Here is a 57,517-nt window from a genome sequence, read left to right as displayed (position 1 = left end):
ACCGAGACCGGCACGGAAACCGAGACCGAGCTGCTCAACCTGGTGGGCGGCAGACGGACCGCCGCGGCCGACGGCCGCACGCTCACCGTCGTGGACCCGAGCACGGGAGAGGGCTACGCGACCGCGCCGAACAGCGGCGAGCAGGACGTGTCCGCCGCCTACGCGGCGGCGGACCAGGCGTTCGCGCAGTGGCGGAACACCACGCCCGCAGAACGGCAGCTGGCCCTCCTCAAGATCGCCGACACGATCGAGGCGCGCGCGGCCGAGCTCGTGAGCGCGGAGAGCCGCAACACCGGCAAGCCGCTGCACCTCACCGCCGTCGACGAGGTGCCGCCGTGCGCCGACCAGTTCCGCTTCTTCGCGGGCGCGGCCCGGATCCTGGAGGGCGCGGCGGCCGGGGAGTACCTGGAGGGGCACACCTCGTGGATCCGCCGCGAGCCGGTGGGCGTCGTGGGGCAGGTGACGCCGTGGAACTACCCGCTGATGATGGCGGTGTGGAAGATCGCCCCGGCCCTGGCCGCGGGCAACACGATCGTCCTCAAGCCGTCGGACACCACCCCGGTGTCCACGCTGCTGCTGGCCGAGATCGTGAACGAGCACGTGCCGGCCGGCGTCTTCAACGTGATCTGCGGCGACCGCGAGACCGGCCGGGCGCTGGTCTCGCACGCGCGCCCCGACATGGTCGCCATCACGGGGTCGGTCCGCGCGGGCATGGAGGTCGCGCGGGCGGCGTCGTCCGATGTCAAGCGCGTGCACCTCGAGCTGGGCGGCAAGGCACCTGTGGTCGTGTTCGGCGACGCCGACATCGCGGCCGCCGCCGAGGGCATCGCCGGCGCGGGCTTCTACAACGCCGGGCAGGACTGCACCGCGGCGTCGCGCGTGCTGGTGCACGAGTCGGTCGCCGCGGACTTCACCGCGGCCCTCGCCGAGCAGGCCCAGGCGATGAGGACGGGCCTGCCCGACGACGAGGCCGTCGACTTCGGGCCGGTCAACAACGCGAACCAGCTCGACCGCGTGCTCGGTTTCCTGGAGCGCCTGCCGGCGCACGCGCGGGTGGTGGCGGGCGGAAACCGGGTGGGGACCGCCGGCTACTTCCACGAGCCCACCGTCGTGGCGGGCCTGGAGCAGGACGACGAGGCGGTGCAGACCGAGATCTTCGGCCCGGTCATCACGGTCCAGACGTTCTCCGACGAGGCCGACGCGATCGCCAAGGCGAACGACGTCGCCTACGGCCTGGCGAGCTCGGTCTGGACGTCCGACCACGGCACGGCGATGCGGGTGTCCCGCGCCCTGGACTTCGGCTGCGTGTGGATCAACACGCACATCCCGTTCGTCGCGGAGATGCCGCACGGCGGCTTCAAGCACTCCGGGTACGGCAAGGACCTGTCGATGTACGGGTTCGAGGACTACACCCGCATCAAGCACGTGATGAGCGCGTTCTGAGCAGCCACGAACCGGCCATGAGCCGGCCCTGAGCAACCCAGCGACCTCCGAGGAGCACCAGTGAACAACTCCCGACGCCGTCCCCCGGCAGACCCGATGGTCCGCGCCCTGATCCAGCAGGCCAGGGCTACGGCTCTGTCCCGCCGCCAGTTCCTGTCGGTGGGCGCGGGGGTGGCGGGCACCGCCGCGGTGCTCGCCGCCTGCGGCACCGGGGGCGCGCCCGGCGCGTCCTCCAGCGCCGCGCCGAGCCCCGCCACCGACGTGTCCGACGCCGAGAAGCTGGTCCGCTGGGCCAACTGGACCCTGTACCTGGACCAGAACGACGCGGGCACCGAGTACCCGACCCTGAACGCCTTCACCGAGCAGACGGGCATCGAGGTCGAGTACCTGGAGGACATCGAGGACAACGACACGTTCTACGGCAAGGTGTCGGGGCAGCTCGCCAACGGTGACGACATCGGGTACGACCTCGTGACGCCGAGCGACTGGATGGCCGGCCGGCTGATCCGCCTCGGCTACGCCCAGGAGCTGGACCTCGCCAACATCCCCAACGCGGCCAACCTGGTGTCCACGCTCCGGGACGTCGACTACGACCCGGGCCGCAAGCACGCCCTGACCTGGCAGTCGGGCTTCGGCGGCCTCGCCTGGGACAAGGCGCGGGTGCCCGGCGGGATGCAGAGCCTCGACGACCTCTGGAAGCCGGAGCTGGCCGGCAAGGTCGAGGTGCTGTCCGAGATGCACGACACGATCGGGCTGATCATGCTCTCGCAGGGCGTGGACCCCGCGGGCGACTGGGGCGACGCGGAGTACGACGCCGCGATCGAGCTCCTGCGCGAGAAGATCACCTCCGGCCACATCCGCCAGGTCAAGGGCAACTCGTACACGCAGGACCTGGTGTCGGGCGACTGCTGGGCCTGCATCGGCTGGTCGGGCGACATCACGGCGCTCAACTACGAGGCCGACAACCGCTTCGACTTCGTGGTCCCCGAGGCCGGCGGCACGCTCTGGAGCGACGAGCTGCTGATCCCGGTCGGCGCCACGCACAAGAAGAACGCCGAGACGCTCATGAACTACTACTACGAGCCCGAGGTCGCCGCCGAGGTGGCGGCGTGGGTCAACTACGTGACGCCCGTGGAGGGCGCCCGGGAGGCGATGTCGAAGTCCGACCCGGAGCTCGCCGCCGACACCAACATCTTCCCCGACGAGGAGACGCTGTCGAAGGTGCACGTGTTCCGCACGCTCACCCCGGCCGAGGAGACCAAGTACAACGGCCAGTACCTCGAGGTCATCGGCGCATGAATCCACCCCACGACGTCCCTCGCTGCGCTCGCGACCTCGCGGGGGCCCCGAGATGAGCGCACCCCAGACGACGGAGAGCCTCGAGCTGTGGGGCGTGCGCAAGGAGTTCGGGGCCTTCACCGCCGTCGAGTCCCTCGACCTGACCGTCCCCGAGGGCTCCTTCTTCGCGCTGCTCGGCCCGTCCGGCTGCGGAAAGACCACCACCCTGCGCATGGTCGCCGGGCTGGAGCAGCCGACGTCGGGCACCATCTCCATCGGCGGCCGGGACGTCACCGGCACCGCGGCGTTCCGCCGCCCGGTCAACACCGTCTTCCAGTCCTACGCTCTGTTCCCGCACATGACGGTCCTGGACAACGTCACGTTCGGGCTGCGGCGCAAGCGTGTGCCCGACGCGCGGGCCAAGGCCCGGGCCGGGCTCGAGACCGTGCAGCTCGGGCACCTCGCCGACCGGCGGCCGAACCAGCTCTCCGGCGGCCAGCAGCAGCGCGTCGCCCTGGCCCGCGCGCTGGTGAACAGCCCGTCCGTGCTGCTCCTGGACGAACCGCTCGGCGCGCTCGACCTCGCCCTGCGGCGCGAGATGCAGCTCGAGCTCAAGCGCATCCAGGCGGAGGCAGGCATCACGTTCGTGCACGTGACCCACGACCAGGAGGAGGCCATGACGATGGCCGACACCGTCGCCGTCATGAACGAGGGCCGCGTGGAGCAGATGGGCCCGCCCGCCGAGCTGTACGAGCTGCCCAGCACGGCCTTCGTGGCGAACTTCCTGGGGCGCTCCAACCTGGTGACCGGCACGGTGCTGGACACGGGTGAGGTGCTCGGCGTCGACGTCGCGGGGACCCGGCTCCAGGTGCCGGCGGGGCGGGTCTCGACGGGCGTTTCGGGGGTCGCCCTTCGACAGGCTCAGGACCCGCCGGTCGAGACCGGCGCCGTCGTGCAGCTCGGCGTCCGCCCCGAGAAGGTGCGGATACTCCTGAACGGCGGCGAGCCGACGCCGGGCAGCAACGTGCTGGGGCCGGGCAAGGTGACCGACGTGTCGTTCACCGGCGTCTCCACGCAGTACCAGGTGGACCTCGGTGACCTGGGTCTGCACGACGTCTTCGCGCAGAACTCGTCGGGCGCGCCCACGGTGCGCGTGGGCGACGCCGTGCGCCTCGCCTGGGACGTGGACCGCACGTTCGGCCTGGCCGGGGAGCCCGCCGGGAGCGGCCAGTGACCACGGCGGCTGAGGACGTCGCGGCCCGGCGCGCGGGCGCCGCCGGCGTCGGCCTCATGCTCCCGGGCACGCTCTACCTGGTCGCGTTCTTCGTGATCCCGGTGTTCGCGCTCCTGGCGACGTCCCTCTACGTGCCGGTACCCGGGGGCGACGTCGGCCAGTTCATGCCGGCCCTCCAGTGGCAGAACTACGCCACGGCGCTCGCGGAGTTCTGGCCGCAGCTGCTGCGCTCCTTCTGGTTCGCACTGCTGGCCACGGCCGGGGCGCTCGCCGTGGGCTACCCGATCGCCTACCTGGTCGCCGTGCGCTGCCGGGGCAGGCCGCTCCTGCAGGGCATGCTGCTCGTGCTGGTCGTGGCGCCGTTCTTCACGTCGTTCGTGCTGCGCACTATCGCGTGGAAGCAGATCCTGGCCGACGACGGGTACGTCGTCCAGGCCCTGCACTGGCTGCACGTGCTGCCGCCGGACGGCCGGCTGACGGCGACGTCGTTCGCCGTGGTCGTCTCCCTCACGCACAACTTCGTGCCGTTCATGGCGCTGCCGATCTACGCGTCGCTGGAGCGTCTCGACCCGCGCCTGGTGGAGGCGGGCGGCGACCTGTACGCCGGGCCGTGGACGACGTTCCGCACGGTCACGCTGCCGCTGTCCATGCCGGGTGTGGTCTCGGGGACGCTGCTCACGTTCATCCCGGCGGCCGGCGACTACGTGTCCGCCTCGCTATTGGGGAACTCGACCAACACGGCCATGATCGGCCAGGTCATCGACACGAGGTTCTTCCGGCTGCTCGACTACCCGACCGCCGCGTCGCTGTCGGTGGTGCTCATGGTCGCCATCGCGGTGCTCGTGGGCCTCTACGTGCGCCGGACCGGGACGGAGGACCTGCTGTGACCCGACCCGTGACCCGACCTGTGGCCCGACCCGCGATCCGACCGGTGACGGCACCGCTCAGCCGCCGGCTGACCGGCGCACTGATCCCGGTCTACTGCGCGCTCGCCTTCGTGTTCCTGCTCGCGCCCAGCGTCTACACCGTCCTGTACTCGTTCAACGACGGCGGCAGGCGGAACCTCGTGTGGCAGGGCTTCACGCTCGACAACTGGCGCAACCCCTGCGGGGCGCCCCAGGTGTGCGAGTCGTTCGCGAACTCGCTGCAGGTGGGCCTGCTGTCCACGCTGTTCGCCACCACGCTCGGGACGCTCATCGCGATAGCCCTGGTGCGCTACCGGTTCCGCGGGCGGGCACTGGCCAACGTGCTGATCTTCCTGCCCATGTCCACCCCCGAGGTCGTGCTGGGCGCTGCCCTCCTGTCGCAGTTCCTCACGCTCCAGCTGCAGCTCGGGTTCTGGACCGTCGTGCTCGCGCACGTCATGTTCAACATCTCGTTCGTGGTCGTCGCGGTCAAGGCGCGCGTCCAGTCCATGGACCCGCGCCTGGAGGAGGCCGCCGCCGACCTGTACGCCTCGCCCTGGCAGGCGTTCTGGAAGGTGACGTTCCCGCTGCTCGTGCCGGGGATCGTGGCCGCTGCGGCGCTGGCGTTCAGCCTGAGCTTCGACGACTTCATCATCACCAACTTCAACTCCGGCTCCTTCACCACGTTCCCGAAGTTCGTGTACGTGTCGGCGGCCCGCGGCATCCCGGCGCAGGCCAACGTGATCGGTACGGCGATGTTCGTGGCCGCGCTGGTCGTGGTGATCGGGGCGCAGGTGGTGGCGGCGCTCCGCCGTCGTGCCCTGCGGATGGTTGTGGGCGGGATCGTTGCGCCTAAGACGGGCGCATAGTCGCAACGATCACGCCCACAACCATCCGTCAGCGGCGGCTGGTCCAGGTGAAGACCGTCCAGCCGGTCACCAGGGCGCCCACGGTGACCAGGGCAGTGGCCGCTACCGCCTGGACGCCGTTGATCAGGCCGGCGTCCATGGCCACCTGGACAGTGCCGATCAGGGCGTAGACGCCGGCGAACACGGTGATCGCGGAGAGCGTGCCGTCCATCAGCCGACGGCGGGAGCGTTCGCGCTTGGCCTCCGCCGCCCGCTCGCGGTCGCCGTGCAGGCGTTCGAGGGCGGCGAGCCGGGCGGCGATGGGCTCCTGGAGGAGCTCTCGCAGCCGCTCGAGGACCACCGCAGCCTGCTGCTCGAAGTGCGACGCCTGCAGCAGCTGGTTCAGCATCCGGGACTCCAGGGCGGAGGCGAGAAACGTGGGGGAGGTGATGGTGGTCAGCGTGGTGCGGACCTCGGAGGCGAACTCGTGCAGGCGCAGCTGCTCGCGGGTGAGCCGCTCCTTACGGTCTGCGAGGTCGGCGCCGTTGTTCACGTCGTGGTCGGCCAGCATGGTGGCGACGAGCCGCAGGTGGTCGGCGAGGGTTGCGTTCCAGGCGCTGAACAGCCCGTTGAGGCTGGCGACGAACTCGGCGAGCGAGCCGTACTGGGAGATCTTGAAGTGCGCCGTGCCGACCAGCGCGACGGTGGTGGAGTTGGTGGCCACCGCCACGACGTCGCCCAGGTGCCGCACGCCCTCCAGCAGCACAGGGTTGCGCTGGCGCAGCGTCCAGTCGCACAGCGTGGCCGTGCCGTAGGAGACCGGGTGCAGCAGGACCTGCGAGCCGAACGCGGCCAGCAGCTCGTCCCCCGTGGTGACCGGCGTGCGCTTGGCGGGGGGCGCGGCCGGGCCGCGCCCCCGGCTCGCCTCGTAGACGGTCGTGACCACGTGCGCGCGCCCCTGGGCGATCTCGGTCGCCTCGCGGACCAGATCGGCGGTGGCGCGCTGGAGCAGGTCGGCGAGGTCGAAGAGCCGCTCCGGCGGCAGCGCGCCCCCAGGGTCGACGTCGACGGACGAGCCGTCGGGGGCTATCCACTTCACCCGGATGTCGGCGTGCAGGTTGGACAGGCGGAACCGGGCGTCGCGGACCTGTTGCGGCGACTGGTCGCGCGCCGAGTACCGGAACCGGACGTAGTGGTTGCCGAACTCGGTGAACCGCACGTCGCAGGACAGCTCCTGGATGAGCGATCCGTCGGGCTGCTCCAGGCGAACGTTCGGCATCGACAGCGACACCCCGCCGTACGGGCGCGCGGCCCGGTCGACGCTGGCCCAGACGTCGTCCATCTTGAGGCTGCCGCGGACCGCGAACGCCTGGACGCCGAGCAGCTCGGGCCGCTCGTCCCGGTCGGCGATGCTCCGGATGGCCGCCACCGCGGCGGCCGGGCTGACGTCCCGCAGCCCGAACGGGTAGATGTAGATGGTCCTGAGCCGGTCGAGCGTGAGCCAGGTCGCGTCGAGGTTGCGGTGCAGCTCCGCCAGGTGCATCCGGTAGGAGCGCAGCTCGCTGGCCAGGATGTAGTTGAGGTGCCGGTCGGTCTCGGCGGCGCGCAGGCCGTCGAGCGCGGGGCCGAGCCGCGCCGGGTCGCCGGCCATCGCAGCGGACGCGGCACGGGCGGCCTCGGTCAGCGCGCGGAAGTACCGGATGCGGGTCACCGCCTGTGGCACCAGGACGCGGCGGAACGGCGAGGTCGGGTCCGGGATCGCCCGGGCAGCGTGCAGCAGCTCGGCGCATCGCTCGCCGGCCCGCCCGGCGGTGTCGGCCAGCCGCTCGAGGCTGCCCGCGCTACGGGCGGCCGACGTGTGCATCTGGGTGATGAGGGTGCGCAGCAGCACGGCCACTGCGTCGCCCTCGGCCCGGCAGACGTCGTCCGGGGCATTGTCGCGGCACGTCGCCCAGGTCTCGACGAAGGCGCGCAGCGGGACGATGATGCGTCCGTGCCGGAATGTGTACTGCAGGGCGTCGCTCGCCTGGGACCACAGGTAGACGCCGAGCAGGGCCGCGGCGCGCGGCTGTGCGGCGACGGCGGTCAGCGCGGCGGCGGTCTGGGGGCCACGGGGGTCGCCGGGCACGGGGTGGCGGCGGTTCGGCGCCTCGCCGTCGTCGCCCATGTTCCAGCGTGAGGCGGCCCAGATGCCGCTGACGTCCACGCCGATCTCGCGCAGCTGCCGCGCCACGCCGGACTCGCCGTCCGCGCCGGGCCAGGCCTCCGTATGGAACAGCGAGGTGAGACTCTCCGTGAGGGACGCGGGGCCGTGGGCGTGCAGCTCCCGGAACTCAGTTGCGGACGAAACCGACATGTCATTAGGTTAATGACGAGTAACCGATGTTTCAACGAATTACCATGAATCCGGAACAATGCGAATGCCGGATGGCCGTCGCGGGGGAGAGGTTCGCCGCCTTCCGAGCTGTCGGAGAGGTGCCGTAGTCTCGGACCGTGAGCATCGTTCCGCACATCGTTGGTTGGCTCGTCCTCCTCGTGGGCGTCATGGTCTCGATCGGTCTGCACGAGCTCGGGCACATGATCCCGGCCAAGAAGTTCGGTGTGCGCGTGAGCCAGTACATGGTGGGCTTCGGCCCCACCGTCTGGTCGCGGACCAAGGGGGAGACGGAGTACGGCATCAAGGCGATCCCGCTCGGCGGGTTCGTGCGCCTCGTGGGCATGATGCCGCCCGCCCCGGCGGGCACCCGGCGCGGCACGGGCTTCTGGAGCGAGCTCGTCGCGGATGCGCGCGACGCGTCCGTCGCGGAGGTGCGTCCCGGCGAGGAGCACCGCGCCTTCTACAACCTGTCGACGCCGAAGAAGCTGGTCGTCATGTTCGGCGGGCCGTTCGTGAACCTCCTGATCGCCACGTTCCTGATGGGCGTGATCCTGGTGGGCTACGGCCTGCCCGCGGTCTCCACGACGGTCGCCCAGCTGTCGGAGTGCGTGCCTGCATCGGTCACCTCCACCGCCACGGGCAACGACTGCGAGGAGCAGCCGGCCGCGCCCGCCGCCGCGGCCGGGCTGGAGCCGGGTGACGAGATCGTCGCCTTCGGCGGCACCGACGTGACCAGCTGGCAGCAGCTGGTCGGCCTGATCAACGAGTCCGCCGGGCGCGAGTCCGAGGTGGTGGTGCTTCGCGACGGCGAGCGCACGACCCTCGAGGTGACCCCGGCCAGGACCGACCGTCCCGTCGTGGACGAGGAGGGCGCGGCGGTCCTCGGGGCCGACGGCGAGCCGCTCGTCGAGCCCGGCGGGTTCGTGGGCTTCTCCCCGCTCCAGGTGCGCGAGCAGCAGCCGCTGTGGCGGGTCGTGCCCGAGGTGGGCAACATGACCTGGCAGACGGCGACCATGGTGGCGACGTTCCCGGTCCGCCTGGCCGACGCCGCGACCGAGGCGTTCACCGCCGAGGAGCGATCGCCGGACTCCATCCAGTCGGTGGTGGGCGTCGCGCGGATCAGCGGCGAGATCATGGCGCTGGACGAGGCGATCCTCGACCGTGTGATGTTCTTCCTGAGCCTGCTGGCGAGCCTCAACATCGCGCTGTTCGTCTTCAACATGATCCCGCTCCTGCCGCTCGACGGCGGGCACCTGGTCAACGCCCTCTACGAGGGCGGCAAGCGCACGGTCGCCCGGGTGCGCAGGGCGGCGGTGCTGCCCGGCCCGGCCGACGTCGCGCGCATGACACCAGTGGCGTACGTCGTCTTCATGATCCTGCTGGGTGTGGGCGGCATCCTCATCGTGGCGGACCTGGTGGATCCGGTGCGGATCACGTGACGCCGAACACGATGTGCGGTTTGCACCTTCCGAAGCAGGGATACTGATCCCGTGAGCGCAATCAGCCTCGGCATGCCCGCAGCACCCCCGCCGGTTCTCGCCCCCCGCCGCAAGACCCGAAAGATCAAGGTCGGCAAGGTGGAGGTGGGCGGTGACGCACCCGTGAGCGTGCAGTCCATGACCACCACGCCCACGACCGACATCAACGCGACCCTCCAGCAGATCGCGGAGCTCACGACGGCAGGCTGCGACATCGTGCGCGTCGCCGTCCCGACCTCCGACGACGCCGAGGCGTTGCCGATCATCGCGCGGAAGTCCCAGATCCCCGTGATCGCGGACATCCACTTCCAGCCGAAGTACGTCTTCCAGGCGATCGACGCGGGCTGTGCCGCCGTCCGCGTCAACCCGGGCAACATCCGCAAGTTCGACGACCAGGTCAAGGAGATCGCCCGCGCCGCGAAGGACGGCGGCGTCTCGCTCCGCATCGGCGTCAACGCGGGCTCGCTCGACAAGCGTCTGCTGGCCAAGTACGGCAAGGCGACGCCCGAGGCCCTGGTGGAGTCCGCCGTGTGGGAGGCGAGCCTCTTCGAGGAGCACGACTTCCACGACTTCAAGATCTCGGTCAAGCACAACGACCCGGTGATCATGGTCCGCGCCTACGAGCTGCTCTCCGAGCGCGGCGACTGGCCCCTGCACCTCGGCGTCACCGAGGCGGGCCCGGCGTTCCAGGGCACCATCAAGTCGGCCACCGCGTTCGGCGCGCTGCTCAGCAAGGGCATCGGCGACACGATCCGCGTCTCCCTCTCGGCCCCGCCGGTCGAGGAGGTCAAGGTCGGCAACCAGATCCTGCAGTCCCTCAACCTGCGTCCCCGCAAGCTGGAGATCGTGTCCTGCCCCTCCTGCGGCCGTGCCCAGGTGGACGTCTACACGCTCGCCGAGAAGGTCACCGCCGGGCTCGAGGGCATGACCGTCCCGCTGCGCGTGGCCGTCATGGGCTGCGTGGTGAACGGCCCGGGTGAGGCCCGTGAGGCCGACCTCGGTGTCGCCTCCGGCAACGGCAAGGGCCAGATCTTCGTCAGGGGCGAGGTCATCAAGACAGTCCCCGAGTCGATGATCGTCGAGACGCTCATCGAAGAGGCGATGCGGATCGCGGATGCGATGCCCACGCCGGAGAATGAGGCACAGGCCGGTTCGCCGGTCGTTTCGGTCGGCTGAGCTGGAGTTGAACCGCAGGCTCGGGCGACACTGAGAGAGTCTGACTCGAACGGAGCAAGGTATGTCCCGCTGGCGCACCCCGGTTCCCGCCGGAGCGCGCCCGGACGGGCCGCCGGAGCCGGGCGAACGAGACACCCTGGCGCAGCGTGGTCGCCGTGAGAGCGCACGGGTGCTTTCTCGCGCGGACCTGGTGCAGGCGCTCGCGGTCTGCGCCGTCGACCCCGTCTCGTCCGTGCTCGCCACCGCCCGCCTTGAGATCGCCGTGCGCTCCGGGTTCGGCGCTGCCGCGGGTCAGGCGTGGGGCTTTCCCGCCGTCGGGCCGCTGGAGGCCGTGTGCTGGGCCGGCGCCAACCTGGTGCCGGTGATCCCTGTCGCCGATCGGGCCCGGCGCGCCGAGGCGGTCGCCGCCTTCGCGGCGGTGGCGCGAGTGCACGGGCGGCGGTCGTCGTCGGTCGTGGGGGAGCAGTGGGCCGCACTCGCCCTCTGGGAAGAGCTGGCGCCGTACTGGCCCCCGGCCCGCGACGTGCGCGCCGACCAGCCGTCGATGGCCATCCGGAAGCCGCCCTTGCTGCCGCCCGAGCCCACCGTCCGCCGCTCGGTGCCCGCCGAGCTGGACCTCGTGCTGCCCGCCTGCGTGCGCATGTTCACCGAGGAGGTCGGCTACTCGCCGGTCGCCTCGGGCGGGTCCGCCTACGCCGAGCGCGTGCGGTCGCTCATCACGGAGGGGCGCTCGTTCGTGCGCCTCGTGCCCGACGTCGGCGGGCGGCCCGCCGTCGCGTTCAAGGCCGAGCTCGGCGCGGTGGCCGGCGGGGTGGCACAGGTGCAGGGCGTCTGGGTGGAGCCGGCGTTCCGCGGCCGGGGCTGGTCGGAGTCGGGCATGGCGGCGGTCGTCGATGCGACGCGCGCCTCGATAGCGCCCGTGGTGTCGCTGTACGTGAACGCCTACAACGAGCGGGCCGTGGCCGCATACCGGCGGGTGGGCTTCGAGCAGGTGGGTACGTTCGCGACAGTGCTGTTCTGACGCGGCTTCGAACCGGTCGAACCGAGAGACGGCGAACGTCACCGCAGCAGCTTGGACATCCTGCGGTCCGCCAGGGGTTTTCCGCCCGTCTGGCACGTGGGGCAGTACTGCATGGACCGGTCGGCGAAGGACACCTCGTGCACGATGTCGCCGCAGGGGATCCCGTTCCAGCCGGGGCACGGCAGCCCGGTGCGACCGTGCACGCGCATACCGGCGCGCTTGGCGTCCTTGAGCTCCTTGGCCGGTTTGCCCGACGCCGCCGCTATCGCCTCCGCGAGCACCTCGCCGATCGCGGTGTGCAGCCGGGCCGTCTCCTCGGGGGTGAACGACCCGGTCTGCTTGTACGGGCTGAACCGGCCTGCGTGCAGGATCTCGTCGCTGTAGGCGTTGCCGATGCCCGCGATGGCCCGCTGGTCCCGCAGCAGCCCCTTGATCTGCTGGTTCCTCGCGGACAGCAGGCCGGCCAGCACCTCGGTGGTGAACTCCGGGGCGAGCGGTTCCACGCCGAGGGAGGCGATCATCTCCACCTCGGCAGGATCACGGACGACATGCACCGCGAGCCGCTTGCGCGTGCCCGCCTCGGTGAGGTCGAACCCGGAGCCGTCGTCGAGCCGCACGCGCAGCGCGAGGATCGCGCCCCGGCTGGAGCCGCCGAGGGACGGCCGGACGGGCTTGGTGGACAGCGCGTCCGACCAGCGCACCCAGCCGCCCCGCGAGAGATGGAAGACCAGGTGGAGCGGGGCGCCGCCGTGCCCGGGGGAGGTAGGAGCGGCGGAGGCCACGAGGTCCAACCACTTGCCGTGCCGCGCGACGTCAGTCACCTCGCGCCCGGCGAGCGCATCGACGGGCGGGTCGAACGTCTTGAGCGCGGCGATCGAGCCGACCTCCACCGCGGCGACCGTGCGCCCGGAGGTCCGTTCGCGCAGGAAGTCGGCGAGTGCGGCGACCTCGGGCAGCTCCGGCATGGGCTCATCCTCCGAGACTTCACGACCCCCGGCAAGACCAGCCGGTCCCGGCAGGCGCGGCGAACCGCAAGCAACGGGCGGACGGGCAGGTTGCGGTTCGGCAGATTCCGGTGAGCCGCGGCGGCCCTCGCGGATAGGCTGTGCCCCATGTCTTCCGCACGCCTCATCCAGGGCGACGTGCTTCGCATGTCGTCCCTCTTCGTCCGTACCCTGCGCGAGGACCCGGCCGAGGCCGAGGTCGCAAGCCACAAGCTCCTCGTGCGGGCCGGGTACATCCGACGTGCCGCCCCCGGCATCTACTCGTGGCTGCCGCTCGGCCTGCGGGTGCTGGCCAAGATCGAGGCGATCGTCCGCGAGGAGATGGTCGCGATCGGTGGCCAGGAGGTGCACTTCCCGGCGCTGCTGCCGCGAGAGCCCTACGAGGCGACGGGCCGGTGGACGGAGTACGGCCCGAACCTGTTCCGGCTCAAGGACCGCAAGCAGGCCGACTACCTCCTGGCGCCGACGCACGAGGAGATGTTCGCGCTCCTGGTGAAGGACCTGTACTCGTCCTACAAGGACCTGCCCGTCATCCTCTTCCAGATCCAGACCAAGTACCGCGACGAGTCGCGCCCCCGCGCGGGCCTGATCCGCGGGCGCGAGTTCATCATGAAGGACTCCTACTCCTTCGACGTCAAGGACGAGGGCCTGGACGTCAGCTACCAGAAGCACCGCGACGCGTACGAGAAGATCTTCCAGCGCCTCGGCCTGGACTATGTGATCGTGTCCGCGATGTCGGGCGCCATGGGCGGCTCACGCTCCGAGGAGTTCCTCTCGCCCTCGCTGATCGGCGAGGACACGTTCGTGCGCTCGCCCGGCGGCTACGCCGCCAACGTCGAGGCAGTGGTCACGCCGGTCCCCGAGGCGGTCCCGTACGACGACGCCCCCGCGGCACACGTCGAGGACACCCCCGACACCCCCACCATCGGCACCCTCGTGGCCGTCGCGAACGAGAAGTTCCCGCGCCCCGACCGGCCCTGGACCGCCGCCGACACCCTGAAGAACGTGGTGCTCGCCCTGGTCCAGCCCGACGGGACCCGCGAGCTGCTCGTCGTCGGCCTCCCCGGCGACCGCGAGGTCGACCTCAAGCGCCTCGAGGCCGCGCTGTCGCCCGCCGAGCCCGAGGCCGCAACCGAGGAGGACTTCAAGAAGGCCCCGCAGCTGGTCAAGGGCTACATCGGCCCGCAGGCCCTCGGGCCCCAGGGCGCTCAGATCGAGGGGCCTGACGGCGAGAAGATCCCCGCGATCCGCTACCTGCTCGACCCCCGCGTGGTGCCCGGTACCCGGTGGATCACCGGCGCCAACGAGCCCGGCAAGCACGTGTTCGACCTCGTGGCCGGCCGCGACTTCACCGCCGACGGCACCGTCGAGGCCGCCGAGGTGCGGGCCGGCGACCCGGCGCCCGACGGCTCCGGCCCGCTGGAGCTCGCCCGCGGCATCGAGATGGGCCACATCTTCCAGCTCGGCCGCATGTACGCCGACGCGCTCGGCCTGTCCGTGCTCGACGAGAACGGCAAGCAGGCGGTCGTCACGATGGGCTCCTACGGCGTCGGCGTCACGCGGGCGCTCGCGGCGCTCGCGGAGGCCAACCACGACGAGCGCGGCCTGGCCTGGCCCGCCCATGTCGCCCCGGTGCACGTGCACCTGATCGCGACGGGCAAGGGCACCGAGGTGTACGAGGCCGCCGAGTCCATCGCCGCCGACCTCGCCGCCCGTGGCATCGAGGTCCTCTACGACGACCGGCCCACCAAGGTGTCGCCGGGCGTGAAGTTCAAGGACGCGGAGCTGCTCGGCGCCCCGCTGGTGGTCGTGGTGGGCAAGGGCCTGGCCGACGGCGTGGTCGAGGTCCGGCCGCGTGTCGGCGAGGCGGAGCAGTTCCCTGTGGCCGACGTCGTGACCGCGGTGGCGGAGAAGGTGGCCGCGCTCCTCGGCTGAGTCAGACCAAGGCGGTCAGGCGCGCTCCGGCAGACCCGGGAAGGGTATTGCCGGGGCGCCCCACTGGGCGCCGGCGAGGGTGGCCTCGGTCAGGAGCGCTACGAGGATGGCGCGGGTGCCCTGCTCGGCGATGCCGACCAGCGTGGCGTAGTTCTGCGCCAGGTCGGACTCGAGGTCGCGGGCGAGGTCCGTCGTGGGCGTGTCCGGAACCGCGTACGCGACGCGGCGCGGGTCCTGGTCGGTGCCGTCGATCCCGGCGACGAGCGCCCAGGCCTGGGCCCGGCCGCGGTGCAGCTTCGCGCGCTCGTAGGCCTGGGTGCGTACCGAGCCGTCGGCCTGCGCCGCCCGCACCTCGAGCGCGTAGCCGGCGGAGTCCTCGGCCAGGACCAGGGCGCTCAGCTCCTCGGCCGACAGGCCGGTGGGGATGGCCACGGGGCCCGCGCCCGCCGATGCCAGGGCCGCCGCGGTCTCCCCGGCGTCGCCCGGCTCGGCGGGCTCCGGTATCCGGGTCGGGGGGAGCGCGGGGCCCTTGGTGCCGGTGAGCTGCGCGAGACTCCTGGCGTACTGCGTCTGGGACGTGGAGATCGAGGCGAGGAGCCGGCCCAGCGGTCCGAGCTGTGCCTGGTCTGCGGCGGCCCGGGTGCGCGCGGCTGCGTCGCGCAGCGACGTGACGACGGCCCGGGGCGTCTGCTCCGGGGTGCTGGCGGAGGGGGACGCGCCCGACCGTTCGGACAGGATGTCGCCCAGGCCTGAGTCGTACTCGCCACCGAGCTGCTCGGCCTGCGCGATCGCGACCTCGGAGATGACGGTGAGCTCGGCCGAGATATCGGCCTTGACCCCGTCGGCCGCGGCGGCGGCCTCGGCCTGCTCGGCGACGAGCAGCGCGTCGGCGACGGCGGTGCGCCGCACCACCTCGGCCGCGTCCGGGACGGGCTCGGTGGGCGGTGGCGACTCGAGGCGCACGCCACAACCTGAGAGAATGATCGCGCAGGTCAGGGCCAGCGCGGTCAGGCCTGACCGGCGTCGGGTGCGGGCCTCGCGGCCGAAGGGGTTCATCGTGGCCGATGATGCCATGTTCCGGAACCCGATTCGTGCCCGACCGAGATTGCGGTCGGGTCACGGACATCACGTTCTTCGCGAAGTGCCGAGGTCCGGCGCTTCGTTACGCTTGACGCAGACAACAACAGCACATCGGTCGAACCGTTCCGGCTCGAACCGTGCCCCCGCACGAGGGGGAGCCGACGGGAGGCAGTCGATGACACAGCAGGCGGATGCGGTCCGCGAGGTGGTGGGACCGGTGGTCGAGGCCGCTGGGCTCCACCTCGAGGAGGTGATCGCCACCCGGGCGGGCAGCAAGTCCGTCGTGCGCGTCACCATCGACCTGCCGGAGGACGCCGTGGGCAGCCTCGACTCCGACGCGCTGGGCGAGGCGTCGCGCGCCATCTCCGCGGCGCTCGACGCGGACGACGTGGTCCCCGGCGCTTACACGCTCGAGATCTCGACGCCGGGCACGTCCCGGCCGTTGTCCGAGCTGCGGCACTTCAAGCGCGCCCGGACCCGGCTGGTGACGCTGAAGCTGACCGACGGCAGCCGCGCCGAGGGCCGGCTGACCGACGTGCTCGCGGACGCCGACGGAGACGTCCTGGTGCTCGACGACGACCGGCGGATCCCGGTCGGCGACGTCGTCCGGGGCAAGGTCGAGGTCGAGCTCAAGCGGCTCGACGACGCACAGGATGCCGAGGCTGCGGAACTGGGCGAGAGTGCAGGTGAAGACACCGACGACGACTCGGACGGTGCTGGTACGGACGACACGACCGAGGGTCACCCCGGCCGCAACGAGGAAGGCTGACATGGACATCGACATGAGCACGCTGCGCATGCTGGAGCGCGAGAAGGACCTCAGCCTGGACATCCTCGTCTCAGCCATCGAGCAGGCCCTCCTCTCGGCCTACCATCGCACCCCGGACGCCTACCACCGGGCGCGCGTCGAGGTGGACCGCTCGTCGGGCCACGTCACGGTGTGGGCGCGCGAGGAGCTGCCCGTCGTCGAGGACCTGGAGGACCCCGACGCGCGCCCAGTCGTCGAGTACGGACCCGAGTTCGACCACACGCCGCAGGACTTCGGCCGCATCGCCACCGCGACGGCCCGCCAGGTGATCGTGCAGCGGCTGCGTGACGCCGAGGACGACCAGGTGCTTGGCACCTTCCGCGGCAAGGAGGGCGAGGTCCTGGCCGGCATCATCCAGCAGGGCCGCGACCCGCGCATGGTGCTGGTGGACGTGGGCGGCACCGAGGCCGTCCTGCCGCCCCACGAGCAGGTGCCCACCGAGGAGTACGTGCACGGCGAGCGGCTGCGCGCCTACGTGGTCGAGGTCAGCCGCGGAATGAAGGGCCCCCAGATCACGTTGAGCCGTACGCACCCGAACCTGGTGCGCAAGCTCTTCGAGCTCGAGGTCCCGGAGATCGCTGACGGCTCGGTGGAGATCACCGCCATCGCCCGCGAGGCGGGGCACCGCACCAAGATGGCCGTCCGTACCCGGGTGTCCGGGCTCAACGCCAAGGGCGCGTGCATCGGCCCGATGGGCGCCCGTGTCCGCGCGGTGATGGCCGAGCTGCACGGTGAGAAGATCGACATCGTCGACCACAGCGACGACCCCGCCGCATTCGTGGCGAGCGCCCTGTCGCCGGCACGTGTGTCGTCAGTCACAGTGGTCGACGCCGACGCGCGTGCCGCACGGGCCGTCGTACCCGACTATCAGCTGTCCCTCGCGATCGGAAAAGAGGGCCAGAACGCCCGTCTCGCCGCGAAGCTGACCGGCTGGCGCATCGACATCCGCTCGGACGAGGCCGCGGACGCCGACGCAGGTGGAACCGCCACCGACACGCGGGACGGCCGGTAACGCCCGGTGGGTCGGCGCGGTAGACTGTCCGAGTCTGGGCCACGTGCCCGTCTTTCGACATACCCCGCTCCGCCCGTCATGGGTCCGGTGCGCACGTGTGTCGGATGCCGGGGGCGCGACCAGCGGTCTGCACTCCTGCGTCTGGTGCTGGACCCGGTGCATGATGACGATGTGGCAGAGCCACAGCGCATCATCGTCGATGTCCGTGCCTGCCTGCCGGGTCGCGGTGCCTGGGTCCACCCGGAGCCGCGGTGCCTGGAGCTCGCTGAGCGTCGCAGGGCCGTTCCACGCGCACTGCGTGCCGACGGGCCTCTCGACCTCAGCGAGGTACGAGCACACCTCGGCCAGTAAGTGTGCCGGCCGCAAGACAGTCCCGACCGGGCGCAACCATGCGCCCGGCCGAAGTATGCGATTCGTCGACAAGGAAGCGGGTCAGAAGCCGATGGGCACCCGATGAGTCCCCAGCGATGAGTACTCAGTACTAACGGTGGTCCTCCCTGTCTTGGGATGGACCGAGACAGGAGAGTTGTGGCTAAGGTCCGCGTCTACGAGCTTGCGAAAGAGCTCGGAGTGGAAAGCAAGACCCTGCTTGGCGAGCTGAAGTCGGCAGGCGAGTACGTCCGCTCGGCGTCGTCGACGCTCGAGCCGCCCGTCGTGCGGCGCATGCGCGACAAGTTCCCCGCCGGTGGCGCCGCCGGCCCGTCCGACACGGGCGCAGCGGCGAAGTCCCCCGCACCGAGCGCACCCAGGCCTGCCGCGAAGCCCGCGGCCCGGAAGCCGGCCGAGCCGGCTCCCACGCCGGCCCCGGCTCCGGCACCCAGCAAGCCCGAGGCCGAGGCCGCGCCCACACCGGCGCCTGCTCCGGCTTCGCGCCCCGCGCCGGCGGCACCCGCCCCGGCCCCCGACCAGACCCCGGTGGCGCCTGCGGCGTCCGCCACGCCTGCCGCGGCTCCCAAGCCCGGCGCTCCGAGGCCGGCCGCCGCGGCTCCCAAGCCCGGCGCGCCGAAGCCCGCCGCTGCGCCCTCGGGTGCGCGTCCGGGTCGCGACGGCGGCCGTGGTGGCCGTCCCGGTGGCGACCGTCCCGGTGGCGGTACGCCGCGTCCGGGCAACAACCCGTTCGCCACCAGCCAGGGCATGCCCCGTCCCGGTGGCGGCCGTGGTCGCCCGGCGGCCGCCGGCAGCGACCGTCCCGCCGGTGGTAACCCGCGTCCGGGCAACAACCCGTTCGCGACCAGCCAGGGCATGCCGCGTCCGGGGCAGCGCCCCGAGCGCAGCGAGCCGGCCGGCGAGCGCTCGGGCGGTCCTCGTCCGGGTGGCCCGCGTCCCTCGGCGCCCCGTCCCGGTGGCACCGGTGGCGGCGGCCCGCGCCCGAACCCCGGCATGATGCCGGGCAAGACGTCCATGCCCCGTCCGGGCGACCGCCCGGCCCCCGGTGGCGGTCGTGGCCGCCCCGGCGGCGGCGGTGGCCGTCCTGGTCCTGGTGGGGCAGGCGCCGGTGCTGGCGCCCCGGGTCGTCCCGGTGCCGGCGGTGCTGGTGGCGGTGGCGGCTTCGGCGGCCCGCGTCGCGGCGCCGGCGGTCGTGGTGCGACGCAGGGTGCCTTCGGGCGCGCCGGCGGCAAGCCGGTCCGCGGGCGTAAGTCGAGGCGAGCGAAGCGCCAGGAGTTCGAGGCCATGCAGGCCCCGTCACTCGGTGGCGTGCAGGTCCCTCGCGGCAACGGCAGCACGGTCGTCCGGCTGCGCCACGGCGCATCGCTGAACGACTTCGCGGACAAGATCGACGCGAACCCCGCGGCGCTCGTGACCGTCCTGTTCCACCTGGGCGAGATGGCCACGGCCACGCAGTCGCTCGACGAGGACACGTTCGGCACGCTGGCCACCGAGCTCGGCTACCAGATCGAGATGGTCTCGGCCGAGGAGGAGGACCGCGAGCTGCTCGGGTCGTTCGACATCGACCTGCAGGCCGAAGAGGCCGACGAGTCCGACGACGACCTGGTCGTGCGTCCGCCGGTCGTGACCGTCATGGGTCACGTCGACCACGGTAAGACCAAGCTGCTGGACGCGATCCGCAAGTCGGACGTGGTGGCAGGCGAGCACGGTGGTATCACGCAGCACATCGGTGCCTACCAGATCGTGCGCGAGCACGAGGGCGCCGACCGTGCCATCACGTTCATCGACACCCCGGGCCACGAGGCGTTCACCGCCATGCGTGCCCGTGGTGCGCAGGTCACGGACATCGCGATCATCGTGGTCGCGGCCGACGACGGCGTGATGCCGCAGACGGTCGAGGCCGTGAACCACGTGCAGGCAGCAGGCGTGCCGATCGTGGTCGCGGTGAACAAGATCGACGTCGAGGGTGCGAACCCGGCGAAGGTGCGTCAGCAGCTCACCGAGTACAACCTGGTGGCCGAGGAGTACGGCGGCGACACGATGTTCGTCGACGTCGCGGCGAAGCCGGGCATCGGTATCGATGACCTGATCGACGCCGTCCTGCTGACCGCGGACGCGTCGCTCGACCTGCGGGCGAACCCGACCAAGGACGCACGCGGCGTGGCCATCGAGGCGAACCTCGACAAGGGCCGCGGTCCGGTGGCGACGGTGCTGGTCCAGGCCGGCACGCTGCACGTCGGCGACGCGATCGTCGCGGGTACGGCCTACGGCCGCGTCCGTGCGATGTTCGACGAGCACGGCACCGCGGTCGAGGCGGCCACCCCGGCCCGTCCGGTCCAGGTGCTGGGTCTGACGAGCGTCCCGGGCGCCGGTGACACGTTCCTCGTGGCTCCGGACGACCGCACCGCCCGCCAGATCGCCGAGAAGCGTCAGGCGGCGGAGCGTGCAGCGACGCTGGCCAAGCGCCGCAAGCGGATCAGCCTCGAGGACTTCGACGTCGAGCTCAAGAAGGGCAAGGTCGAGAGCCTCAACCTCATCCTCAAGGGTGACGTGTCCGGTGCCGTCGAGGCACTGGAGGACGCGCTGCTCAAGATCGATGTGGGCGAGGAGGTCGAGCTGCGCGTCATCCACCGTGGTGTGGGTGCGATCACGCAGAACGACGTCAACCTGGCCACGGTCGACAGCGCCGTGATCATCGGCTTCAACGTGAAGTACGGCGAGCGCGTCGAGGAGCTGGCGGAGCGCGAAGGCGTCGACGTCAAGTTCTACTCGGTCATCTACCAGGCGATCGAGGACGTCGAGGCGGCCCTCAAGGGCATGCTCAAGCCGGAGTACGAGGAGGTCCAGCTCGGGACCGCGGAGATCCGCCAGGTCTTCCGTTCCTCGAAGTTCGGGAACATCGCCGGTTCGGTGGTCCGTTCGGGCAGCATTCGCCGCAACTCGAAGGCGCGTGTGCTCCGCAACGGCACCGTGGTGGGCGACAACCTCACCATCGAGTCGCTGCGTCGCGAGAAGGACGACGTCACCGAGGTCCGCGAGGGCTTCGAGTGCGGTATCGGTCTCGGGTCGTTCAACGACGTCAACGAGGGCGACACCATCGAGACCTTCGAGATGCGCGAGAAGCCGCGCGCCTGACGCTGATGGCTCATTGAGTGCGGGGTTGTTCGCCCGGCCGGTTCGGCCGGACCGGGCGAACGGCCCCGCACTCACGCTGAAAGGACAAGTTCATGGTCGACAACCCGCGGGCCCGCAAGCTCGCCGACCGCATCAAGGTGATCGTCGCGCAGATGATCGACACGCGGATCAAGGATCCGCGCCTCGGTTTCGTGACGGTCACGGACGTCCGGGTGACCGGTGACCTGCAGAACGCCTCGGTGTTCTACACGGTCTACGGCTCGGACGAGGACCGGACGGGCACCGCAGCGGCGCTGAAGAGCGCCACGGGTCTGATCCGCTCGGAGGTGGGCAAGCAGACCGGTGTCCGCCTGACGCCTACCCTCGAGTTCCACCTCGACTCCGTCCCCGACACGGCGGCCAACCTCGACGCCGCGCTGATCGAGGCCCGCAAGCGCGACGCCGAGCTCGAGGCGCTGCGTGCCGGAGCCCGCTACGCGGGCGACGAGGACCCGTACAAGAAGCCGCGCGAGGACGACGAGGCCGAGTGACCTCGGTCACCGGCCCGTGACGTCGACGCCGCCTGCCGCCTGACCGGGGCTCTCGAACTTCGGTCGGGGCAGGTGGCGTCGGTGTACAACGCCGCGCGCCACCCCTGAGCCCCGGGATACTGATACCTATGATTTCACCCAGCCCGCAGCCGCCGGCACGCCGTCCGACGGCCGCCGACGGCTTCGTCGTGGTCGACAAGCCGCAGGGCTGGACCAGCCACGACGTCGTCGGGCGGATGCGGCGTCTCGCCGGGACCCGCAAGGTCGGCCACGCCGGGACGCTGGACCCGATGGCGACGGGTGTCCTCGTGCTCGGGATCGGCAAGGCCACCCGCCTGCTCACCTATGTGGTGGGTGCCGACAAGGACTACGACGCGACGATCCGGCTGGGCGTGGCCACCACCACTGACGACGCCGAGGGCGACGCCGTGTCCGTTGCCGAGCCGGACGCCGTCGGGCGGGTGGACCGGGTGGCCCTTGACGCCGCCATCGCGGAGCTCACCGGCGACATCCAACAGGTCCCCACGTCCGTCTCCGCGATCAAGGTGGACGGCAAGCGCGCCTACGCGCGCGTCCGGGCGGGGGAGGAGGTCGCGCTGCAGGCGCGGCCCGTCACCGTGTCCCGGTTCGACGTCCTGGACGTCCGCGCGGTCACGGCAGCGGTGCCCGACGTCGACCTGGTCGGCACCTACGTCGACGATCCCGATCCCGACGCCCAGGACCCCGATGCCCACCCATCGGTGGTCGAGCTTGCCGAGACCCCGACCCGGGACGTCCCGGCCGTCGACGTCGACGTGCGCGTCACCGTCTCGTCCGGCACCTACGTCCGCGCCCTCGCGCGCGACCTCGGCGCCGCGCTCAGCACCGGCGGGCACCTGACGATGCTGCGACGCACCCGCGTGGGCGGCTACGACCTCGCCGGCGCCCGCACTCTGGAGCAGCTGGAGGCGCAGGCCGACGCCGACGGCACGCTGGCCACGATCCCGCTGGCCGACGCCGCCCGCGGCACGTTCCCGGTCCGTGAGCTCACCGAGGTCGAGGTCCGCGCGCTCGGCTACGGCCAGTGGGTGGAGCCGTCGGGGCTGGCAGAGGTGGTGGCGGCGCTGTCGCCGTCGGGCGCGCTCGTGGCGCTGCTGGAGGACACGCGGCGCCGGGGCGACAACCTTGCCCGGCCCGTGCTGGTGCTCGCGCCGCACTGACCCGGGCATCCCCGGGCTCGGGCTACGCTTTTGACGTTCGGTGCGGGAAGTCGCGTAAGCGGCCCCTTGCGCCTGCGCCACCCGATTCATGAGGAGCAACCCGCGTGCAGCTGTGGACGGACCTGGAACAGGTTCCCCCCGGATTCGGGCCATCAGTGGTGACGATCGGCAACTTCGACGGCGTCCACCGCGGCCACCAGGCGGTGCTGAGGCGCATCCTCAGTCTCGCCCGGAGCGACGCAGCCCGCGCCGTCGCAGTGACGTTCCATCCGCACCCGGCGGTGGTGCACCGGCCCGAGTCGGCCCCCGAGCTGATCACCGGCCTGGAGGACCGCCTCGCCCTCATGGAGCGCACCGGTCTGGACGCGACGCTCCTGGTCAGCTACACCCTCGACTTCGCTGCCCAGACGCCCGAGGAGTTCGTCGCCCGGTACCTCGTCGACGGTCTGGGCGCGCGCACGGTGGTGGTGGGCCACGACGTGCGCTTCGGCAAGCAGAACGCGGGCACGCTGGCCACGATGGTCGAGCTCGGCGGGCAGCACGGGTTCGAGGTCGTCGCGATCGAGGACGTCGGCGCAGCCCTGCCGATCGAGGGCGACGGGCACCAGCGCTGGTCGTCGACGGCGGTGCGCGCACTGCTCGCGGAGGGCGACGTCGACCAGGCCGCCGACGTGCTCGGCCGCCCGCACCTCGTGCGCGGCACCGTGGTGCACGGCGACGCCCGGGGCCGGGAGATGGGCTTCCCGACCGCCAACCTGGGCGGCATCACCGGGCTCGTCCCGGCCGACGGCGTCTACGCCGGCTGGCTGCGCCGCGGCACCGCCGCCGCCTGCGCGAGCCTCGCCCAGCCCGAACGTGACCGGGCGGCGGCGTCCGGCACCGGGATGGGGCAGGAGGAGATCCTGCCCGCCGCGATCTCCGTCGGCACCAACCCGACGTTCGACGGCGTGGAGCGCCGCGTCGAGGCGTACGTGCTCGACCGCACGGACCTTGACCTGTACGACCAGACGGTCGCGCTCGAGTTCGTGTCCCACCTGCGGCCCACGCTGCGGTTCGACGGCATGGAGCCGCTCATCGCCCAGATGAACGACGACGTGGCGCGCTCCCGGGAGATCCTGCGGGCGTGAAGCGAGCGCCACCGAGCGTCCGACACGTGGTGGAGGTCTCGCGCACGCCGTCGGGCAGCGGGGCTGAGCACTGGTAATGTGGAGTCGCCGTCAGAACGGCCGCGGATCCAGAGCGCCCCGGTGAATGAGTCCCGGAGCACCGCGCAACAACACCGAAGGAGAGCCATGCCGCTCGACACTGCCACCAAGCAGCAGATCATTTCCGAGTACGGAACCAAGCCGGGCGACTCGGGTTCGCCGGAGGTGCAGATCGCGCTCCTCACGCAGCGCATCAAGGACCTCACCGAGCACCTCAAGGAGCACAAGCACGACCACCACAGCCGTCGTGGTCTGCTGCTCCTCGTGGGCCAGCGCCGTCGCCTCCAGGGCTACCTCAAGGGGATCGACATCGAGCGCTACCGCGCCCTCGTCGACAAGCTCGGCCTGCGCCGCTGACCATGACGCCTACCAGCCCGGCCCCCGTCGCGGGGGCCGGGCTGGTCTGGTGAGATGCTGTAGTACAACAACTCAACCGCGCCGCCCGTGACCTCGTCCGGTCCTCGGTAGTGGCTTCCCGAACTCCCTCCCTCCGGTGAGCGGCGCTCGGTAGGCCTCGATCGATGACCGTCGGGCACGGGGGCGTTCCAAGAGAACACACCGAGAGAACAAGGAGGGCACCCGTGGAGGGTCCCGAGATCCAGTTCGCCGAGGCCGTTATCGACAACGGTCGCTTCGGCACCCGTACCGTCCGGTTCGAGACCGGACGCCTCGCCAAGCAGGCCGCCGGCGCAGTCGCCGCGTACCTCGACGGCGAGACCATGCTGCTGTCGACCACCACGGCCGGCAAGCACCCCAAGGACCAGTTCGACTTCTTCCCGCTGACGGTGGACGTCGAGGAGCGGATGTACGCCGCGGGCCGCATCCCCGGCTCGTTCTTCCGCCGTGAGGGTCGCCCGTCGACCGACGCGATCCTGACCTGCCGCCTGACCGACCGCCCGCTGCGCCCCCTGTTCGTCAAGGGCCTGCGCAACGAGGTCCAGGTCGTCCTCACGGTCATGGCGCTTCACCCGGACGACGCGTACGACACGCTGGCGATCAACGCCGCGTCGGCGTCGACCCAGATCTCCGGCCTGCCGTTCGACGGCCCGGTCGGCGCGGTGCGTATCGCCCTGGTCGACGGCCAGTGGGTCGCGTTCCCCAAGTACTCCGACAAGGAGCGCGCGGTCTTCGACATGGTCGTGGCCGGCCGTGTCGTCGGTGACGACGTCGCGATCGCCATGATCGAGGCCGAGGCCACCGACAACGCGTGGACCCTCATCAAGAACGAGGGCGTCGCGGCGCCGACCGAGGAGGTCGTCGCCGAGGGCATCGAGGCGGCCAAGCCGTTCATCAAGGCCCTGTGCGACGCGCAGGCACAGCTCGCCGCGCAGTCCGCCAAGGAGACGCAGCAGTTCCAGCTCTTCCCGGACTACCAGGACGACGCTTACGCGGCCGTCGAGGCGGCAGTCGCCGCCGCGACGCGCGAGGCGCTGACCATCGCGGACAAGCAGGAGCGCGAGAACACGCTCGACGGCATCAAGGCAGGCGTGCAGGAGCAGCTCGCGGGGCAGTTCGAGGGCCGCGAGAAGGAGATCTCTGCCGCGTTCCGCTCGCTGCAGAAGCAGCTCGTGCGCCAGCGTGTCCTGACGGACGGCGTCCGCATCGACGGCCGTGGGCTCGCGGACATCCGCACCCTCTCGGCCGAGGTCGAGGTGCTGCCGCGCGTGCACGGCTCGGCGATCTTCGAGCGCGGCGAGACCCAGATCCTGGGTGTCACCACGCTGAACATGCTCCGCATGGAGCAGCAGATCGACTCGCTCGGTCCGGAGACGCGCAAGCGCTACATGCACAACTACAACTTCCCGCCGTACTCGACCGGTGAGACGGGCCGCGTGGGCAGCCCGAAGCGCCGCGAGATCGGCCACGGTGCGCTTGCCGAGCGCGCCCTGGTGCCGGTCCTGCCGACCCGCGAGGAGTTCCCGTACGCGATCCGCCAGGTGTCCGAGGCTCTCGGCTCCAACGGTTCGACGTCGATGGGCTCGGTCTGCGCCTCGACCCTGTCGCTGCTGAACGCCGGTGTGCCGCTGCGCGCGCCTGTCGCGGGCATCGCGATGGGCCTCGTGTCCGACACCGTGGACGGCGAGACCCGCTACGCCGCGATGACGGACATCCTGGGCGCCGAGGACGCGTTCGGCGACATGGACTTCAAGGTCGCCGGTACCAAGGAGTTCGTCACCGCCATCCAGCTCGACACCAAGCTCGACGGCATCCCCGCCTCGGTGCTGGGTGCGGCGCTGGGCCAGGCCCGCGACGCTCGCCTGACGATCCTCGAGGTCATCGACGAGGCGATCGACACGCCGGACGAGATGTCCCCGAACGCCCCGCGCGTCATCTCGGTGAAGGTCCCCGTCGACAAGATCGGTGAGGTCATCGGGCCGAAGGGCAAGATGATCAACCAGATCCAGGAGGAGACGGGCGCGGACATCTCCATCGAGGACGACGGCACCGTGTACATCGGTGCCACCGACGGCCCTTCGGCCGAGGCCGCCCGCGCGGCGATCAACGCGATCGCCAACCCGCACGTCCCCGAGGTGGGCGAGCGGTTCGTCGGAACCGTCGTCAAGACGACGTCGTTCGGCGCGTTCATCTCGCTGTCCCCGGGCAAGGACGGTCTGCTGCACATCAGCCAGATCCGCAAGCTCGTGGGTGGCAAGCGCGTCGAGAACGTCGACGACGTGCTGTCCATCGGCCAGAAGGTCCAGGTCGAGATCGGTGAGATCGACCCGCGCGGCAAGCTCTCGCTGGTCGCCGTGACCGAGGAGGAGGAGTCGGCCCCGGCCGACGCCGCCGAGCCGGCCGCCGAAGCCACCGCATCCGCGGACGCCTGACATGGCTTGGCACCTGCCGCTCGTCCCTGCGGGCGAGCCCGGTGCCGAGCTGACCGCCGGGCAGGACGGGGCGACGATTCGTCGCTCCGTCCTGCCCGGCGGTGTCCGTGTGCTCACCGAGAACATGCCGGGCCTGCGCTCGGCGACGGTGGGCGCGTGGATCGGCGTCGGCTCGCGGGACGAGACCGACGGCCACTTCGGCTCGACGCACTTCCTGGAGCACCTGCTCTTCAAGGGGACCGCACGGCGGTCCGCCATGGACATCGCCGAGGCGTTCGACGCCGTCGGCGGTGAGGCGAACGCGGCCACCGGCAAGGAGCACACCTGCTACTACGCGCGGGTGCTGGACTCCGACCTGCCGATGGCCGTCGACGTCATCTCCGACATGGTCACCTCCGCGCGCCTCGACACCGACGAGCTCGAGACCGAGCGCGGCGTCATCCTCGAAGAGCTCGCGATGAACGACGACGACCCGACCGACGTCGTGCACGAGCAGTTCTCGGCCGTCGTGCTCGGCGACCACGCGCTGGGGCGGCCCATCGGCGGCACGCCCGAGACGATCAACGCCGTCCCGCGCGACGCCGTCTGGGACCACTACCGCTGGAACTACCGGCCGGAGACCCTCGTGGTCACGGCAGCGGGCGGGATCGACCACGACAGGCTCGTGCAGCAGGTGACCCAGGCCCTGACCGACGGCGGATGGGACCTCGACGCCGCCACGGCCCCGCGCGACCGCAGGGCCTCCACGGAGGACCGGGCCGGCGTGCCGGAGGCGGGCGCGGAGCTGACCGTCAAGCGCCAGGTCGAGCAGGCCAACATCATCGTGGGCTCCACGGGCATCTCGGCCACGGACGACCGCCGGTTCGCGCTGTCCGTGCTGAACGCGGTGCTGGGCGGCGGCATGTCGTCCCGGCTGTTCCAGGAGATCCGCGAGAAGCGGGGGCTGGCGTACTCGACGTACTCGTTCGCCTCCGCCCACGGCGGGCTCGGCACGTTCGGCCTGTACGCGGGCTGCGCGGCCGCGAAGGCGGACCAGGTCACCGACCTGCTCGTCGAGGAGCTCGAGAAGCTCGCGCACGACGGCATCACCGAGGCCGAGCTGAAGCGTTCCGTGGGGCAGCTGTCCGGCGGCACGGTGCTCGGTCTGGAGGACTCCGGCTCGCGGATGAGCCGCCTCGGCAAGGCCGAGCTCGTGTACGGCGACCTGCTGTCGCTGGCCGAGTCGCTCGAGCGCATCCAGGCGGTCACGTCGGCGGACGTCCAGGCCCTGGCCCAGGACCTGGCCACCCGCCCGAGGTCGATCGTCCGCGTAGGCCCCTTCACTCCCTGACCCTTGGTTGCGGGCGCGATCGTTGCGCCCAAGACGGACGGGAAGACGCAAAGATCACGCCCACAACGAAAAGGCTGAATCGTGAGTGACATCAAGGTGGCCGTGCTCGGCGCCACCGGGCGCATGGGCACGCAGGCGTGCGCGGCGGTCGAGGCCGCGGACGGTCTGCACCTGGTCGCCCGGCTGGGCCGGGGCGACCAGGTCTCGAGCGAGACGCTCGCGGGGGCCGACGTCGCCGTGGACTTCACCGTCCCAGCCGTCACCGAGGCCAACGTGCACGCCGTGCTCGACGCCGGCGTGCACGCCGTGGTCGGCACCACCGGCTGGGACGACGCCGCCCGAGCCCGTGTCTCCGCGCACCTCGCCGAGCTGTCCCCCCGGGGAACGGGCGGCAAGGAGTCGCTCGGCGTGCTCATCGCCCCGAACTTCGGGCTGTCGGCCGTGCTGGCGATGACGTTCGCCGCGAAGGCCGCACGCTACTTCGAGTCCGCGGAGGTCATCGAGCTGCACCACCCGAACAAGGTGGACGCGCCGTCGGGCACCGCGCGGCACACCGCCGCGGCGATCGCCACGGCTCGCGCCGAGGCCGGGCTCGGGCCGTCGCCCGACGCGACCGAGGCGGGCTGGGAAGCCCGCGGGGCCGACGTCGACGGGGTGCGCGTGCACGCCGTGCGGCTGCGCGGGCTCGTGGCGCACGAGGAGATCCTCTTCGGCAACGAGGGTGAGCAGCTGGTCATCCGGCAGGACTCGTTCGACCGGGCCTCGTTCATGCCCGGCGTGCTGCTCGCGATCCGCTCCGTGGTGTCCCGGCCCGGGCTGACGGTGGGCCTCGAGAACGTGCTGGACCTGTCATGAGCGAGCCGGCGCCGGACGGCCCGGCCGAGCGGCGGCCGCAGGGCAGGAAGCTGCCCAAGGGGCTGCCCGGCGCCCTCGCCGTGACCGCGCTGCTCGGGCTGTACGTGTGGCAGATCGCGGGCAAGGGCGTGGCGATGGTCGGGACGGGCGAGCCCGTGCTGGTCGGCATCGGCGTGGCCGTGCTCATCATCCCGCTGCTCGTGATCGGGCTGATCGTGCGCGAGTACTGGCTCGCGGCGACCGTCCAGGCCATGGCGGACACGCTGTTCGCCGAAGGGCGGCTCCCCGTGGACGACCTGCCGCGCTCGCCCGGCGGGCGCATCGACCGGTCGGCCGCCGACGAGGCGTTCGAGACGCACCGGGCGGCGGTCGAGGCCGCACCCGACGACTGGCGCGCCTGGTACCACCTGGCCTTCGCGTACGACGCGGCGGGCGACCGCCGCCGGGCCCGCGAGGCGCTGCGGCGCGCGTCGCGGCTGTTCCGTCCCGCCTGAGGGCACGCCCCTGCGTCAGGCCGGGTCGGACGTCGGTACGGTATCGGCCCCGTCCGGGTGCGTCGGTACCCAGGACACCGCTGCCAGCACCAACCCGACGACGAGCAGCACCGACGTGAGCATGAACGGGTAGGTGCGGTCGATCCCGGAGAGCCAGCCGGAGATCCAGCCGAACGGCGCCGCGGCGAGCATGATGCACGTGCGCTGGATCGCCATCACGCGTGAGCGCTCGGCTTCGTCCACGTGCAGCGCCACGAGCGACTCCGAGAGCATGAACAGCATGCCCGCACCGAAGCTGTCCAGCAGCAGGCACAGGCCGAGGAAGGCGTACGTGGACCCCGTCGCTGCGCCGTCGGGCGCGGGGATCGCGACCAGCGTCACCTGCCCGGCGAGGTGGACCCCGAAGCCCCACAACGTGGCGCGCCGGAGGTCGACGGCGGTGGTCAGGAGCGGGATGAGCGTGAAGAAGAAGACCGCCGACAGCAGCGACCGGACCATCGGGAAGAAAGGCAGCAGCGCGTCCGGCACGTGCAGGTGCTGGCTGGTCACCACCTGCCAGAACGTGCCGTTGACGAGCGTGACCGCTGCCGTCAGCGCGGCCACGGCCAGCGCCAGGACCGACCCGCGCGAGCGCAGCAGGAGCCCGAGCGCTCCGCGGTATCCGGCCAGCAGGCGCCACACGCTCTGCCCGCGGGTAGCGGCCATGCGGAAGCGGCCCTGGCGGGTCTCCCTCGACCACAGGTAGAGCCAGATGATCTTGGCCGTCATCACGACCGCGGCGTTGACGTACAGGATGCGGACTGCGGGCTCGAGCCCGAGCTGGGCGACCAGGACGGCGGCTAGCGGCGCGAACAGCGCCGAGCAGTCGGCCGCGACCTTGACCAGGGAGTAGATCCGGGTGATCTGACCCCGTTCGGCGTCCTCGACCATGAGGCAGTCCCACGAGTTCTGCGTGACCTGCAGGGCGCCGTTCACCAGTGACGCCGCGAGGAAGAACCAGAAGTTCTCCGCGAACGCCCACAGCAGGCACGGGATCACCCAGGCGACCACGTCGAACCATGCCGTCGTGACGCGCCGGCCGAGCCGGTCGGTGATGATGCCGCCGGCCAGCCCGAAGCCGACCTGGGAGATCATGGCGATTGTCGCGAGGAACCCGATCTGCTGGTCGTGCAGGCCCAGGGCCAGCATGAACACTGACGCGTACGGCAGCACCAGGGCCATGGACAGCCCCCAGAGCGGCTCGGTCCACACGCAGGCGCGAGGGTTGCCGCGGAGCTCGACAAAGGTCCGCCAGAGCGGGTCGCGGATGCGTGCCACCGGGCTAGTGAAGCACCTCCGTGACCCCGGTCGCGCCACATTATTCTGTGCTTGTCGGCCAGACGGCCCGTTCCATGCACACCAGGTCAGCCCGCTCGTCCCACGAGTCGACCACGGCGAAGCCGAGCTTCTCGTAGAGGCCGATAGCACCCACTCGCCAGCTCCAGACGGAGAGCGCGATCGTGCGGACACCGCCCTCGGGCGCGTGGGCCAACGCCGCGCCGATCAGCCTCGAGGCGATGCCGTGGCCGCGGAGCTCCGGGTCGGTCCAGACACGCTTGATCTCCGCACGGCCAGCCACGGGCGCCGTCAGGACGAGGCAGCCCGCCGACCGGGCGCCGCAGCGGGCCACCAGGACGACGTCGCCGGAGAACGCGGCCCGCGGCTCCACGATCTCCGTCCGGTAGCGGGCGGGCAGCGCGTCCGCGTCGTCGACCGGCGCGCCCTTCTCGGCCTCGGTCTGCAGGTGATAGGCGGTCAGCAGCGCGGGCAGCCCGAGCATGTCGGGCGAGTCCAGGTCGAGCCGGTGGACGACGACGGGTTCGGTGAGGGTCACGGTAGAAGTATCGGTCGGCGGCCCGACTCAGTCCGTGAGGCTCGTCCAGCAGTAGAGCCGGTACCCCTCGTCGGCAGCGCGGACGGCGAGGGCCGCGAGCGGCAGCAGGGCCGCCGCCAGGTTGCGCGGGGGAGCGGTGGGCGTCGCGCCGTCGGACCAGGCGCGGGCCGCCTCGGCCAGGCGGGTGGGGCCGGCGGAGGCGAGGTCGTCGGCGAGAGTCTGCGAGACCGTCACGATCCACGGCCCCTCGTCACCCCCGCTGCCTACGAGCGCCCCATGCCGCGGGTGTGCGGTCACCTCTCCGTACGGCCGGCCGGACAGCACCCCGGCGAGCCCGCCGAGCATGACGAACGGGTCCACGGACGGCACCGCCACGGCGTCGAAGCGTGGCAGGTCGGTGTGCTGGTCGGGCTCGGACGGCCCGCCAGGCGTGTGGAGCGCCGTCGCGGCCACCTCATCGGTGGGTGCGGCGAAGTACTCCGTGCGAATCCCCATGACACCGATGGTCGCAAGACCGTGTCACGGGACTGTCACGCGGGCGTGAAACCTGGAGTTCGCCTGCCGCACGCGGCGGTCGGCCGCGTGACGCCCCGGTTTCAGATCTGCGCGGACCAGCGGTGCTCGACGACCTCGCGGACGCCCGTCGCGAGCGTGCGGCTGCGGCCGTCCTCGCCGAGCCCGCTGGCCTTCAGGAAGGCGGCGCGCGCCGTGTCGTCGACCAGGGCCCAGGTGGTGACGGTGTCGGACCCGTCCGCGCGGAGGCGGTCGACGGCGGCCGACAGCAGCCGCGACCCGTGGCCGCCGCGCTGCCACTCGGGCAGGACCTCGAGCGACAGCACCTGGCCGGGGGCGACGGCGGCGAACCCGACGACCTTGGGCCCGTCGAGCGCGACGAGCACGGCGAATCCGGGCCCGGGCGGCGAGCTGATCGCCGACGACCAGCGTTCGCGCATCGCGGAGACGTCCAGCGCCTTGATGACGCCCTCGCCCAGGACCCCGGTGGCGCGCCACGAGGCGACCTGTACGTCGGTCACGGCGAACTCGTCACCGGCGACGGCGGGGCGGACGGAAACGTCGGCAGTCTCGCGAAACAGGGCCACGGATCAACCCTAACCGGCCGCCCTGTCGGGGCGGGGCGGCTACAGCGCGACGTAGACCGTCTCCTGGAACTCCTCCATGCCCACCTCGCCGCCCTCGCGGCCCAGGCCGGAGGCCTTGACGCCGCCGAACGGCGCGCTCGCGTCGGACACCAGGCCGCGGTTGATGCCGATCATCCCGGCCTCGATCTCTTCCATGGCGCGCTGCGCCCGCCTCAGCGACGTCGTGTACGCGTAGGCGGCCAGGCCGAACGGCGTGCCGTTGGCCAGCTCGTACGCCTCGTCGTCGGACCCGAAGGCCACGATCGGGGCGACCGGGCCGAAGATCTCCTCGGTCACGACCCGCGCGTCGCTGCTGACGCCGGTGAGCACCGTCGGCTCGAAGAAGTGACCCCGGCCGTTCAGGCGCGAGCCGCCGGTGAGCACCTGGGCGCCGTGCGCGACGGCGTCGTCCACCAGGTCGGTGACCTTCTCCACCGCGCCCTCGTTGATGAGCGGGCCCACCTGCGCGCCCGGCTGGGCGCCCGGCGCGGTCACCATCTCACCCACCGCCGCGGCGAACTTCTCCGCGAAGGGGCGCGCGACGGCGTCGTGCACCAGGAACCGGTTGGCCGCCACGCAGGACTGGCCGGAGTTGCGCAGCTTGGCCACCAGGGCGCCCTGGACGGCGGCGTCGAGGTCGGCGTCCTCGAACACGACGAACGGCGCGTTGCCGCCCAGCTCCATCGAGCTGCGCAGCACGTTCTTCGCGGCCTGGGCCAGCAGGATCTGGCCCACGCGGGTGGAGCCGGTGAACGAGACCTTGCGCAGGCGGGGATCGTCGAACAGCGGCCCGGTGACAGGGCCTGCCTGCGTGGTCGGTACCACGTTGACGATGCCGGTCGGCAGGCCGCGTGCCTCGGCCTCGGAGCGGATGATCTCCGCGATCAGGAGCGTGGTCATCGGAGTGAGCTCGGCCGGCTTGATCACCACGGTGCACCCGGCAGCGAGCGCGGGCGCGATCTTGCGGGTCGCCATGGCGATGGGGAAGTTCCAGGGCGTGATCAGCAACGACGGCCCCACGGGCCGGCGGCTCACGTACTGCTTGTTGCCGCCCGACGGCGCCGTGCGCACCAGACCGTCGACGCGCACCGCCTGCTCGGCGAACCAGCGCAGGAACTCGGCACCGTAGGCCACCTCTGCCCGCGCCTGGGCAAGGGGCTTGCCGGCCTCGGCCGTGATGAGGGCCGCGATGTCGTTGGTGCGCGACATGGTGCGCTCGAAGACGGCGCGCAGGAGCTCGGAGCGCTCGCGCGGCGGCACGGCGCGCCAGGCGGGGGCGGCGGCGTGCGCAGCGTCGAGAGCGCGGACGGCGTCGGCGGGTGTGGCGTCGGAGACGTCGAAGATGGGCTCGGCTGTCGCCGGGTCGGTGACCTCGAACGTGGCGCGGTCCCCAGCGGGGCCCCAGTGCCCGTCGATGAGGAGACCGGTGGGCAGGTGCGCCACGAATGCGGGGGAGAGCGTCGTCGCCGTCATATTTCGAGTATCCACGCGGGCGCAACCGCGCGTGGAGCCCCACCGAGTATCGTCTGGCGCACGCCAACAAGACGGGGGACCACCATGATCTCGACGGCCGACCTTTACGACGAGCACGGCGACGCGCTGGCGTCGCTCCCGGTGCAGCTGCGCGACTTCGGCGGGGTCCGCGCCTTCTCCGGTCCGGTGCGCACGGTGCGGTGCCACGAGGACAACGCCCTGGTCAAGGCGGTGACGCTGACGCCAGGCCTGGGTTCGGTCCTGGTGGTCGACGGCGGTGGCTCGCTCCGCAGCGCCTTGATGGGCGACCTCATCGCCGAGGCGGCGGTCGAGCACGGCTGGGCCGGCGCGATCGTCTACGGCGCGATCCGCGACTCGGTGGCGATCGGCGGGCTGCAGCTCGGCGTGAAGGCGCTGGGCACCAACCCGCGTAAGTCCCCGAAGGCGGGCGCCGGCGCCGTGGACGAGGCCGTCGAGATCGGCGGCGTCGTGTTCCGCCCGGGCGCCATGGTGTACGCGGACGAGGACGGCGTGCTGGTCGAGCGGTGACCCGGAGCGAGGAACGAACGCAGGGGCGTCGCGACCATGAGCGTCGAAGAGTGACCCGGCTGATCTTGCTCAACGGCCTGCCGGGCGTGGGCAAGTCCACGGTCGCGGCGGCCTGGGCTGCGCGGCACCCGGGCACCCTGAACCTCGACATCGACCTGGTTCGTTCGCTGATCAGCGGCGAGGCGCGGGACACGGCAGGGCCGGCGCGGGCACTCGGGCTCGCCATGGCGGTCGAGCACCTGCGGGGCGGGCACGACGTCGTCGTCCCGCAGCTGGTCGCGCGGGCAGATCAGGTGCCACGGTTCGCGGACGCCGCCGCTGCGGCGTCCGCGCGGCTGGAGCTGCTCGTGAACCCCGCGGGGGAACCGGATGGGGACTCCGGCGGATCGGCGGGCTCGAGAGCCCGGTGATCGGGCGGTAAACGGTACGGTATGCCTATGGTTCTCCCCGCTGACTCTGCGCGCCCGTTCGGCGCGGTCCTGACCGCGATGGTCACCCCGATGACGCCCGACGGCGCCGTGGACCTGAAGGCAGCGGTCAAGCTGGCGAAGAAGCTGGTCGACGAAGGCAACGACGGCCTCGTCCTGTCCGGCACCACCGGCGAGTCGCCGGTGACCCACGCGCCCGAGAAGGAAGAGCTCGTCGCGGCCGTCGTCGAGGCCGTGGGCGACCGCGCCGGCGTCGTGGCCGGCGCCGGCTCGAACGACACCGTGCACGCGATCCGCATGGCCGAACAGGCCGCGGGAGCCGGCGCGGACGGCCTGCTCGTGGTCTCCCCGTACTACTCCCGGCCCACCCAGGAGGGCCTGTACCAGCACTTCACGGCCGTCGCGGACGCGACCGACCTGCCTGTGATGCTGTACGACATCCCCGGCCGGGCCGGGGTGCGCATCGCCCCGGAGACGTTCGCGCGCCTGGCGCAGCACCCCCGGATCATCGCGAACAAGGACGCCACCGGTGACGTCTACAGCGGCGGCAAGCTCGCCGCGAGCACGGGCCTGGCCTGGTACTCGGGCGACGACGGCCTGCTGCTGCCGTTCCTCAGCGTCGGCGGTGCGGGTATCGTGTCCGTGTCGGCCCACCTGGTCGGCGCACAGTTCGCGGAGACGGTCCGCCGGTTCGACGCCGGCGACATCGCCGGAGCGATCGAGATCTTCCGCACTACAACTGGCGTCATCGACGCGATGAACGGCGCGGGCGCCCAGGCCGTCATGGTCAAGGCGGCGCTCGAGACTCTCGGCGTCCTGGACAACCGGTTCCTGCGTCTGCCGAACGTCGCGGCGTCGGACGACGAGGTGGTCGCCCTGCGCGCGGTCCTGGCCGATGCCGGCCTGCTGCGCGACGACACCGCACACCAGCCCGAGGTGAGCGAGCTCGCGGAGGCGAGCTCCGCCGTCGGGCACTGAAACTTTTCTGTTGGAACGAGGCCTTGGAGGCCACGTGAGTCATCCTCACCCTGAACTGTCCCTGCCCCCAGTGCTGCCTGAAGGCGGCCTGCGTGTGGTCGCCCTCGGCGGCCTGGGCGAGGTGGGACGCAACATGGCGGTCCTGGAGCATGCCGGAAAGCTGCTCATCATCGACTGCGGCGTGTTGTTCCCCGAGGACAACCAGCCCGGCGTGGACCTGATCCTGCCGGACTTCGACTACATCAAGGACCGCCTCGGCGACATCGAGGCGATCGTGCTGACGCACGGCCACGAGGACCACATCGGCGCCGTGCCGTACCTGCTGCGGCTCCGCAACGACATCCCGCTGGTCGGCTCGCGCCTGACGCTCGCGTTCATCGAGGCGAAGCTCAAGGAGCACCGCATCAAGCCCTACACCCTCGAGGTGAGGGAAGGGCAGCGCGAGAAGCTGGGCATCTTCGACTGCGAGTTCGTCGCGGTCAACCACTCCATCCCGGACGCGCTCGCCGTGGCGGTCACCACCGCCGCCGGCACCGTGCTGCACACCGGCGACTTCAAGATGGACCAGCTGCCGCTCGACGGCCGCATCACCGACCTGCGCGCCTTCGCCCGCCTCGGCGAGAAGGGCGTGGACCTCTTCATGGTGGACTCCACCAACGCAGAGGTGCCGGGCTTCGTGACGCCGGAGGCCGAGATCGGGCCCGTGCTCGACAGCGTGTTCGCGCAGGCGGACAAGCGGATCATCGTCGCGTCGTTCTCGTCGCACGTGCACCGCGTGCAGCAGGTGCTCAACGCCGCGCACGCCCACGGTCGCCGTGTCGCCCTCGTGGGTCGCTCCATGGTGCGCAACATGGGCATCGCCGCCGACCTCGGCTACCTCGACGTGCCGCCTGGCGTGCTGATCGACATGAAGAAGGCCGACTCGCTGCCCGACGACCGGATCGTCTACATGTCCACGGGCTCTCAGGGTGAGCCGATGGCGGCGCTGTCGCGCATGGCCAACGGCGACCACAAGGTGCAGGTCGAGTACGGCGACACCGTGATCCTCGCGTCGTCGCTCATCCCGGGCAACGAGAACGCCGTCTTCCGCATCATCAACGGGCTCACCCGCCTCGGCGCGCGTGTGGTGCACGGCGGCAACGCGAAGGTCCACGTCTCCGGGCACGCCTCTGCCGGCGAGCTCATGTACTGCTACAACATCCTCAAGCCCAAGAACGTCATGCCGGTGCACGGCGAGGTGCGCCACCTCGTTGCCAACGGGGCGCTCGCGGTCAGGACCGGCGTGCCGGCCGACCGCGTGGTGCTCGCCGAGGACGGCGTGGTGGTCGACCTGGTGGACGGCAAGGCCTCAGTGGTCGGCGCCGTGCCGTGCGGGTACGTGTACGTGGACGGCTCGTCGGTCGGCGAGATCACCGAGGCCGAGCTCAAGGACCGCGTGATCCTGGGCGAGGAGGGCTTCGTGTCCGTCTTCGCCGTCATCGACACCGCCACCGGCAAGGTGCTCGCGCCCCCGCAGGTGCTGGCGCGCGGCATGGCCGAGGACGCCTCGGTGTTCGACAAGGTCATGCCGGAGGTCACCGCGGCGCTCGAGAACGCGATAGCGGGCGGGGCGACCGACACCCACCAGCTGCAGCAGATCATGCGCCGCACCATCGGGCGGTACGTGGCGACGCGCCTGCGCCGCAAGCCGATGATCGTCCCGGTGGTCGTGGAGGCGTAAGGCTCCGGGCCGACGGCTCCTGAGTACTCCGCTGCGCCCCGCCTCCGGTCGGAGGGGGCGCAGCGGCGTTTCCGGGCGCAAGATCCCCGCTGACCCAGGCAGGTCTTCAGAAACAGGTACTCGGTTTCACCCACAAGTGGTATTCGGGACCTACCGATGTGAGTACGGTGTCCGCAACACACCGGAGGCCGAATGTCCGACCCGCGCATTCCCAATCAGAACGGCGCCGCCCCCTGGGGCAGGCCCGGCCCGCAACAGGGCCAGCAGCCGTACCCGGAGCCGCTGGGCAGCCTGGCGCATCCGCAGTCCGCGTACCCGCAGTCGCCGTACCCCGAGCAGCCGTACCCCGAGTCGCCGTATCCCGAGCAGTACGCGGGCCAGGACTTCGGGCAGGGCAGCCCGCAGCCGGCGGAGATCTACCCGCCGCAGCCCCGCTACCAGGCCCGCAAGCCCCTGCCGGAGCCGCCGGCCGGGCTGGCCGCCGCGGCGATGGTGGTTGCCTGCTGTCTGCTGTTCGTCGAGCTGGCCGAGCTGGCGATCCTGCTCGTCACCGCGGACAGGGCCGAGGACCAGGGCGGGCTGGGCGCGGGCTCCTGGCTCGACCCCAGCGGCGTCACCCTGACGGGCGTGTTCCTTGTCGCCGCCTTCCTCGTCGTCTGCCCGTGGCTACAGGCCAGCCGCAAGTTCGCAGAGACGGCGAACCCCGCGGCGCGGTTCGCCCGCAGGCCGGCCTGGACCTGGCTCGGGTGGTGGGTTCCCGTCGTCTTCCTCTGGTTCCCCTACCAGGTTGTGCGGGACATCCGGAACGCCGTGGTGCCCGCCGGCGAACGCCGGTCTCGCCTCGGCCTGTGGTGGACCTGCTGGCTGCTGTTCGGCCTGTCCGCCTACAGCCCGTCGTCGGCCGACCTGGAAGTGCTCGTGCGGTCCGCGGCCGCGCTCACTCTGCTGTTCGCGTTCGTGCAGTGGATCCGGATCGTCCGCGAGATCACGAGAGGGCAGGAAAAGCTCGCCGGTCTCGGCTGATCGAACCGGACTCGGCCGATCGAACCGACCTCGGCTGACCGAGGCAGGGCCGGCGGGGACGTACTCTGCCGCCATGACCACTGTCGCGCCGTCGTCCCGCCCGCCCCGAGCAGAGCTGCACGTGCACATCGAGGGCACGCTGGAACCGGACCTGGCGTTCGAGCTGGCGGCCCGCAACGGCGTCGGGCTGCCGTACCCCGACCCGGCGAGCCTGCGTGCCGCGTACGAGTTCGAGAACCTGCAGTCCTTCATCGACCTGTACACCGCGGGCATGGCGGTGCTCCGCACGGAGGCCGACTTCGCGGACCTGACGAGCGCCTACCTGACCAGGGCGGCGGCGGCCGGGGTCCGGCACGCTGAGATCAGCTTCGACCCGCAGGCGCACCTCGTTCGTGGCGTGCCGCTGGACGCCGTGGTCAGCGGCATCGCCGGCGTCCTGGAGCGTAGCGAGGCCGACTTCGGCATCTCGACCCTGCTCATCGCCGCGTTCCACCGCAACCGGGCCAGCGCGGACGCGCTCGACGTCCTGGAGCGGCTCCTCGCGATGGGCGCGCCCATCGTCGGCGTGGGGCTGGACAACGCGGAGATCGGCTACCCCGCAGGGCTGTTCGAGGACGTCTTCGCGCGCGCCGAGGCGGCCGGGCTGCGCCGCACCGCACACGCGGGCGAGGAGGGCCCGGCGTCTAACGTCCGGGACGCGCTCGACCTGCTGCACGCCGAACGGATCGACCACGGCATCGCCGTGGTCCAGGACCCTGAGCTCGTCGCGCGCGTCGTGGCACAGCAGGTGCCGTTCACCGTGTGCCCCGTGTCCAATGTGCGGCTGCGCGCGGTCCCCACCCTCGCGCAGCACCCGCTGCCCGCGATGATCGAGGCGGGCATGCTCGTGAGCATCAACTCCGACGACCCGCCGTACTTCGGTGCCTACGTGGACGACGTCGACGACGCCGTCACCGCGGCCTTCGGCCTCACCCGTGACCAGCGGGCCGCGCTCGCGGCGGCGTCGTTCCGCGGTTCGTTCCTGCCCCCGGAGCGGGTGACGGCCTACCTGGCCGACGTCGAGGCGTGGCGCGCGGCATCCTGACGCCGGGACCCCTCCCCGCGCCGGGGTGGTCCACTCGCCGGGCAGGTGCGGCACCTGCCCGACCCGAGGAGGCTCAGATGTCCCAGCACGAGTACCGGCCGGTGCCCGCCCCGCCGCTCAGGGCTCCCCGCGGCGCCACGGCCGTGATCGTCCTGGCGTGCGTCGTCATGGCGCTGCAGGTGATCGCGTTCGTCGTCGCGCTCCGGTCCGCGACGCAGGGGTCTGGAGTGCCGGCGCCCGCGGCCGTGTCGCTCACCGAGATGCCTCTGACGCTGGTCCAGGTCGCCGCGGGAGTCGTCGGCTGTGTCTGGCTCTGGCGGAGCCGGCAGTTCGCGGTCGCGGTGGACCCTCGTGGCGAGCAGCGTGTCCGTCTACACCGTCGCGTTCGTCGTGGCGGACATCGCCGACCCGATGCTCGTGCCCGTCGTGGAGGGCGCCGTCCTCGTCGCGATGGCCCTGGCCCTGTGGGGCTGGATCGAGATCGTCCGTGAGATCCACTTCGCCCAGCGTCAATGGCTCAGCAGCGCGGGCCCCACCGCCCGGGCTGCGTGAACGAAGGCGGCCTCGCGTGCGCTCTCGTCGCCCGGCAGCAGTCCGGCGAGCTCGAGGGACACGAGTCCGTGCACCAGCCCCCACAGCCCGACGGCAGCGCCCAGCACCTGCTCGGGCGGCGCGCCGTCGAGCGCCCGGGCGACGGCGTCGTGCAGCACGCGGAAGGTAGGGCGGTCGATGGCGGACCGTGAGTCGCCGTCCGCCGGGCCGCCGTCCGAGGGCGGCACCGCGCGGTAGAACATGACGCGGTAGAAGTGCGGGTCTGCCAGGGCGAACTTCCGGTAGGCGAGGCCGAGCTCGCGCAGGTCCGCCGCCGGGTCGTCGCTCTGCCCGACGGCGGCGAGGTGCTCAGCGAACCGCCGGAACCCCTCGTCGCTGACCGCCTCGACCAGCGCCTCCCGGGAGCCGAACAGGGCGTAGACCGCGGAGGCGCTGGTCCCGGCATCGGCGGCGACCTTGCGCACCGTGACGGCGCCCTCGCCGTCGGCCGAGATCACCTGGGAGGTGACCTCGAGCAGCTGGGTGCGCAGGGCGTCGTCGTGCAGTCGAGGTCGAGCCATGCCGCGAGTCTAGAAGCCTTGACGCCAGTTTGCGAACGTTGTTTGATAACACTGTTATGAAACAGCGAACGACCAAGCCGCACTGGAGGACGTCGTGCTCGAACTCTCGGACCCGGCCCGCATCACCGCGGGCATCGTGCTGCTGACCATCGTCGGGATCGAGTCCGGTGGGCTCTTCATGCTCAAGGTCCTCAGGGGCAGGGTGGCCACCACCGACCTGCAGAAGAGCTTCTACCGGGCCGGCCACGCCCACGCGGGCGTGCTGGTGATCCTTGGCCTGCTCTGCGTCCTGCTGGCGGAGGCTACGAACCTGACCGGTTTCGCACACTGGCTCGCTGCCACCGGTGTGCTGTGCGCGGCGATCCTGATGCCGGCAGGGTTCTTCTTCTCCGCCATGGGGGCGGGGCGCACGTCGCCCAACCGCGCTGTGGTGCTGCTTCCCGTCGGCGCGGTGGTCCTGGGTGCGGGCGTGGTGACGCTGGCCGTGGGCCTGCTCCTGACGTGAACGGAGCCGCACAAACCGGACAACGGCCCGGTCCGGGACACACCGCGAGGGGTCCTGGGCCGGGCCGTCGTCCCCGGTTACGGTGGCGACATCATGGCGACCCGCACGTCGGCCCGGCGAGGCTCCGGGAAGGGCTCCGGGCAGGGCGCGAAGAGCGCCAAGCCCAAGGCCGCAGCGTCGAAGCGATCGACTCAGCGCCGGGGGACTACCCGCCCGGCTCCCAAGGCTGCGTCCGCACCGTCCCGCCCACCGTGGCCGGTCCGGGCGCTGCGCGGGCTGTGGATGGGTATGGCACACGCCGTCGGCGGCGCGACCCGCGCCGCCGGGCCGCGCGCCACGCCGGACGCGTCCGAGGGCGGCGCGCAGAACGTGGAACAGCAGGGAGGGCAGGAACTGGAACCGGACCACCGGCGCGACGGCGTCGGCTTCGCACTTCTCGCCGTGGCGGTGATCGTCGCCGCGCGTGAGTGGTGGGGCATCGAGGGCGCGTTCGGCGTCGGCGTGCACGCCGTGGTCGCGGGCACGTTCGGCGTCGCAGGTGTGGCCCTGCCCGTGCTGCTCATGTGGCTCGCCTTCCGGGTCATGCGCCACCCCGAGCGCGCCCAGCAGAACGGCCGCGTCGCGATCGGCCTCAGCTTCCTGGTGGTCGCCACCTGCTCCCTGGTGCACATCAGCGCCGGCCTGCCCTCACCCGCCGACGGCTTCACCCCGGTGCAGGACGCCGGCGGCGTGATCGGGTTCCTCTTCGCTACCCCGGTGGTCACCGGCCTGACGCAGTGGTTCGCGATCCCGCTGTACGTGCTGGCCGGGTTCTTCGGCATCCTCATCGTCACCGCGACGCCGGTGCACCGGATCCCGGCGCGCCTGCGCGGCCTGTACGACCGGCTCACCGGCAACCACCGCGAGCCTGTCGCCGCCACGACCGAGGGTGGGCTCGCCCTGGCCGAGGGCGTCTCGCCGCACGACGGCGCGGCAGGGACCACGAAGCGACGCAAGCGCCGCACCAGGGAGGAGATCGCCGCCGAGAAGGAGCGCCTGGCCGGGTTCGTGGGTGACGAGGCCTTCGAGAAGGCCGCCGAGGTGGAGGCCGCCGAGCGCGCCGCGAAGGCGGGCAAGCTCACCACGCAGCGCATCCCGACCAGCGAGTCCGCAGGCAAGGTCACGGGGGCTCCCGCCATCGGCCCCGGGGTGCTCGGGCCCGACGGCGAGCGTGCGAAGCCGGCCGGCGCCGACGGGCTCAAGCCGCCGCAGGCCGGCGCGCCGATCCCGCGGGGCGTGCAGCCCATGCTGGAGGGCGACACGGTCTACCTGCTGCCCGACGAGGACGTGCTGGTGCAGGGGCCGCCGCACAAGGCGCGGTCGGCCGCGAACGACCGGGTGGTCGAGTCGCTGACCGGCGTGTTCGAGCAGTTCGGCGTCGATGCGAAGGTCACCGGCTTCAGCCGCGGGCCGACGGTCACCCGGTACGAGGTCGAGGTCGGCGCCAAGACCAAGGTCGAGCGCATCACGTCGCTGTCCAACAACATCGCGTACGCGGTGGCGAGCGCGGACGTGCGCATCCTGTCACCGATCCCCGGCAAGTCCGCGATCGGCATCGAGATCCCGAACTCCGACCGCGAGACCGTCGTGCTGGGCGACGTGCTGCGCTCCGGCGCCGCGCGGCGCACCGAGCACCCCATGGTGATGGGCGTGGGCAAGGACGTCGAGGGCGGCTACGTGGTCGCGAACCTCGCAAAGATGCCGCACATCCTCGTGGCGGGAGCCACCGGCGCGGGCAAGTCGAGCTTCATCAACTCGATGATCACGTCCATCCTCATGCGGTCGACGCCCGAGCAGGTGCGCCTCATCCTGGTGGACCCCAAGCGCGTCGAGCTCACGATCTACGAGGGCATCCCGCACCTCATCACGCCGATCATCACCAGCCCCAAGAAGGCCGCCGAGGCCCTCGACTGGGTGGTGCGCGAGATGGACGCGCGGTACGACGACCTGGCGATGTTCGGCTACAAGCACGTCGACGACTTCAACACCGCGGTGCGGGCAGGCAAGGTCAAGCCGCAGCCGGGCTCCGAGCGCAAGATCGCGCCGTACCCGTACCTGCTCGTGGTGGTCGACGAGCTGGCGGACCTCATGATGGTCGCCCCGCGCGACGTCGAGGCCTCGATCCAGCGCATCACCCAGCTCGCACGCGCCGCCGGCATCCACCTCGTGCTGGCGACGCAGCGCCCGTCCGTCGACGTGGTGACCGGCCTCATCAAGGCGAACGTGCCCTCGCGGCTCGCGTTCGCGACCTCCTCGCTCGCGGACTCGCGCGTGGTCCTGGACCAGCCGGGTGCCGAGAAGCTCATCGGCCAGGGTGACGCGCTGTTCCTGCCGATGGGCGCGGCCAAGCCGATGCGCGTCCAGGGCGCCTGGGTCACCGAGTCCGAGGTGCACGAGGTCGTCGAGCACGTGAAGAGCCAGCTCAAGCCGATCTACCGCGAGGACGTCGCAGCGCCCGCCGCGGCCAAGAAGCAGGTCGACGAGGACATCGGCGACGACCTCGACCTGCTGCTGCAGGCCACCGAGCTCGTGGTGACCACCCAGTTCGGGTCCACGTCCATGCTGCAGCGCAAGCTTCGCGTGGGTTTCGCGAAGGCGGGGCGGCTCATGGACCTCCTGGAGTCCCGGGAGATCGTCGGGCCCTCGGAGGGCTCCAAGGCGCGCGACGTGCTGGTGTCCGCCGACGAGCTGCCGTCCGCGCTCGCGCTCATCCGCGGCGAGCCCGCCCAGGTCTTCGACCAGGCGGCGTCCGACGACGACGGTGCGGCCGAGGCGGCATACGCGGCCGAGGACCAGTACGCCGAGGGGACGGACGGCCACATGCCGCCCGTCGCCAGGGACTATCACGACGACGCCGAAGCGATGCGCTGACCTGCCACATGTCCGCAGGTGTCGGGCGCTCAGGTCACTGAAGGTGACCTGAGCGCCCGACCGGTCGGCCGAGGCCCGACAGGTCAGCGGTCCCGTTGGACGACGACTGGCGGGCCGCCCGTGGGACGGGGCGGCGTGCGCTGCTCCTTCGCGGCGTCCCCGGCCGCCTCCCGCGCGATCTGGAGCCGCTCCCGCAGGTCGGCGACCGTGAGCCGCCCGCTGCCCGGGTGCGCGAGCGCGTCGCGCGTGCCGCGCAGCCGGTGCCCGGCGGCGAGGTCGACCGTCGTCGCCGCCCAGCGCACGCCCGTGACCCGAGCGGGCCCGCGGGGCGGCTGGACGATGTCTGCGACCAGCAGCAGCCCGACGGCGGTGGCCCACGTACCGCAGCAGTCCGCTCCCTGGTTGGAGAGGAGGTTGCCCAGGCCGTGGGCCACCCACATCCCGTCACCCCCTGGGCCGCCGCGCAGCCGCGTGACCCGCTGCGGGACGTGCGCGTGGTGACCGATCACGAGGTCCACCTGCCGGGAGCGGGCCAGGGCCCGTGTCGTGTCCTGCTGGTGCGGGGTGGTATCGGCGACGTACTCGTAGCCGTCGTGCAGGCTGACCACCACGAGGTCCGCCCCCGCGGCCCGGGCAGCCTTGGCCTGCCGGACGATCCGCCGGGTGTCGATCAGGTCCACCGACCAGGTCCCGCGGGGCGCGGTGAACCCGTTCAGCCCGTACGTCGCCGCGAGGTGGGCGACAGTGACGGTCCGGCCGTCCCGGCGCAGCTCGTAGTACTGGGCGCTGAGCGACTCGCGTCGGTCGCGCGCGGTACCGACGTGGCCCATCCCGGCACGGTCCAGCGCCCGGAGCGTCGCCGCGATGCCGTCGTACCCGGCGTCGGCCGCGTGGTTCGACGCCGTCGAGCAGCCGTCCCAGCCCTGCTCGCCCAGGTCGCGGACCAGCTCCCGGGGCGCGGCGAACACGGGGTAGCCCGCCGCCGGCGTGCCCGGCGGCGCGACCGGCGCCTCCAGGTGGCACAGGGCCAGGTCCGCGCCGGCCACCCAGGGATCGACGCCCGCCAGCAGCGGCGAGTAGTCGATACCGGCCGGTCCGGTCGCGGACTCGTTGACGGGGCCATGGGGCAGGACGTCGCCCCCGGCGAGCAGGGTGAGCTCGATGTCCTGCTCCGGCGGGTCCGGAGCGACGGGGGGTGCCGACGGCTCCGTCGACGGGGTCGCGCTCGCGCTGCCGGTGACGGCTGGAGGCGTTGCCGTGACCGGGCCGCGGACCGGCGTGCAGCCCGCGGCCGTGGTGACGAGAGCGCCGGCCAGTGCAGCGGACGCGAGGAGCCGCAGGACGCGGACGGTGGTCACGTCCGGATGCTATTGCAGGCCGACCGCAGGAGCGAGCCTCCTGACGCGCCGAGCCGTACGGGAGGCGGGTGAACCGCCGTTAGGCTTGAGCAATGGTCAACGATGCACCGTCACCGTGGAACATTGCGAACGTCGTGACGATGATCCGCATCGTAATGGTCCCGTTCTTCGCCTGGGCGCTCCTCGCCGAGGGCGGGGACTCCGTCACATGGCGCCTGATCGCCACGGCGCTGTTCGTGGTCGCCGCGCTCTCCGACAAGGTGGACGGCTACCTCGCCCGGTCGCGTGGTCTGGTCACCGACCTGGGCAAGCTGCTCGACCCGATCGCGGACAAGCTCCTCATCGGTGCCGCCCTGATCCTGCTCTGGATCCCGCTCGGCGAGCTGCCGTGGTGGATCCCGGTGGTGATCCTGGTGCGTGAGCTCGGCATCACGTTCATGCGCATGGGGATGCTCAAGTACGAGGTGATGCCGGCCTCGCGGGGCGGCAAGCTCAAGACTGTTCTGCAGTCCGTGGCGATCTCGCTGTTCCTGCTGCCGCGCGAAGGCCTCGACTGGCTCACGGTGATCGCCTGGATCGTGCTGATCGCCGCGTTCGTCGTGACGGTCGTGACGGGCGTCGAGTACGTGTACCAGGGCTGGAAGATCCGCCAGAACGCCCGGGCCAAGGCATCGACCACATGACCGCGGCCCGGCTCCTGGCCGCGGCGGCGGCGCGGGGGTGGACCCTCGGGGTGGCCGAGTCGCTCACGGGCGGGCTCGTCACGGCGGCTCTGGTGTCGGTGCCGGGTGCGTCCAGTGTGCTGCGCGGCGGCGTCGTCGCCTATGCCACGGATCTGAAGGCAGAGATGCTCGGTGTGGACGCGGAGCTGCTTGCCGAGCGGGGCGCGGTGGACGAGGCGGTCGCTGCGCAGATGGCGGCGGGCGTGCGCAAGGCGACGGGCGCCGATGTGGGCCTCGCCACGACCGGCGTCGCGGGACCGGAACCTCAGGACGGTCAAGAGCCGGGTGTGGTGTTCGTTGCGGTGAGTACCCCGGTGGCGACCGAGGTGCACCGTCTGGACCTCGACGGCGATCGGTCCCGGGTGATCGGTGACGCCGCACGCGGGGTGCTCGAGCTGGCGTTGATGCTCGTCAGCGAGTCACCGGGTGAAAACCTCGAGGCAGACCAGTCTGCATTTCCCGAAGTTACAGACATGTGAAACTTCTTGGCCTAATCTTGCACAGGGCTTGACGTGAGTGCACTTCGGGAACAAGGCTCATATCCACAGCGTTGGTCCCGGTGTGATCACGAACAGGCCGACCACCCGGAGCCGGCGCAAGAACTCTTCGAGCGCGGGGTACGGTAGAACGACCTCCGTTCACGGAGGCCGCACCACACGCAAGGCACGTCCGGCCCAGGCTGGGCAGGGCGTGAGTTCAGGGACAGGCACCGAAAGGGGGCGCGAGATGGTCGTACTACGGCGAGAAATCGGAGACGTGCTGCGTGACACGCGGCAGCGTCAGGGGCGCACCCTGCGAGAGGTGTCGTCGGCGGCGCGAGTGTCGCTGGGTTACCTCAGTGAGGTGGAGCGTGGCCAGAAGGAGGCGTCGTCCGAGCTCCTCGGCTCCATCTGCGAGGCGCTCGACGTGCCGCTGTCCTTGGTGCTGCGTGAGGTGAGCGACCGCGTGGCGGTGGCCGAAGGATTCCAGATCCCCGACACGATCCCGGCGGACTTCGTCGCTGGGCTGCTGGCCAGGGGAGGCGACCGGTCCGCAGCGCGGCGGGGGGTCGACCAGACGGACCTGGCACCGGTCGGCTGAGCCGACAGGCTCGAAGTAGAACTGCAGCGAGAAAGAACCAGGGTGGGACCCCGCATATCGGGGGTCCCACCCTGGTTCTTTCTCGCTGCAGCTCTACTTCGAGCTAGGGGCTTGGCAGGACGGGCACCAGTACACGGGGCGCTCGTACGGCTTCTCGTTCGCCGAGCCGACGCCGATCGGTGTGCCGCACCGGCGGCAGGGCCGGCCGGCCCTGCCGTGCACATGCATCTCGACGGCGCCCATGCCGCGGGCGCGGCCCACGGCGACGCTGCGCTCCATGAGCCTGCGAGCGGTCCGGAGCAGGTCGTCGCGCTCTTCCTCGGACAGCGAGCCGGCCGCCGCCCAGGGCCACAGGCGCCGTGAGAACAGTGACTCGGCCATCCAGATGGTGCCGATACCGGCGACGGTGCGCTGGTCCATCAGGGCGGCGCAGAGCGGCCGCTCGTACTCGCGGACGAGGCGCGCGGCGGCCTCGGGCAGGCCGGTGGTGGGGAAGTCGTCGCCGAGGACGTCCGGCCCCAGCCCGCTGAGGATGCGGGACTCGTCGTGGGTACGCAGCAGGTCGAGCATCCCGAGATGCCATCCCGTGGCGGTCCAGGCGTCCGTCGCGAGCACTGCGCGGATGGCGGGATTGCGGGCCGATGCGTCGCGGGAACCGGTGCGGTGGACCTTCCAGAGCCCCTCCATGCGCAGGTGCGTGTGCAGGGTGCGGCCGTCGTCGAGCCGGGTGAGCAGGTGCTTGCCGTAGGCGGTGGTCTCCAGCGCCGTGGCGCCCGTCAGGTTCGCGGCGCCGGCGCTGGGCCAGCGCAGCTCCGCACGGACGAGCGGCATGCCGCGCAGCGCTGCGGTGAGACGCTCGGCTGTGAGGCGCAGTACATCGCCCTCGGGCACGAATGCTCCCCTCGTCGTGGGGCTACAGCGTAGTGCGCGCCCCGGCCGGGGAAGGGTGCGCAACCGGCATATCACCCACCTGAAGTGGACGGACCCACAACCGGCGCGTGCCGCGCGCGGAGCCCGTCCACTTCGGCACCGCCCTGGCGGCCGAGCCGGGGGTGGTGCTCAGCGGATCGAGATCCGCAGACCCCGTGGTGTGACCGCGAAGCCCGCCTCCACGAGCGCGCGCGCCACCGGATGGTGTCGCGCCGCTTCCAGCGCGGGCACGCCGTCGACCCGCTGGACCACCAGCCGCCCGAGCCGGCCTTCGCGGACGGTACGGGCCAGGACCGCGGCAGCGGCCGCGAGCCGCGCGGGGCTCTGCGTGAACGACAGCACCGTGCGCCCGCCCCGCTCGACGAACAAGGCGAGGTCACCATGGGTGAGCACGACTACCGCCCCGGCCTTGCGGCCCGGCCGGTGGGCCGAGACGGGCTTGCCGTCGCCGGCCACCTCCGACGCCGGCCCGTCGTCCGACGCCGCGTCTGCCGCGACGCGTTCGGTCGGGCCGCCGGATGCGCTGCGGGACGCGCCGTCCGACGCCGGGCCCGCAGGCCAGGCGAGGGCCGCACCGTACGGGTTCGCGGGGTCCATCGCGGCGAGCACGACGGCACCGCTCGTGCTGCTCGCGCCGGTCGCCGTCGCGACGGCGGTAGTCCGCTCCGCGACCTCCAGCTCCGCCTCGACGACCCGCGCACGGTCCTGAGCGTCGACCCGCAGGCGGTCGACGGCGCCGGGCAGGGCGAACTGCGAGCCGCCCAGATGCTCCACGAAGTACCCCCGGCGCACCGTTCCGCGTTCCTCCAGGCCGGAGAGCACGCGGTACACGTCGCGGTAGCCGGCCCCGACGCCCTCGGCCGCCGCGGCGGACCGGGTCAGGACGCCGTGCCGTTCGAGGAGCACCTGGGTCAGGGCGTGCGCGCGCAGGGTGGGGTCGGCCTCGCGCAGGGGGAGGGCGGCCCACCGGCCACCGCCTCCCGGGGTCGAGGTGCCTGCCCGGAGGGCCGAGGCCGGGCGTCCCGGCGACACGGCGAACCGTGACCGCCGCACCGGCCGCGCCCGCGCCGCGGTGCGGGGCGCACGATGGGCACCGGCGCCGCTGACCCGCTCCCGGAGCGCCCCCAGCCCGTCGTTGGTGACCTGTCCGGCCCACACGAGGTCCCACAGCACCTCGAGCACGGCGTCCGGCTCGGCTCCGGTGAGCTCGGCGACGCGGGGCAGGAAGAAGCCGCCCGACCCCGTCAGCAGGTCCAGCACTGCACGGTGGAGCGCGGAGTCGAGCGGGCTCTCCTCCTCGACGGGTTCGAGCGGGGGGAGGGTGAGCGGGACGCCGTCGGCCAGGTGGAGCGACACCAGCCCGTCGCCGCCGCCCGAACCGGGCAGGCGGGAGTGCCCGGACCACAGCACCTCGCCCGCGACCGTCAGCTCGTCGAGCAGGGCGGGGGAGTAGTCGGTCACCCGGGCGGGCAGCACGAGGGTCTCCAGGGCCGACGCCGGGACCGCCGCGCCCGCGAGCTGCTCGATCGCCTGCACCAGCCCGTCCGGGCCGCGCAGCAGTCCCGTGGAGACGTTCTGCCAGCGGGGCAGGAAGGCGCCGAGGGCCTCCTGCTCCACGGGCTCCACCTCGGCCCGCAGGGCCGCCAGCGAACGTCGCCGGAGCAGGCGCAGCACCCCGGGGTCACACCATTCGTCTCCGGTGCCGCCGAGCGCGCCGGGCCGGAGCCGCCCGCGCGCGAGGGCGCCGTCTGCCTCGAGCCGGGCCAGCCCGTGGGCGACGATCGCGACGCCGAGCCCGAACCGCTGGGCTGCCGCCGACGCGCCGAACGGCCCGTGCGTGCGGGCGTGGCGACGCAGGAGGTCGCCGAGCGGGTCCGGTACGAGCTCGGTGAACGTCTCGGGGATGCCCACGGGTAGCGCCACGCCGAGCGCGTCACGCAGGCGCCCGGCGTCCTCCGCGACTGCCCACTGCTCCGCGCCGGCGAACCGGACGCGGATGACCCGACGGGCCGCCTCCAGACCGTCGAGCCAGTGGGCCACGGCGTGCCGGGCCTCCTCGCGGGTGCGCGCCTCCAGGGCGTCGAGCGGATGCGGGCCCGTGCGCCGGAGCAGGTCCCACAGGCCCTCGGCGTCCCGCGCCTGCCGGTCGGGCGCGAGCCCGGCCAGCTCGGCCTCCGTGCGCTCCACGGCGCCCGGGTCCAGGAGGTCCGCCAGGTCGGCCGAGCCCTGCTCCCCGAGCAGCTCGGCGAGCAGCTCCGGGTCGAGCGACAGCGCGGCCGCACGGCGTTCGGCCAGGGGCGCGTCGCCGTCGTACAGGAACTGGGCCGTGTAGCCGAACAGGAGCGACTGCGCGAACGGCGACGGCGTGGGCGTCGTGACCTCCACGACCCGGACGCCGCCCGCGGCGATCTCGCGCATGAGGTCGGCCAGGGCGGTGACGTCGAAGTCGTCCTGCAGGCACTCGCGGGCCGCCTCCAGCACTATCGGGAAGTCCGGGAACTGGCTCGCCACCTCCAGCAGCTGGGCGGACCGCTGGCGCTGCTGCCACAGCGGCTGCCGCTTGTCCGGCCGACGCCGGGGCAGCAGGAGGGCGCGAGCCGCTGCCTCGCGGAACCGCGCGGCGAACATCACCGACGAGCCCAGCTCGTCCCGCACGGCACCGAGCACCTCGTCCGGGTCCAGGAGCAGGTCCTCGAGGGTGACCCGCCCGGATGTGTGCTGCGCGTGCGCCGGCTCGCCGTCGCTGCCGAAGCCGTCCGCGGACGGGGCGGCGCTCACGTCCCACGGGTCGCCCTCCCAGCCGCCGCTGGAGTCCGGCAGCCGCAGCACTATCCCGTCGTCCGAGTGCATGGCGGCCACGTCCAGGCCGAACCGCGCCCGCAGCCGGGCGGCGATCACGAGCGCCCACGGCGCGTGCACGCGCGCGCCGAGCGGCGAGTGGATCACCACGCGCCAGTCGCCGAGCTCGTCCCGGAACCGTTCCACCACCACCGTGCGGTCGTCGGGCACACGGCCCGTGCCCAGCCGCTGCTCGGTGAGGTACGCGGCGAGGTTGTCCGCGGCCCAGTCGTCGAGACCGGCCTCGCGCAGGTGCTTGCGCCCGGCGCTGGGGTCGGCGGCCAGGGCGGCGTCGGCCTCGCGGACGAACGCGCCGACCGCGCGCCCGAGCTCGGCCGGGCGGCCCGGGGCGTCACCCTTCCAGAAGGGCAGGCGTCCGGGCAGGCCGGGCGCCGGGGTGACCAGCACGCGGTCGGTGGTGATCTCCTCGATGCGCCACGTGCTCGACCCCAGCGTGAACGTGTCGCCGACACGGGACTCGTAGACCATCTCCTCGTCGAGCTCGCCGACCCGCTTGCCGCCGCGGTTGCGGTTGGTGCCGCCGCTCCCCGTCACGCTGTCGGTGAGCGTTGTACCGCCGTCAGGCGTCTCCGTGGCGAGGAATACGCCGTAGGCCCCCTTGTCCGGGATGGTGCCGCCGCTCGTGGCGGCCAGCCGCAGCGCGCCGGGCCGGCCGTGCAGCATGCCTGTGGCGCGGTCCCAGATGATGCGGGCGCGGAGCTCGGCGAAGTCCTCGCTGGGGTAGCGGCCCGCGAGCATGTCGAGCACCGCACGCCACGTGGCGTCGCCGAGGTGTGCGAACGGCGCGGCACGGCGGACCAGGGCGAGCAGGTCGGCCTCGTTCCAGTCGTCCATGGCGAGCGCGGCCACCACCTGCTGCGCCAGGACGTCGAGCGGGTTGGTGGGGACGTGCATGTGCTCGATCGCGCCCGTACGCATGCGCTGCGCGATGACGGTCGCCGGCACGAGGTCGCCCCGGAACAGCGGGAAGACGACGCCCTTGGACACCGCGCCCACCTGGTGCCCCGCGCGGCCGATGCGCTGCAGCCCGCTCGCGACCGACGGCGGAGCCCCGACCTGGACAACGAGGTCTACCGCACCCATGTCGATGCCCAGCTCCAGGGAGGACGTGGCGACCACGGCGGGCAGCCGGCCCTCCTTCAGCTCCGTCTCGGTGCGGGTGCGCTCCGCGCGGCTCATCGACCCATGGTGGGCGCGCGCCAGGACTGTCTCACCCTGGCCCGGGACGGCCTCGGGCATGCCGCGTTCCCCGGGCACGGGCCGGGGGATGCCGGCGGCGGTGCCCGACTGGCCCGGCACCAGTGCGGCCCAGGTGCCTGCCGGGTCGGCGATGTCCAGCCCCTGACGCTGCGCCCAGACCTCGTTCATGCGGGCGGTCAGCCGCTCCGCCCCCCGCCGGTTGTTCGTGAAGACGATGGTGGAGGTGTGGTCGGCCACGAGGTCGACCACGCGCTCCTCGACGTGCGGCCAGACCGATGCCCGGCGCAGCGGGCGTGTGGCCTCGCCCGACAGGTCGATCTCCTGGCCGTCCGGCGCGGACGAGTCGGCGTCGGACAGGTCGGGGGTGGGCGCGCTGTCGAGGTCAGCGAGGTCCGGGACGGGCACGACGACGTCGATGGCCCACTCCTTGTGCGACGGCGGCTGCACGACGGCGACCTCGCGCGCCGAGGCGCCGTTGCGCCCGCCGCCGAGGAACCGGGCCACGGCCTCGACCGGGCGCACCGTTGCGGACAGGCCGATGCGCTGCGCCGGCCGGTCGAGCAGGGCGTCGAGCCGCTCCAGGCTGAGGGCGAGGTGTGCGCCGCGCTTGGTGCCCGCGACGGCATGGATCTCGTCGAGCACCACGGTCTCCACGCCTGCGAGCCCGGCGCGGGCCGACGAGGTGAGGATGAGGTAGAGCGACTCCGGCGTGGTGACGAGGATGTCCGGCGGGCGGGTGGCGAACGAGCGCCGCTCGTTGGCGGGCGTGTCACCCGTGCGCATGCCGACGGTGACGTCCGGGACCTCGATGCCGTCCCTGGCCGCGGCCTGCCGGATGCCCGTCAGCGGGGAGCGCAGGTTGCGCTGGACGTCCGCGGCCAGGGCTTTGAGCGGCGACACGTACAGGACACGGCAGCGGCTTGCCCGCTCCTTGGGCGGGGGAGCCGACATGATCCGGTCGATCGACCAGAGGAACGCCGCGAGCGTCTTGCCCGACCCGGTCGGCGCCACCACGAGTGCGTGCTGGTCGCGCGCGACGGCGTCCCACGCACCGGCCTGGGCGGCGGTGGGCTGGGCGAACGCTCCGGTGAACCACGTGCGGGTGGCGGGTCCGAACCGGGAGAGCGAGCCGTCGGGCGTTGGCATGGACCCATTCTGTCCCCGACCACTGACACGAACCGGGACGCGCTCAGGACCAGCGTCGGGGGACGTAGGGTTGACCAGTGCGCGAACGGGATTTCTGGCAGCTGATCGACGAGGTCTTCGGTCCCGCATACGGGCGTGCTCTCGCGCGGGAGCAGATGCTGCCCGCGCTCGACGGCCGCACCCCGGCGGTCGCCCTGGACGACGGCGACGAGCCGCGCGACGTGTGGCACGCGCTGTGCGATGCGCTCGACGTGCCCGACACCGAGCGGTGGGGCAAGGACAAGCACCGGCAGGCTCCGCCGCCCCGCCGGTAAGCGGAACCCGAGCCGGCGAGCGGATCCGCCGAGCCCGGTGAGATGTCCCACGACACACCGGTGTGTCCCGCCTTGCCTCGAACAGGCGTTCGGCTAGACTTTGACCACAGGCACGGATTTCGGAACGTCGTCCACAGGCGGCGGCCGGAGAAGGCGTTCGTGTCAGTGGCTCCGCGTACGGTCGTCACGACGTACAGAGCCATCCACGCCGGCGCACACAGAGCGCCCCGAAACCGAAGGTGTTGCACATGCCCGCACCAGCAGATCGCGACAAGGCCCTCGAAGCGGCCCTCGCTCAGATCGACCGCAGCTTTGGCAAGGGCTCGGTCATGCGCCTCGGCGACGAGATCCGGGCGCCCATCGAGGTGATCCCGACCGGCTCCATCGCCCTCGACGTGGCGCTCGGTATCGGCGGCCTGCCCCGCGGCCGCGTCGTCGAGATCTACGGTCCGGAGTCCTCGGGCAAGACGACCATCGCGCTGCACGCGGTGGCCAGCGCGCAGCGCCAGGGTGGCATCGCGGCGTTCATCGACGCCGAGCACGCGCTGGACCCGGACTACGCCAAGAAGCTCGGCGTCGACACCGACGCGCTCCTGGTCTCGCAGCCGGACACCGGCGAGCAGGCCCTGGAGATCACGGACATGCTGATCCGCTCCGGCGCGCTCGACATCATCGTGATCGACTCCGTCGCCGCACTGACACCCAAGGCCGAGATCGAGGGCGAGATGGGTGACAGCCACGTTGGTCTGCAGGCCCGCCTCATGTCGCAGGCCCTGCGCAAGATCACGGGTGCGCTCAGCTCGTCCGGGACGACGGCCATCTTCATCAACCAGCTGCGCGAGAAGATCGGCGTGTTCTTCGGCTCGCCCGAGACCACCACCGGTGGCAAGGCGCTGAAGTTCTACGCATCGGTCCGGCTCGACATCCGCCGCATCGAGACCCTCAAGGAGGGTACTGACGCGGTCGGCAACCGCACCCGGGTGAAGGTCGTCAAGAACAAGATGGCCCCGCCGTTCAAGCAGGCGGAGTTCGACATCCTGTACGGCCACGGCATCTCCCGCGAGGGCGGCCTCATCGACATGGGCGTGGAGCACGGCTTCGTGCGCAAGTCCGGTTCGTGGTTCACCTACGAGGGTGACCAGCTCGGCCAGGGCAAGGAGAACGCGCGGGCCTTCCTGCGCGACAACCCCGACCTCGCCAACGACATCGAGAAGCGCGTCAAGGAGAAGCTGGGCGTGGGACCGAAGGTCGACGCCCCGGCGGACCAGGGCACGGGTGCTGCTGCCGCCACGACCACCACCGAGACCGGACCGGCCACGGGCACCGTCGCGGCTGCGAGCTCATCCTCCCGGACGACCACCACGGCGAAGGCCACCAAGTCGACCGCCGCACGTTCAAGAGCCACCAAGCCGGCGGTGTCGAAGACCGCTGAGAAGGCGGAGGCGGCCGCCGAGAAGGCACCGTTCTGACGTGCAGTACGGTGATCCAGCGGATGGTCCCGGCGTGGGGAAGCGTCGGGGCCGTCCGGCCACCCAGGAGGGCGGCCGGACGGGCGGTCGCGGCCGTCGCGGCAGCGCCGACCGAGAGCCACGGCGAACCGTCGCGGAGCGCCTGGAGGCCGGCGAGATCAGCCGGGACGACGCCGTCGAGAAGGCCCGTGAGGCAGTCCTCCGGATCCTGACGGCCGCTCAGCGGTCCCGCCGCGAGCTCGAGCAGTCGCTGGCCCGTAAGGGGTACCCGGAGGACGTCGTCGTGCAGGTGCTCGACCGGTTCGACGAGGTGGGCCTGGTGGACGACGCGACGTACGCAGAGACCATCGTCCGCACCCGGCACGCCGAGCGGGGGCTTGCCCGCCGCGGCATCGCCGCGGAACTGCGCAGGCGGGGCATCAACGAGGACACGGCCACCGAGGCGCTGGACCAGCTCGACCCGGACGACGAGCGGGTAGCGGGCGCGAAGCTGGCCGCCAAGCTCATCACCCGCACGCGCGGTCTCGAACGGCAGGTGCGGGTGCGCCGCGCCGTCGGCTCGCTGGCCCGGAAGGGTTACGCGCCCGGCCTGGCGTTCGAGCTGGTCCGTGACGCGCTCGCCGCGGAGGGCGAGGAGACGGACGACCTGATGGGCGTCGAGATCGACTGAGCCGGCACGCAACCGCATCGGACGCGCCGCAACCGCATCGGGCGCGACACGCCAGAGACACGCCAGAGGCGCTCCAGCACACTTGCTGGAGCGCCTCTGGCACATCCGCCGAGGGCAGGGCATCGAGCGACGCCCACGCCTCGCGTCAGCCGCCGCCGATGCCCGAGCCTGGGCCAGGGCCCCCGCCAATCGGTCCACCGGCCACGGCCGCCGGGTTCCCGATGCCTGTGCCCTCGATCGTGGCCCCCGCCGTCCGGCTGGACAGCAGCCTCGCGAGCCGGTGCGCCAGAACGGTGAGCAGCCAGTTGATCACGATGAACACGATCGCCACGACGACCAGCGCCTGCAGCGGGTTCTGCTCCTTGGACGAGAGGATCTGGGCGGACCGGAGCAGCTCGGGGTAAAGGATGATCTGGCCGAGCGCCGAGTCCTTGAGCACCACCACGAGCTGTGACACCATCGCGGGGAGCATGGCGACGAGAGCCTGCGGAAGCTGGACCGAGCGGAGCGTCTGTCCGGGCGTCAGGCCGATCGAGAGCCCCGCCTCGCCCTGCCCCTTCGGTAGGTTTCCGACGCCGGCCCGGACCAGCTCCGCGATGACGGAGCCGTTGTACAGGACCAGAGCCACCACCACCGCTGCGAACGGCCGGTCGGCGATCCACTGGGCCTGCGCCGAGAAGAACATGTAGAAGAAGATCATCATCAGCAGCACGGGCACCGCGCGGAAGAACTCCACGATGACGCCCGAGAACCACCGGACCGCACGGATCTGCGACAGCCGTCCAACGCCGAAGACGATGCCGAAGACGACCGCCCCCACCGTGGCGAACAGCGCCGACCGCAGCGTGTTCTGCAGGCCCGGCAGGTAGTAGAACTGCCACGCCTCGGCGGATACGGCGTTCTGCCAGAGCGACGGTGCGAACTGACCCTTGGTGTACAGCACGTAGGCCACCCAGCAGAGCCCGGCGAGCACCGCCAGTGCTGAGACAATGTTGCCGACCCGTGCCCGTGCGCGGGCGCGCGGACCGGAAGTGTCGAAGAGGACGGACGCGGTCATCGCTTCACCGCCAGCTTGGTGGACAGCCAGGTAGTGGTCAGGCCGATCGGGATCACCAGGATGACGTAGCCGATCGCGAACAGCAGGAAGATCGCGACCATGAGGTCCGGCCGGAACTCGATCATGGTCCTCATCAGCGACGACGTCTCGTTCGCGACCGAGGCGGCGACTGCGACGGTCGAGTTCTTCAGCAGCGCGATGAGCGTGTTGCCGAGCGGCGCGATGGCGCCGCGGAACGCCTGCGGGAGGATGACCATGCTCGCCGCGGGCAGGAACGAGAGGCCGATCGCACGCGCGGCCTCGGCCTGGCCCACCGGCACGGTGTTCACGCCGGAGCGGATGGCCTCGCAGACGAA

51 protein-coding genes (2 of these 51 cut by a window edge) are annotated in these 57,517 nt (G+C 71.9%); 36 read left to right on the top strand and 15 right to left on the bottom strand.

Annotation, left to right across the window (positions count from 1 at the left end; translation table 11 throughout):
• The 5 genes in view from IE250_RS13985 to IE250_RS13965 are tightly spaced (at most 60 nt apart) and all read left to right on the top strand, a layout consistent with a single transcriptional unit that may run on beyond the window.
• Positions 1-1,443, top strand: the 3' portion of a protein-coding gene (locus IE250_RS13985) for a gamma-aminobutyraldehyde dehydrogenase (RefSeq protein ID WP_373301689.1). 6 nt of this gene lie to the left of the window's left edge; 1,443 of the gene's 1,449 nt are visible here — the last part of the coding sequence; its start codon lies beyond the left edge, outside the window; it ends in the stop codon at positions 1,441-1,443.
• 60 nt (positions 1,444-1,503) lie between these two features.
• Positions 1,504-2,742 (top strand): ABC transporter substrate-binding protein, encoded by a 1,239-nt coding sequence (locus IE250_RS13980; protein WP_229872456.1) that lies wholly within the window; start codon positions 1,504-1,506, stop codon positions 2,740-2,742.
• A gap of 52 nt (positions 2,743-2,794) precedes the next feature.
• On the top strand, positions 2,795-3,955 hold the full coding sequence (locus tag IE250_RS13975) for an ABC transporter ATP-binding protein (RefSeq protein ID WP_189669899.1): 1,161 nt from the start codon (positions 2,795-2,797) through the stop codon (positions 3,953-3,955).
• Positions 3,952-4,842: an ABC transporter permease gene (locus IE250_RS13970; protein WP_229872455.1), complete on the top strand. Its 891-nt coding sequence runs from the start codon at positions 3,952-3,954 to the stop codon at positions 4,840-4,842. The genes IE250_RS13975 and IE250_RS13970 overlap by 4 nt, the downstream gene beginning before the upstream one ends.
• 44 nt (positions 4,843-4,886) lie before the next feature.
• Positions 4,887-5,729, top strand: a complete 843-nt coding sequence (locus IE250_RS13965; RefSeq protein WP_229872454.1) for an ABC transporter permease — start codon at positions 4,887-4,889, stop codon at positions 5,727-5,729.
• Positions 5,730-5,757: 28 nt separating this feature from the next.
• Here IE250_RS13965 and IE250_RS13960 read toward each other — a convergent pair whose 3' ends face one another.
• Positions 5,758-8,064 carry a hypothetical protein gene (locus IE250_RS13960; RefSeq protein WP_189669898.1) on the bottom strand — a complete coding sequence of 769 codons (2,307 nt, stop codon included), beginning with the start codon at positions 8,062-8,064 and terminating at the stop codon, positions 5,758-5,760.
• Positions 8,065-8,201: 137 nt separating this feature from the next.
• Here IE250_RS13960 and IE250_RS13955 point away from each other — a divergent pair, with 137 nt between their 5' ends.
• From IE250_RS13955 to IE250_RS13945, 3 genes are all read left to right on the top strand, one after another.
• Entirely contained in the window at positions 8,202-9,524 is a 1,323-nt protein-coding gene (locus tag IE250_RS13955) for a M50 family metallopeptidase (RefSeq protein ID WP_268247828.1), read from the top strand.
• 72 nt (positions 9,525-9,596) lie between these two features.
• Positions 9,597-10,739, top strand: a complete 1,143-nt coding sequence (gene ispG, locus IE250_RS13950) for a flavodoxin-dependent (E)-4-hydroxy-3-methylbut-2-enyl-diphosphate synthase (RefSeq protein WP_189670289.1) — start codon at positions 9,597-9,599, stop codon at positions 10,737-10,739.
• Positions 10,740-10,800: 61 nt separating this feature from the next.
• Positions 10,801-11,760: a GNAT family N-acetyltransferase gene (locus IE250_RS13945; protein WP_189669897.1), complete on the top strand. Its 960-nt coding sequence runs from the start codon at positions 10,801-10,803 to the stop codon at positions 11,758-11,760.
• 38 nt (positions 11,761-11,798) lie between these two features.
• Here IE250_RS13945 and IE250_RS13940 read toward each other — a convergent pair whose 3' ends face one another.
• Positions 11,799-12,725 (bottom strand): Fpg/Nei family DNA glycosylase, encoded by a 927-nt coding sequence (locus tag IE250_RS13940; RefSeq protein WP_189669896.1) that lies wholly within the window; start codon positions 12,723-12,725, stop codon positions 11,799-11,801.
• A gap of 147 nt (positions 12,726-12,872) precedes the next feature.
• Here IE250_RS13940 and IE250_RS13935 point away from each other — a divergent pair, with 147 nt between their 5' ends.
• A complete protein-coding gene (locus IE250_RS13935; RefSeq protein ID WP_229872453.1) occupies positions 12,873-14,699 on the top strand; it encodes a proline--tRNA ligase in 1,827 nt (608 codons plus the stop codon).
• A 15-nt stretch (positions 14,700-14,714) separates the two neighbouring features.
• Here IE250_RS13935 and IE250_RS13930 read toward each other — a convergent pair whose 3' ends face one another.
• Entirely contained in the window at positions 14,715-15,755 is a 1,041-nt protein-coding gene (locus IE250_RS13930) for a DUF4439 domain-containing protein (RefSeq protein WP_189669895.1), read from the bottom strand.
• Positions 15,756-15,954: 199 nt separating this feature from the next.
• Between IE250_RS13930 and rimP the strand changes: the two genes are divergently transcribed.
• The 12 genes from rimP (at position 15,955) to IE250_RS13870 (ending at position 29,562) form a co-directional block, all read left to right on the top strand.
• Positions 15,955-16,548, top strand: coding sequence for a ribosome maturation factor RimP (gene rimP / locus IE250_RS13925; protein WP_189669894.1), 594 nt, complete (start codon positions 15,955-15,957; stop codon positions 16,546-16,548).
• A gap of 1 nt (position 16,549) precedes the next feature.
• The gene (nusA, locus tag IE250_RS13920) at positions 16,550-17,599 is read left to right on the top strand and encodes a transcription termination factor NusA (RefSeq protein ID WP_189669893.1); all 1,050 of its coding nucleotides are present in this window, start codon (positions 16,550-16,552) and stop codon (positions 17,597-17,599) included.
• Between the two features lie 78 nt (positions 17,600-17,677).
• A complete protein-coding gene (locus IE250_RS13915) occupies positions 17,678-17,950 on the top strand; it encodes a YlxR family protein (RefSeq protein WP_189669892.1) in 273 nt (90 codons plus the stop codon).
• 177 nt (positions 17,951-18,127) lie between these two features.
• Positions 18,128-21,121, top strand: a complete 2,994-nt coding sequence (gene infB, locus IE250_RS13910) for a translation initiation factor IF-2 (RefSeq protein WP_189669891.1) — start codon at positions 18,128-18,130, stop codon at positions 21,119-21,121.
• A 92-nt stretch (positions 21,122-21,213) separates the two neighbouring features.
• Positions 21,214-21,651, top strand: a complete 438-nt coding sequence (rbfA, locus tag IE250_RS13905) for a 30S ribosome-binding factor RbfA (RefSeq protein WP_189669890.1) — start codon at positions 21,214-21,216, stop codon at positions 21,649-21,651.
• A gap of 128 nt (positions 21,652-21,779) precedes the next feature.
• Positions 21,780-22,850, top strand: a complete 1,071-nt coding sequence (gene truB, locus IE250_RS13900) for a tRNA pseudouridine(55) synthase TruB (RefSeq protein WP_189669889.1) — start codon at positions 21,780-21,782, stop codon at positions 22,848-22,850.
• Between the two features lie 104 nt (positions 22,851-22,954).
• Positions 22,955-23,977 (top strand): bifunctional riboflavin kinase/FAD synthetase, encoded by a 1,023-nt coding sequence (locus tag IE250_RS13895; protein ID WP_189669888.1) that lies wholly within the window; start codon positions 22,955-22,957, stop codon positions 23,975-23,977.
• A gap of 165 nt (positions 23,978-24,142) precedes the next feature.
• Positions 24,143-24,412 carry a 30S ribosomal protein S15 gene (rpsO, locus tag IE250_RS13890; RefSeq protein ID WP_020016810.1) on the top strand — a complete coding sequence of 90 codons (270 nt, stop codon included), beginning with the start codon at positions 24,143-24,145 and terminating at the stop codon, positions 24,410-24,412.
• A 224-nt stretch (positions 24,413-24,636) separates the two neighbouring features.
• Entirely contained in the window at positions 24,637-26,883 is a 2,247-nt protein-coding gene (locus IE250_RS13885; RefSeq protein ID WP_189669887.1) for a polyribonucleotide nucleotidyltransferase, read from the top strand.
• Between the two features lies 1 nt (position 26,884).
• Positions 26,885-28,213: a M16 family metallopeptidase gene (locus tag IE250_RS13880; RefSeq protein ID WP_189669886.1), complete on the top strand. Its 1,329-nt coding sequence runs from the start codon at positions 26,885-26,887 to the stop codon at positions 28,211-28,213.
• 81 nt (positions 28,214-28,294) lie between these two features.
• Positions 28,295-29,068, top strand: a complete 774-nt coding sequence (gene dapB / locus IE250_RS13875) for a 4-hydroxy-tetrahydrodipicolinate reductase (protein WP_189669885.1) — start codon at positions 28,295-28,297, stop codon at positions 29,066-29,068.
• Positions 29,065-29,562, top strand: coding sequence for a tetratricopeptide repeat protein (locus tag IE250_RS13870; RefSeq protein WP_189669884.1), 498 nt, complete (start codon positions 29,065-29,067; stop codon positions 29,560-29,562). Before dapB ends, IE250_RS13870 begins: the two co-directional genes overlap by 4 nt.
• Before the next feature lie 15 nt (positions 29,563-29,577).
• Here IE250_RS13870 and IE250_RS13865 read toward each other — a convergent pair whose 3' ends face one another.
• The 5 genes from IE250_RS13865 to IE250_RS13845 form a co-directional block, all read right to left on the bottom strand.
• Positions 29,578-30,879, bottom strand: a complete 1,302-nt coding sequence (locus IE250_RS13865; protein WP_189669883.1) for an MFS transporter — start codon at positions 30,877-30,879, stop codon at positions 29,578-29,580.
• Positions 30,880-30,919: 40 nt separating this feature from the next.
• The gene (locus IE250_RS13860) at positions 30,920-31,435 is read right to left on the bottom strand and encodes a GNAT family N-acetyltransferase (RefSeq protein WP_229872452.1); all 516 of its coding nucleotides are present in this window, start codon (positions 31,433-31,435) and stop codon (positions 30,920-30,922) included.
• 27 nt (positions 31,436-31,462) lie between these two features.
• On the bottom strand, positions 31,463-31,930 hold the full coding sequence (locus IE250_RS13855; RefSeq protein ID WP_189669882.1) for a hypothetical protein: 468 nt from the start codon (positions 31,928-31,930) through the stop codon (positions 31,463-31,465).
• A gap of 101 nt (positions 31,931-32,031) precedes the next feature.
• Positions 32,032-32,535: a GNAT family N-acetyltransferase gene (locus tag IE250_RS13850; protein ID WP_189669881.1), complete on the bottom strand. Its 504-nt coding sequence runs from the start codon at positions 32,533-32,535 to the stop codon at positions 32,032-32,034.
• A 39-nt stretch (positions 32,536-32,574) separates the two neighbouring features.
• Positions 32,575-34,047: an NAD-dependent succinate-semialdehyde dehydrogenase gene (locus IE250_RS13845; RefSeq protein ID WP_189669880.1), complete on the bottom strand. Its 1,473-nt coding sequence runs from the start codon at positions 34,045-34,047 to the stop codon at positions 32,575-32,577.
• A gap of 84 nt (positions 34,048-34,131) precedes the next feature.
• On the opposite strand from IE250_RS13845, the gene rraA reads away from it, so the two are divergent.
• The 6 genes from rraA (at position 34,132) to add (ending at position 39,829) form a co-directional block, all read left to right on the top strand.
• Positions 34,132-34,596: a ribonuclease E activity regulator RraA gene (rraA, locus tag IE250_RS13840; RefSeq protein WP_189669879.1), complete on the top strand. Its 465-nt coding sequence runs from the start codon at positions 34,132-34,134 to the stop codon at positions 34,594-34,596.
• A gap of 50 nt (positions 34,597-34,646) precedes the next feature.
• Positions 34,647-35,006, top strand: a complete 360-nt coding sequence (locus IE250_RS13835) for an AAA family ATPase (protein WP_189669878.1) — start codon at positions 34,647-34,649, stop codon at positions 35,004-35,006.
• A 27-nt stretch (positions 35,007-35,033) separates the two neighbouring features.
• Positions 35,034-36,002 (top strand): 4-hydroxy-tetrahydrodipicolinate synthase, encoded by a 969-nt coding sequence (gene dapA / locus IE250_RS13830; RefSeq protein ID WP_189669877.1) that lies wholly within the window; start codon positions 35,034-35,036, stop codon positions 36,000-36,002.
• A gap of 34 nt (positions 36,003-36,036) precedes the next feature.
• Positions 36,037-37,722: a ribonuclease J gene (locus IE250_RS13825; protein ID WP_189669876.1), complete on the top strand. Its 1,686-nt coding sequence runs from the start codon at positions 36,037-36,039 to the stop codon at positions 37,720-37,722.
• A 192-nt stretch (positions 37,723-37,914) separates the two neighbouring features.
• A complete protein-coding gene (locus IE250_RS13820; RefSeq protein WP_189669875.1) occupies positions 37,915-38,745 on the top strand; it encodes a DUF4328 domain-containing protein in 831 nt (276 codons plus the stop codon).
• Positions 38,746-38,818: 73 nt separating this feature from the next.
• Positions 38,819-39,829: an adenosine deaminase gene (add, locus tag IE250_RS13815; RefSeq protein WP_189669874.1), complete on the top strand. Its 1,011-nt coding sequence runs from the start codon at positions 38,819-38,821 to the stop codon at positions 39,827-39,829.
• Positions 39,830-39,902: 73 nt separating this feature from the next.
• On the opposite strand, the gene IE250_RS13810 is transcribed toward add, so the two are convergent.
• A complete protein-coding gene (locus tag IE250_RS13810; RefSeq protein WP_189669873.1) occupies positions 39,903-40,085 on the bottom strand; it encodes a hypothetical protein in 183 nt (60 codons plus the stop codon).
• 95 nt (positions 40,086-40,180) lie between these two features.
• On the opposite strand from IE250_RS13810, the gene IE250_RS13805 reads away from it, so the two are divergent.
• Complete coding sequence (locus tag IE250_RS13805) at positions 40,181-40,381, top strand: hypothetical protein (RefSeq protein ID WP_189669872.1); 201 nt, start codon at positions 40,181-40,183, stop codon at positions 40,379-40,381.
• Here the strand turns inward: IE250_RS13805 and IE250_RS13800 are convergent.
• Complete coding sequence (locus IE250_RS13800) at positions 40,339-40,941, bottom strand: TetR/AcrR family transcriptional regulator (RefSeq protein ID WP_189669871.1); 603 nt, start codon at positions 40,939-40,941, stop codon at positions 40,339-40,341. The two genes, IE250_RS13805 and IE250_RS13800, sit on opposite strands and share 43 nt — an antisense overlap.
• Positions 40,942-41,035: 94 nt before the next feature.
• Between IE250_RS13800 and IE250_RS13795 the strand changes: the two genes are divergently transcribed.
• Together IE250_RS13795 and IE250_RS13790 are read left to right on the top strand one after the other, a co-directional pair.
• On the top strand, positions 41,036-41,446 hold the full coding sequence (locus IE250_RS13795) for a hypothetical protein (RefSeq protein WP_189669870.1): 411 nt from the start codon (positions 41,036-41,038) through the stop codon (positions 41,444-41,446).
• A gap of 288 nt (positions 41,447-41,734) precedes the next feature.
• The gene (locus IE250_RS13790) at positions 41,735-44,356 is read left to right on the top strand and encodes an FtsK/SpoIIIE family DNA translocase (protein ID WP_189669869.1); all 2,622 of its coding nucleotides are present in this window, start codon (positions 41,735-41,737) and stop codon (positions 44,354-44,356) included.
• Positions 44,357-44,439: 83 nt separating this feature from the next.
• Here IE250_RS13790 and IE250_RS13785 read toward each other — a convergent pair whose 3' ends face one another.
• A complete protein-coding gene (locus IE250_RS13785) occupies positions 44,440-45,714 on the bottom strand; it encodes a CapA family protein (protein ID WP_189669868.1) in 1,275 nt (424 codons plus the stop codon).
• Positions 45,715-45,806: 92 nt separating this feature from the next.
• Between IE250_RS13785 and pgsA the strand changes: the two genes are divergently transcribed.
• The 3 genes from pgsA to IE250_RS13770 all read left to right on the top strand — a co-directional run bounded on the left by pgsA (position 45,807) and on the right by IE250_RS13770 (position 47,516).
• On the top strand, positions 45,807-46,397 hold the full coding sequence (gene pgsA, locus IE250_RS13780; RefSeq protein WP_189669867.1) for a CDP-diacylglycerol--glycerol-3-phosphate 3-phosphatidyltransferase: 591 nt from the start codon (positions 45,807-45,809) through the stop codon (positions 46,395-46,397).
• Positions 46,394-46,915: a CinA family protein gene (locus IE250_RS13775; RefSeq protein ID WP_189669866.1), complete on the top strand. Its 522-nt coding sequence runs from the start codon at positions 46,394-46,396 to the stop codon at positions 46,913-46,915. Before pgsA ends, IE250_RS13775 begins: the two co-directional genes overlap by 4 nt.
• Positions 46,916-47,162: 247 nt before the next feature.
• Positions 47,163-47,516: a helix-turn-helix domain-containing protein gene (locus IE250_RS13770; protein WP_189669865.1), complete on the top strand. Its 354-nt coding sequence runs from the start codon at positions 47,163-47,165 to the stop codon at positions 47,514-47,516.
• A 93-nt stretch (positions 47,517-47,609) separates the two neighbouring features.
• On the opposite strand, the gene IE250_RS13765 is transcribed toward IE250_RS13770, so the two are convergent.
• Positions 47,610-48,407 (bottom strand): DNA-formamidopyrimidine glycosylase family protein, encoded by a 798-nt coding sequence (locus IE250_RS13765; RefSeq protein WP_189669864.1) that lies wholly within the window; start codon positions 48,405-48,407, stop codon positions 47,610-47,612.
• Between the two features lie 168 nt (positions 48,408-48,575).
• Positions 48,576-53,651: an Lhr family helicase gene (locus IE250_RS13760; RefSeq protein WP_189669863.1), complete on the bottom strand. Its 5,076-nt coding sequence runs from the start codon at positions 53,649-53,651 to the stop codon at positions 48,576-48,578.
• A 77-nt stretch (positions 53,652-53,728) separates the two neighbouring features.
• Here IE250_RS13760 and IE250_RS13755 point away from each other — a divergent pair, with 77 nt between their 5' ends.
• The 3 genes from IE250_RS13755 to IE250_RS13745 all read left to right on the top strand — a co-directional run bounded on the left by IE250_RS13755 (position 53,729) and on the right by IE250_RS13745 (position 56,104).
• Entirely contained in the window at positions 53,729-53,965 is a 237-nt protein-coding gene (locus IE250_RS13755; RefSeq protein ID WP_189669862.1) for a DUF3046 domain-containing protein, read from the top strand.
• A gap of 248 nt (positions 53,966-54,213) precedes the next feature.
• A complete protein-coding gene (gene recA, locus IE250_RS13750; RefSeq protein WP_189669861.1) occupies positions 54,214-55,434 on the top strand; it encodes a recombinase RecA in 1,221 nt (406 codons plus the stop codon).
• Positions 55,435-55,468: 34 nt separating this feature from the next.
• Positions 55,469-56,104, top strand: coding sequence for a regulatory protein RecX (locus IE250_RS13745; RefSeq protein WP_189669860.1), 636 nt, complete (start codon positions 55,469-55,471; stop codon positions 56,102-56,104).
• Between the two features lie 145 nt (positions 56,105-56,249).
• Here IE250_RS13745 and IE250_RS13740 read toward each other — a convergent pair whose 3' ends face one another.
• The gene (locus IE250_RS13740) at positions 56,250-57,161 is read right to left on the bottom strand and encodes an amino acid ABC transporter permease (protein WP_189669859.1); all 912 of its coding nucleotides are present in this window, start codon (positions 57,159-57,161) and stop codon (positions 56,250-56,252) included.
• Positions 57,158-57,517, bottom strand: the 3' portion of a protein-coding gene (locus IE250_RS13735) for an amino acid ABC transporter permease (RefSeq protein ID WP_189669858.1). 330 nt of this gene lie beyond the right edge of the window; only the last 360 of its 690 coding nucleotides appear in the window; its start codon lies beyond the right edge, outside the window; the stop codon is at positions 57,158-57,160. The genes IE250_RS13740 and IE250_RS13735 overlap by 4 nt, the downstream gene beginning before the upstream one ends.

The organism is Promicromonospora soli, from assembly GCF_014653785.1.
In the GTDB taxonomy this organism is placed as follows: Bacteria; Actinomycetota; Actinomycetes; order Actinomycetales; family Cellulomonadaceae; genus Promicromonospora; species Promicromonospora soli.
This window is presented reverse-complemented; position numbering and strand designations above follow the sequence as displayed.

Excerpts from the sequence above, each read along its gene's own strand:
- IE250_RS13960 (WP_189669898.1), bottom strand. The coding sequence starts at position 8,064 with ATGTCGGTTTCGTCCGCAACTGAGTTCCGGGAGCTGCACGCCCACGGC.
- IE250_RS13940 (WP_189669896.1), bottom strand. The coding sequence starts at position 12,725 with ATGCCGGAGCTGCCCGAGGTCGCCGCACTCGCCGACTTCCTGCGCGAA.
- IE250_RS13820 (WP_189669875.1), top strand. The coding sequence starts at position 37,915 with ATGTCCGACCCGCGCATTCCCAATCAGAACGGCGCCGCCCCCTGGGGC.
- IE250_RS13880 (WP_189669886.1), top strand. The coding sequence starts at position 26,885 with ATGGCTTGGCACCTGCCGCTCGTCCCTGCGGGCGAGCCCGGTGCCGAG.
- IE250_RS13915 (WP_189669892.1), top strand. The coding sequence starts at position 17,678 with ATGGGTCCGGTGCGCACGTGTGTCGGATGCCGGGGGCGCGACCAGCGG.
- IE250_RS13790 (WP_189669869.1), top strand. The coding sequence starts at position 41,735 with ATGGCACACGCCGTCGGCGGCGCGACCCGCGCCGCCGGGCCGCGCGCC.
- add (WP_189669874.1), top strand. The coding sequence starts at position 38,819 with ATGACCACTGTCGCGCCGTCGTCCCGCCCGCCCCGAGCAGAGCTGCAC.
- IE250_RS13770 (WP_189669865.1), top strand. The coding sequence starts at position 47,163 with ATGGTCGTACTACGGCGAGAAATCGGAGACGTGCTGCGTGACACGCGG.
- IE250_RS13800 (WP_189669871.1), bottom strand. The coding sequence starts at position 40,941 with ATGGCTCGACCTCGACTGCACGACGACGCCCTGCGCACCCAGCTGCTC.
- ispG (WP_189670289.1), top strand. The coding sequence starts at position 9,597 with ATGCCCGCAGCACCCCCGCCGGTTCTCGCCCCCCGCCGCAAGACCCGA.
- IE250_RS13930 (WP_189669895.1), bottom strand. The coding sequence starts at position 15,755 with ATGAACCCCTTCGGCCGCGAGGCCCGCACCCGACGCCGGTCAGGCCTG.
- rpsO (WP_020016810.1), top strand. The coding sequence starts at position 24,143 with ATGCCGCTCGACACTGCCACCAAGCAGCAGATCATTTCCGAGTACGGA.
- IE250_RS13775 (WP_189669866.1), top strand. The coding sequence starts at position 46,394 with ATGACCGCGGCCCGGCTCCTGGCCGCGGCGGCGGCGCGGGGGTGGACC.
- IE250_RS13870 (WP_189669884.1), top strand. The coding sequence starts at position 29,065 with ATGAGCGAGCCGGCGCCGGACGGCCCGGCCGAGCGGCGGCCGCAGGGC.
- IE250_RS13935 (WP_229872453.1), top strand. The coding sequence starts at position 12,873 with ATGTCTTCCGCACGCCTCATCCAGGGCGACGTGCTTCGCATGTCGTCC.
- rimP (WP_189669894.1), top strand. The coding sequence starts at position 15,955 with ATGACACAGCAGGCGGATGCGGTCCGCGAGGTGGTGGGACCGGTGGTC.
- IE250_RS13855 (WP_189669882.1), bottom strand. The coding sequence starts at position 31,930 with ATGGGGATTCGCACGGAGTACTTCGCCGCACCCACCGATGAGGTGGCC.
- recA (WP_189669861.1), top strand. The coding sequence starts at position 54,214 with ATGCCCGCACCAGCAGATCGCGACAAGGCCCTCGAAGCGGCCCTCGCT.
- dapA (WP_189669877.1), top strand. The coding sequence starts at position 35,034 with ATGGTTCTCCCCGCTGACTCTGCGCGCCCGTTCGGCGCGGTCCTGACC.
- pgsA (WP_189669867.1), top strand. The coding sequence starts at position 45,807 with ATGGTCAACGATGCACCGTCACCGTGGAACATTGCGAACGTCGTGACG.
- truB (WP_189669889.1), top strand. The coding sequence starts at position 21,780 with ATGATTTCACCCAGCCCGCAGCCGCCGGCACGCCGTCCGACGGCCGCC.
- rbfA (WP_189669890.1), top strand. The coding sequence starts at position 21,214 with ATGGTCGACAACCCGCGGGCCCGCAAGCTCGCCGACCGCATCAAGGTG.
- IE250_RS13845 (WP_189669880.1), bottom strand. The coding sequence starts at position 34,047 with ATGACGGCGACGACGCTCTCCCCCGCATTCGTGGCGCACCTGCCCACC.
- IE250_RS13760 (WP_189669863.1), bottom strand. The coding sequence starts at position 53,651 with ATGCCAACGCCCGACGGCTCGCTCTCCCGGTTCGGACCCGCCACCCGC.
- IE250_RS13945 (WP_189669897.1), top strand. The coding sequence starts at position 10,801 with ATGTCCCGCTGGCGCACCCCGGTTCCCGCCGGAGCGCGCCCGGACGGG.
- nusA (WP_189669893.1), top strand. The coding sequence starts at position 16,550 with ATGGACATCGACATGAGCACGCTGCGCATGCTGGAGCGCGAGAAGGAC.
- IE250_RS13975 (WP_189669899.1), top strand. The coding sequence starts at position 2,795 with ATGAGCGCACCCCAGACGACGGAGAGCCTCGAGCTGTGGGGCGTGCGC.
- rraA (WP_189669879.1), top strand. The coding sequence starts at position 34,132 with ATGATCTCGACGGCCGACCTTTACGACGAGCACGGCGACGCGCTGGCG.
- IE250_RS13740 (WP_189669859.1), bottom strand. The coding sequence starts at position 57,161 with ATGACCGCGTCCGTCCTCTTCGACACTTCCGGTCCGCGCGCCCGCGCA.